We start from the raw sequence: 48407 nt of genomic DNA on the forward strand, positions 1-48407 counted from the left end.
ATCCGCAATTGAGCCAGACCTATGGACTTTTCTGTCAAGCGCTTGATAGAAACTGGCTCCGCAGATCCGCCGAGGTACACACCGAGGAGGCAGCGCGTGGTCGGACAGTCGTCAGGACCCGCGGAAGAAGCGGTCGACCGGTGGGCGGGGTGCCCACCTGATCTTGAGGCACGGTCGGACGCGTTACGACGCATCCGGGTGTGCGACCTGAGCGGCCAGCTCGCCGGGGCCGGCTCCACCAGGCTTCTCGCCGCGTTCGGCGCTCAGGTGATCCGGGTCGAGGACCCGGCGACCAGGGGCGGCTGGGACATCGTCCGCGGGGCCCAGCCGTTCCACGACGATCGCCGCGGAATCGAGTTCGGCGCCACCTTCAACAACCACAACACCGAGAAGCTGGGAATCACCCTCAACCTGCGCACCGAACGCGGGCGGGAGCTGCTCACCCAGCTGATCGCGGTGTCGGACGTCGTCACCGAGAACTTCGCCGGTGGAGTGTTCGCCCGCCTCGGCTTCCCGTACGAGCGGCTGCGGGAGATCCGGCCCGACATCGTCTACGTCTCGCACAGCGGCTTCGGGGCCACCGGGCCGTACCGGGACTTCCGCACCTGGGGGCCGATCGTGCAGGCCGTCAGCGGCCTCACCTTCACCTCGGGGCTGGCGGGACATCCGCCGACCGGCTGGGGCTTCTCGTACATGGACCACATGGGCGCCTACGCGATGGCCGTCGCGATCCTGGCCGCGCTGTGGCACCGCGACCGAACCGGCGAGGGACAGTGGGTCGACCTGTCCGGCGTCGAGGCGGGACTCGCTCTGACCGGCCCGGACATCCTGGACCATCATCTGAACGGCCGACCGCCCCGCGCCGCCGGCTCGGTCGACTCCAACCGCGATGCCAACTCCCCGATGGCACCGCACGGGATCTACCCCTCCCACGGGGAGGATCGCTGGATCGCGGTGGCCTGCCGCGATGATCAAGACTGGCGGCTGCTGGCGGGCGAGATCGGCCAGCCGTGGGCGACCGCCGGGGACCTGGCGACGCTGGCCGCCCGGCTCGCCGGCCAGGACACGCTGGATGCCCGGCTGGCCGCCTGGACCGCCGGCTTCGACAACCACGAGCTCGCCGGCCGGCTGGCTGCCGCCGGCATCCCAGCCAGCCCGGTGCGCACGCCGGCCGAACGCATCGACGGCACCGCAGCTGAACGCGCCGACGGCACACCCGCGACGTCCGACTGGGGTCTGTGGCCGACGGTCGGGCATCCCGACATCGGGCCGGCCCGGGTCGACGGGATCCCGGTGCACCTGTCCGAGACCGACTGGTCGCTGCGCCGCGGCGCACCCCGGCTCGGCGAACACAACCGGTACGTCCTGGGTGACCTGCTGGGTGTCGACGACGCCGAGCTGAGTGAGCTGGCAGCGGAGGGCGTCGTATGAACGGCCCGCTGGACCGGTTACGGGTCCTGGAGATCGCCGGGGAGTTCTCCGCGTACCCGAGCAAGCTCCTGGCCGACCTCGGAGCAGACGTCATCGTCGTCGAACCACCGCACGGGGCGGCCACCCGTTCCTGGGGGCCGTTCGCGGACGACCGGCCCGGGCCCGAGGCGAGCCTGTACTGGCGGCACTACAACACCTCCAAACGCGGCATCGTCCTCGACCTCACCGAGGACGCGGGCCGCGAGCGCCTCCACCACCTGCTCGCGAAGTGCGACGTCCTCATCGAGGGCATGCCCGGCTCCGAGGCCGCCGCGGCCCTCCGGCTCGACCCGGGGACGTTCACGGCCACCTTCCCTTCGCTTGTCTGGGTCTCGGTGACGCCCTTCGGCCGGCGCGGCGCACCACCGGACGTCCCCACCACCGATCTCACCCTGCTGGCCGGCGGGGGCCCGGTGCTCACCTGCGGTTACGACGACCACACGCTGCCGCCGGTCCGCGGCGGCGGAAACCAGAGCGTGCACGTCGGCGGGATGTTCGCGGTGACGGCCACACTCACCGCGCTGCTGAACCGCACCGTCTCCGGCCGTGGCCAACACGTCGACGTCAGCATCGACGCGGCGCTGAACGTCTCCTGCGAGACTGCCACCACCCACCAGCTCACCGACGGTGGTGTAGTGCGGCGCCAGACCGGACGGCACGCGATGGTGGAGCCGACAGCGCCGACCCAGGTCCGCGCCGCCGACGGCGACTACGTGGTGCTCGGCTTCCCGCCACGCGCGGCCGAGGACTACGCATCCATCCTCGAATGGATCGACCTCGTCGGGATCCGCGACGACTTCCCGGACGCCGTGCTGCTGGAGATGGGCGTCGAGCGCGGCGGTGTCGGCGTCGTCGAGCTCGGGACGGACCCGATCGCGCAGCAGATATGGAACGCCGCCCGTGACGCCATGGTGCTGCTGGCCGAGCGGACGCCGGCCTACGAGTACTTCCTCGGCTGCCAGCGCCGCGGCCTGGTCGCCGGGTTCGTCGCCGCCCCGGAAGCGGTCATCCACGACCCGCACCTGGTCGCCCGCGACTTCGCCACGAAAGTGACCGACCCGCACACCGGTCGCGAGGAGACACACCCCGGCGCGCCCTACCGTTTCACCCGCACCCCCTGGCGGATCTCGCGCCCCGCGCCACGGCTCGGTGAACACACCGACGCCGTTCTCGGCGGCCCTGGATGAACCTTTTCCATCCCACCTTCCCCAGATTGGCGAGTCATGAAGCGCACCAAAATCTCTCCCCCAACCGCGCTCAGCCGCAGGGAGGCTCGACACCGAACGCGTTTGCTCTTAGCCGCGGTGACCGCGTTATCCGCGATCCTTTGCACGGTCGCGGCCTGCGGTGGTGATGACGACGATTCCAAGGACACCACGGCCGCCGGCACCGCCGGCACCGCCAACGCCTCCGACGTGCTCGGGCCGTCCGCTCCGGCGAAGGGCGACCCGGTGCGGATCGGAATCATCTCCGATGGCAAGGGCCCGGTCTCGGACCTCGCCTACGAAAGCCGGGTGGCCGACGCCACGATCGCCTATCTGAACGAACATCGTTCCGGGATCGCCGGCCGCCCCATCAGCCTGGTCAAGTGCGAGACCCTCGCCGACCCGGGCAAGGGAACCGACTGCGCGAACCGGATGGTGGAGGAGGACGTCGTCGCCGTCGTCGTCGGATCATCCTCGGTCGGGGAAAGCATCTGGGAACCGTTGCACCAGGCGAAGATCCCGCTGATGTTCGCCAACACGACCGCCACCGGGCCGCTGAAGGACGGTGACACGACCTTCAATCTGACCGACCCGTACTTCGGCCAGATCAACCTGCCTGCCGACAAGGCCAAGGAGGCCGGCGTCAAGAAGGTGACCGCGGTCGTCATCGACGTGCCGACCGCCACGGCCTTCTACAAGTCGATCGCACCGCAGATATTCAAGGAAAAAGGCCTCACCCTCGATGTCGTCGCCGTTCCCGCCGGGACGGCCGACATGACCGCGCAGATGCAGGCCATCGCCTCCGGTGAGCCGGGGGTGGTGTCGATCGTCGGCGGCGACTCTTTCTGCATCAGCGCACTGAACGGTCTGCGGGCCGTCGGCTATGACGGCCCGACGGTCGCCATCGGGCTGTGCATCACCGACGCGACACGCAAGGCGGTGCCGGCGTCCACTCTCAAGGGGATGTCCGTCAGCGCGACCGCACCCATCGGCACCGACAACCCCTCGACCCGCCTGCTCCAGGCCGTCGTGAGCACCTACGGCCACGACATCGACGTCAGGCGGGCCGGCACGCTGAGCATGTTCACCGTGGTCGCCGCCCTCGGTGCGGCCGTCGAAGGGCTGACCGGGGACGTCACAGCCGCGTCGGTCACCGCCGCTATCAAGGCGATGCCGGCGCAGAAGCTGCCGGGCGCCGAGGGGCTGAGCTTCCGGTGTAACGGCAAGGCCTACCCGAAGCAGCCCGCGGTGTGCGTCCGCGGCGGGCTCGTCGCGACCTTGGACGACAAGGGCCAGCCGACCGGTTACACGCCGGTCGGGGTCTCCGCGATCGAGGACTGAGCCGGGCGCTGCGACACGGCGCGATCCGACCGGAACGACGTCCGGCGGTTGGGCTGGCGGCATCGGCCCGACCTCTGTGAGTCGCCCGCACCGGCGTGGTGCGGGCGATCCACGGGGCCGCTTCACCAGCGGTCGCGGATACGCGGATATCTATGCGGAAAGCCGTTACCGCGCAGCGGCTGGAGAAGCTCCCACCACCGCGTCACCGACCGCGATGGAATCATTGTCACCGGCTCCCTGCCGCCGCCGGCGGCGCACCGGATTGCCACCGGCGGCGGAACCACGACCCGAGAGCACGTCGGCCACCACATCAGTCAACATCATCGCAAGGTTTCCCGGCGTAGTCTCCGCCTGCGCACTGACCCATTTGACAACTCCGCCGTCACCGGTGCCGAACAACACCAACAACAGCGCGCTCGCCACCCGGTAAAGGCGTTCCGTTTCGCTGAGCCCAGGCGTGAGAGGGGTGAGAAGATCGACGACCGCCTCGCTCTGCGGCGTGGCCTTCGACGTGGTGAGATGCTGGTATTCAGGATCATTCATCACCGCGATCAGGAACGGATGGTAGAATCGACCGGTCTCGTGGCCGGCCATCTCGTTCGCGGCGACAACCATCGCGTTCGCGATGTCACGAAAACTGACATCGCGATCCGGGACGTTCAATGCGAAGATTCGTTCGATATCGGCACGGAGCCCTCCCGTCCGGGCCTCGAGGATCGCGCTCACCAACCCGGCCTTGGAGCCGAAGTGATAGTGAATCGCGTCCCGACTGACGCCGGCCTCAGCCGTGATCTGCCGAGTGGAGGTCCGCGCGATTCCCTGATCAGCGAACAGTCGCTCAGCCACCCTGAGCAACTGCTGGCGGGTGTTGACGCCACGCGCATCAGGGCGAGCGTCCGAAGAATCAGGGGAAGGCGCCACGAACAGCCAGTCTACCGCAACGGCATACCATCCGCGATTCACGGCTTTATCTAACTCTGATACGAAATACACTCGCCCGCGACCGCACACGCCGTGGGCTCCGTGCGCGGAAAGCCGCCGCCCGAACGGAGTCCGCCACACGGCGGGCCGTATCCGGCGGTCAGTGCGGCGTGCCTGTTACCGCCGTCCGCTGACGGTGGCAACGGGCGCTGACGGCCCGCGGCCAACTCCTCCGGTCAGCTGACCGGCTCCATGCGGAGATGGTTGGATTCCGGCACGGATGCCGCCCGCACGGTGATGGCGAGGGCGGCGCGATGAGGGGAGCCGGACGACACGTGAGCGACGACAAGGGATCCCCCTGGAACCCGGGCCAGGCGGCGCCGGGTCAGGGCGGGCCGGGCGGGGGCCACCCGCCATACCCCGACCAGGGCACGAGCAGCGGTTCCGCCTACCCGCAGAACCCGGGGTATCCGGCATATCCGTCGCCTGCTCCGGGTAACCAGCCGGCGCCGGGATACGGCTATCCGCCCGGTGGTCAGGGCTACCCGCCGCCGGGCTACGGCCCCTACGGCGGCGGCCCCTACGGCGGCGGTGGCCAGCCCCGCAACGGTCTCGGCATCGCCGCGCTCGTCCTCGGCGTGCTCGCGATCCTGACCTGCTGGACCGTCATCGGCGGCATCCTGCTCGGCGTCGCAGCGTTGATCTGCGGTTTCCTCGGCCGCGGCCGGGCGAAGCGCCAGGAGGCCACCAACGGCGGCATGGCGCTGGCCGGCATCATCACCGGTGCGCTCGGCGCAGTGCTCGCCGTGATCGTCCTGATCGCGGCCATCGCGTTCTCCGACGAAGTTCAGGACCTCCAGACCTGTCTGGACGATGCCGGCACCAGCCAGACCGCGCAGGACCAGTGCGCCCAGGAGTTCGCGGACGATCTGAACGGCAAATGACCCCGACCACCACTCAGATGGCACCACATCCCGGGCAGTACTCACTGGCCGCATCATCAGCGTGAGCCCGGGGCCTCGCACCGCGGTCATCTGGCGCGATGACCGCGTGCCGGGCCGCGGGGGGATGATGCCGGGTGAAGCGAATGACAGGTGAGTCACGTCCCGGCTGACGGTTCGGCGGCGGCCTGGGCGGCCTTCCAGACGCGTTCCGGATGCAGGGGGAGCTCGTGGATGTGGGCGCCGAGGGCCTCGGCGACCGCGTTGCCGATCGCGGCGGGCACCGCCGGGGAGCCGGTCTCCCCCAGGCCGTGGATGCGGGCGCCGTCCGGGCCGGCCGGGTCCTCCGTCATGCCGATGGTGAAGGTCTCCGGCAGGTCGCGCACCGACGGGATCCGGTAGTCGAGCAGGCTGTCGTTGAGCAGCGCCCCCGACTCCCCGCCCCAGACCATCGCCTCCGACAGGGCCTGCCCGACCCCGAACGCGACGTTCCCCTCACACTGCAGCTCGGCGAAGGTGGGGTGGATGACCCGCCCGGCGTACGACTCGACGTGCAGGTCGACGACGCGCACCGTGCCGGTCTCCAGGTCGACCTCGACCTCGGCGGCCGCGGCGGCATGGTAGAAGTGCGGCGTCACGACGCCCTGGCCGGTCTCGGGGTCCAGGCCCCCGTCACTGGCGTGCACCTCGGAGACGGTGACGCCGCCGAGCTTCGCCCGGGAGATCAGCTCGGCGTAGCTCAGGCCGGGGCCGAGGCCGCTGCGGATGCGGTCGGCGCGTACGTCCACCGCGGTCGCCGGTACGCCCAGCAGCGCACCGGCGCGGCGGGCGAGCTCACCGCGCAGCCGCTCACCGGCGCGTTCGACGGCCACGCCCATCATCAGCGTCGAGCGCGACGAGCTGGTGGTCTGGTCCCAGGCGGTGACGGCCGAGTCCGGGTAGGTGACGTGCACCCGCTCGAGCGGGACGCCGGTCGCGTCGGCGGCGAGCTGGGCGAGCACCGTCCGCGCGCCCTGGCCGATCTCCACCGTGGAGCACACGACGGTGAGGTTGGCGTCCTCGTCGAGCTTGAGCGCCACGGTGGACGTCGACGGTGTCACGGTCGTCTTCAGGATGGTCGAGACGCCCTTGCCGCGCACGATCCCGGGGGCGACGACGACCCGCCGGGCGGACGCCGGGCCGGGTTTCCAGCCGATGCGGTCGCAGGCGGTGTCGAGCAGGGCGGCGAGGTGGAAGTCCTCGATGGTCTGCCCGGTGGCGAACGCATCCCCCGGGCGGAGCAGGATGCGGTGGCGCAGTTCGGCGGGGTCGAGGTCGAGGTGCTCGGCGATGAGATCGGTGTGGTTCTCGTACGCCCAGGCCACCTGGGGGATGGCGTACCCGCGGAACCCGCCTGACGGGGTGGTGTTGGTGTAGACCGCGTAGGAGTCGATCGACACGTTCGGGATGTCGTAGGGCCCGGCGGAACTGTAGCCGCCGTTCTTGATGGTCCGCGGGGAGATGTCGGCGTAGGCACCGGCGCCCCACAGCACCTCCACCCGACGGGCGAGCAGGGTGCCGTCGGAGCGGAAGCCGGTGCGGATGCGCACCACCGAGCTGTGCCGGGCGACCGTGGCGAACTCCTCCGCCCGGGTCAGCTCGACGCGCACCGGCCGGCCGCGCACCGCCCAGGCGAGCACGGCGACGAGCGGCTCCAGCCGCGGGTAGGTCTTCGCCCCGTAGGCACCACCCACGTTGAGCACCCGCACCCGCACCCGGCTCTCGGGCAGCTTCAGCGTCTCGGCGACCTGGCTGCGCACGGTGAAGGGGGAGGCGGCCGACGTCTGGATGTCGACCGTGTCACCGCGCACCGTCGCGATCGTGACGTGCGGCTCCAGCGGCACATGCTGCTGCTGGGGGGTGCGGAACTCGTGGGAGAGGATGTGGTCGGAGGCGGCGAACCCGGCGTCGACGTCGCCGCGGCGCAGCCTGAAGTGGTTGCAGACGTTGCCGCCGTCCTCGGTGTGCAGGACGAGGTCGGGGAAGGTCATGACGTCCCGGGTCGGCACGTGCTCGTGCAGGATCGGGGCGCCGGGGGCCATCGCCGCGTCGGGGGTGAACACCGCCGGCAGCGCGTCGTAGTCGACGGTGATGGTGGCGGCGGCCTCGCGGGCGGTGTCGACGTCGCGGGCGATGACCGCGGCGACCGGCTCGCCGGCGAACCGGACCCGGCCGATGGCCAGCACGGGCCGGTCGGGCAGCACCGGGCCGTAGTACGGGAAGGGCCCGTCCGGCTGGTCCTGCCAGCGGGTCAGGTCCTCGCCGGTGACGACCGCGACCACACCGCGGGTGGCCCGGGCGGCGGTGACGTCGACCGAGCGCAGGTCGGCGTGGGCGTGCGGGCTGCGCACAAGCACCGCGTGCAGGCAGCCGGCCGGGACCCGGTCGATGACGTACGGGTACCGCCCGATCGTGCGGTCGCGGGCGTCACCGACGTCCACCCTGCGCCCGGCCGCCTTCATCCCGGGGTGGCCACCGGCCCGGGCGCGGGGGGCGGTGCCCGCCTCGGGGGTCACGAGTGGGCCGCCTGGGCCGCGCCTGCGCCCGCGGAGGAGGCGGAGCAGGAGGGGCGGGCGTAGCCGGCGGCGGGGCCCGTGTAGGGGGTGCCGTCGTCGTGGTGGCCGCGCATCCGGTCCCGGGCGTCGAGAACCGCGTCCATGATCTTGACGTAGCTGCCGCAGCGGCAAAGGTTGCCGGACAGCTCGGCGCGGATGCGGTCGCGGGAGGCGTCCGGCTCCCGCTCGAGCAGCGACACCGCGGTCAGGATGAACCCCGGGGTGCAGTACGAGCACTGGAACGCCGTGTGGTCGATGAACGCCTGCTGCACGGGATGCAGCTCCCCTGGTCGGGCCAGTCCCTCGACGGTGCGGACCGGCCGGGCGCCGACCACCTGGGCGGGCAGCAGGCAGGAGCTCGCCGGCGCGCCGTCGACCAGCACCGTGCACGAGCCGCAGGCCCCGGCGGTGCAGCCGGGCCGGGCGCCGAACAGGTCGAGCTCGCGGCGCAGCACGTCGAGCAGGGTGTGGTGGCCGCGCGGGCGGACCTCGACCTCGTCGTCGTTCACGACCAGGCGCAGCGGCTGTCGCGGGTCGTCGTTGGCCGTCAACGCGCGATCCTCTCGTAGTCGGCCCGGTCCCCCGGGGAGCTGTCACGGTGGTGGTGCGGACGCGGGTCGCGCAGCGCGGCGAGCACCCGTTCCGGGCGCAGCGGCAGGTCGGTGAGGACGACGCCGGTCGCGTCCGCGACGGCGGCGGCGACGGCGGGCGCGACCGGTGGCACCGCGGTCTCCCCCAGGCCGTAGATCTCGTCGTCGGGCCCGCCGAGCAGGTCGACGGTGATCTCGGGGAGGTCGCTCAGCGCGGGCATCCGGTAGTCGAGCAGGTCACGCTGCGCCTGGCCGCCGGCCGGGTCGAGGCCGAGCTCCTCACCGAGGACGGAGCCCAGGCCCAGGATCACCGCGCCTTCGACCTGCATGCGGGCCTCCACCGGGTTGACGACCCGGCCCGCCCACACCGCGGCGTGGTAGCGCAGGACCCGGATCCGCCCGGTCTCCAGGTCGACGGTGACCTCGGCGGCGCCGCTGGCCTGGTGCCAGCGGGACGAGGCGATGCCCTGGCCGGTCTCGTGGTCCAGACCGCCCTTCGACGCGTACTCACCCTCGCAGCGCAGCTGGCCGGCGCGCAGGACGGTGACCAGCTCGCCGTAGCCGAACGTCGCCGTACCGGCCCGGACCCGGCCATCCCCCACCTGGACCTGTTCGGCGGGGACGCCGCAGTGGTCCGCGGCGAGGCGGGCGAGCAGCTCGCGCAGGTTCCGGCAGGCGTCCCGCACGGCGCCGCCCATCGCGATCGTGGACCGCGACGAGCTGGTCTGCTGGTCGTAGGGGGTGACGTCGGTATCGGGCAGGCTGACCGACACCACCCGCTCACCAATGCCGAGGGCCTCGGCGGCGAGCCGGGCCAGTGCCAGGTGGGCGCCCTGGCCCATCTCGACGGTGCTGGTCAGCACCTGCAGGCTGCCGTCCCGGTTGAGCAGCACCGCGGCCTGCGAGACCGACGGGGTGTTGGTGCCCTTGACCGTCAGCGCGAGGCCCCGGCCGCGGACCTCGCTTTCCGGCCACTGCGGCGGGATCGGCTCCCGGCCGAACGCGTTCTCGGCGACGTCGAGGAGGGTGTCGTAGTGGCAGTCGGTCATCGACTCGCCGGTGACGTTGCGGGAGCCGTCGCGCAGCAGGTTCACCCGGCGGACGTGGCGTGGATCCAGACCGAGGCGGCGGGCGATCTGTTCGGTCTGGCCCTCGTAGGCGAACGCGGCCTGCGGTGAGGCGTACCCGCGGAACGCCCCGGCCGGCGGGCGGTTGGTGTACACGGCGTACACGTCGACCCAGATGTCGTCGATGTCGTAGGGCCCGCCGAAGCCGTACGCGCCGTTCTTGATCACCCGCGGGCTGATGTCGGCGTAGGCACCGGCGTCGAACCAGGCGGTGACGTGCCGGGCGGTGATGCGGCCGTCGGCGCGGACCCCGGTCTCGATCGTGGAGCGGGTGGCGTGCCGGGTGACGGTGGTGAGGCTCTGCGCGCGGTCCAGGCTGACCCGGACGGGCCGGTCCATGGCCCGGGCGAGGCAGGCGGCGAGCGGCTCGATCTTCGCGTAGCACTTCGCGCCGAACGCACCGCCCAGGTAGAGGGTGCGCACGGCCACCCGGTCGAGCGCCACGCCGAGCATCTCGGCGAGCTGGACCCGCACCTTGTACGGCGTCTGGGTCGCCGACCAGACGACGAGCCGCTCCGCGTCGGGCACCGCGAGCGCGATGTGGTTCTCCAGCGCGCCGTGGTGCATCGCGGGGGTGGTGAAGGTGTCGGTGAAGACGTGGTCGGCCCGCGCGAGCGCGCCGGGGGCGTCACCCTTGCGGATGACGAAGTGGTTGACCAGGTTGGTGCCCGGCTCGCGGCGGAGCCGGATCTCGGGAAACGCCGCGGACGGCTCGGCGTCGCGCGGGTGCAGCACCGCACCGGACGGCGGCAGGTCCAGCGCCGCGACCGGGTCCGTGACCAGCGGCAGCGGGTCGTAGGTGACCGTGACGTGGCGCAGCGCCTCGTCGGCATCGTCCGGGTCGGTGGCCAGCGCGACCGCAACCGGCTCCCCGGCGTAGCGGACCCGTTCGACGGCCAGCGGCGGCTGGTCGCGCAGCACCGGGCCGAAGCGCAGCGGACGTCCACCGAGCGCCGCCTCCAGCTCGCGACCGGAGAACACCGCGGCGACCCCGGGCACCAGCCGGGCCGCCGCGGTGTCGACGGCGAGCCGGGCGTGCGCGACGGGGGCGGTCAGCAGCCGGGCGTGCAGCAGGCCCGGGCCGACGTCCGCGAGGTCGGCGAGCATCGGCAGCCCACCGGCGACCTTCGTCCGCGGGTCGATCACGCCGCACCCGCCTCGTAGGCGGCGGCGATCGCCCGCCGCACATACACCCGGACCATCTCGACCCGGTAGGCGGCGCCGGCGCGCAGGTCGTCGACGCAGGTCACCCGGTCGGCGTACCCGTCGGCGACGGCCTTCGCCGAGGTGGAGCCGGGACCCTCACCGAGCAGCAGCGCGTCGAGGTCGGTGAAGGTGACGGGGCGGGCCGTCGCGCTGCCGAGGGCCAGCCGGGCCCGTACGCACACCCCGGACGGGTCGAAGCCGAGCACGACCGCGACCCCGAGTGCCGAGGAGTCCTCCGCCGAGCGGGTCTTCAGCGTCAGGTAGCGGCTCACCGTCCCCGGCGGCGGGACGTCGATCTCCACCGAGGTGAGTAGTTCCCCCGGCTCGATCACGGTGGTGCCCCCGGCGGGGTAGAAGTCCTCGACGGCCACCGTGCGCCGCCCATTCGGGCCATCGAGGCGCACCCGCGCGTCGAGCGCGTGCAGCACCGTCGGGGGATCCCATGCGTAGACCGCACCGGCAAGGACACCGCCCACGGTGGCGACGGACCGCACCCGGACGTTGCCGACGCGGGAGAAGACGTCCCCGAGCAGCGGCACGGCCGCCCGCAGGTCGGCGTCGGCGGCCACCCGGGCGTGGGTGACCGCGGCGCCCAGCACGACCGTTCCCCGGCCGTCCGCCCAGTTCATCTGCTGGACGGCGGACAGTTCCGGGACACCCCCGAGCGCCACCAGCCGGCCGGGCCGACGGCGCGGGTCGGCCAGCGCGAAGGCGAGCTGGGTGCAGCCCGCGGCCGGGACGCTGCCCGGCACGGCCAGCTCGGCCAGCGCCTCGCCGAGCGACGTCGGGTGCGCCCATCGGGTGATCGCGGGCACCGCCGCCGGCGGCGCCACCGGTGCCTTCGGTGCCGTGGGCGGCGCGGCGTCTGTGGGTGTCGCAGCGTCCGTGGGCGGCGCGGCTGTCGTGCTCATCGGTCCTCCCCGTCACCCTCACCGTCACCCGCGACGGCTCCGATGCCGGCGCAGGCGTCCGCCCAGATGGCGGTCATCCGGCCGCGGTGGCCGGCTTCGAAAGCGCCGCAGAGCCGGTCGAGGGTCACCGGTGGAAGCGGGCGCGGGCGGCCCACCGCCATCGCCGTGAGCCGCACCGACACCGCCCGGTGCAGCAGCAGCGCGAGCGCCGTGGCCTCCGCGACATCGGCGCCGACGGTCACCAGGCCGTGTGCTCGCAGCAGCGCGCCTCGCGCGCCGCCGAGGCAGATGACGAACCCCCGCGCACGGGCGGCGTCGGCGACCAGGTCCGCGTCGTCGTACCAGGCGAGCCCGGCGGCGAACGGCACCTCGTCCTGACTGAAGACACCCTCCGGCAACGGGCCGAGCGTCGTCGCGCTCTGCACCGCGAGCGGATGGGTGTGCACGACCGCGCCGACGTCCGGGCGGGCGGCGTACACGGCCTGGTGCAGGGCGGTCTCCTCGTGCAGGCGCAGACCGGGGGTGCGCAGTGATCCGTCCGGGCTGATCTCGGCGACCCGGGCGGTGGTGACCCGCGCCAGCGACGGGCCGACCGCCTTGACGAACAGGCCTCCGTCGGCCCCGCGGGCGCTCACATGCCCGAAGCAGAAATGGTCCTGGCCGTCGGCGGCGAGCACCCGGCACGCCGTCGCGACCAGCGCAGGCAGCGTCCCGCCGGCGGACATCCCGCCAGCCGACATCCGGCCGGCAGATGTCCCGCCGGCCAGCGCCTCGCCGGCCAGCGTCTCGGGGGCCGGCCCGGCGGGCAGGGTCGGTGAGCTGGCTGGCAGGCTCACGCCGCGCCCCGCTCGCGGGCGCCGTCCATCAGCGTGTCGAGCACCTTGGCGAGGTCCTCCACATCGCCGTACTTGGCGTCCAGGTCGAACAGGCTGACCTCGTGCACCAGCGCCGAGCGGTCGCCGACCGCCTCACGCACGACGATGGGGCGGAACCCGAGCCCGCACCCGTCCACCACTGTGGCCCGCACACAGCCGCTGGTGGTGCAGCCGGCGACGAGGATCGTGTCGACGCCGTCGCGGCGCAGCCGGTCGGCCAGGTCGGTGCCGAGGAAGGCCGAGGCGTGCTTCTTCACCACGCGCGGCTCCCCCGGCCGGCGGCTGAGCCGCGCGTCCAGGCCGGTCCACTCGCCGCCCTCGACGAGCAGCCGCTGGGCGCTGATCTTGCGTGGCCAGACCCCGGCGTCGCTCATGTCCGGGGCGTAGGCGACCTCCGCCCAGTAGACCGGGACGCCCACCTGCCGGGCCGTGGCGACGAGCACGCCAGTCGCCTCGACCACGTCGCCGAGGTCGCCGCCGAGCGGCGACGCGGGGTCGGTGAAGCCGCGGATCAGGTCCACGACCACGACGGCCGGCGCCTCGCCCCAGCCGACCCGGCCGACCATCCCGGAGGCCGCGAACCGGGCCCGGAGCCGGTCGAGCTCGGCGAACGCCGCCCCCGCCCCGCCCCCGGTTCCGATTCCGCGGACGGGTTCGGGATCGGGTTCCCCGGCTGCTGGTCAGGCATAGATGTGGGGGTGCCAGCGAACCGGCTCGTCGCACAGCTCGACGATGTTGCCTTCCGGGTCCATCAGCTGCGCGACCCGCCAGCGCGGGGCGTCCATGCCGTCGATGACGACCGGCGCGACGTGGATCGGCTCGACGCCGCGTTCGGCGAGCTCGGCGAGCTCGGCGTCCATGTCGTCGACCTTGAAGGTGAACAGGACCTGGTTACGCTCCCAGCCCGTGCGGTCCGGGTTGCCCGACGGGCCGTTGTCGTGCCGGCCGATGAGCACGAGGATGCAGGGCCCGGTGTCGAACACCGCCGACTGCTCGGTGGTCGACAGCACCTTGAGACCGAGGCCGTCGCGGTACCAGCCGGTCATCAGGCTGATGTCATGGGCCCACACGAGGTTCCAGCTGATCGCTCCGAGTGGCATGCCGTGTGGCCTCTTTCTGTGATGCGTTGGACGGAAGCAGCCAGCCCGCCGGTCCGGCCGGGAGGGCAGACGGACCGGCGGACCGGCGGACCTGGGTGGTCAGGCGACGGCCGCGACTCCGCCGTCGACGACGAGCGTGGTGCCGTGGACGAAGTCGGCCGCGCCGGAGGAGAGGTAGACCGCCGCCGCGCCCATGTCGACCAGCAGGCCGTTGCGCCGCGCCGGCGTGGCGGCGGCCGACTCCTCGGCCGCGCCCGGCTTGTTCAGCAGCCAGTTGGTCGGCGTCTCGATGCTGCCCGGGACCAGGCAGTTCACATTGATGCCCTGTGGCGCCAGCTCGCCGGCGAAGACCTTCGTGAGGTGCTCGACAGCGGCCTTGCTCGCCCCGTACACCGACGACCCGGGAAACGCCCGCTTGCCGGCGACCGAGCTCACCGTCAGGATCTTCCCGGGGCGCTTGTCCGCCAGGAAGTACCGCGCGGCCGCCTGGACGCCGAAGAAGGTGCCCTTCAGGTTGAGGTCGATCTGCGCGTCGAAGTCGGCCTCGGTGACGTCCACCAGCTCGGCGGGGCGGAACACCCCGGCGACGGCGGCGAAGATGTCGAGCCCGCCGAAGTGGGCGACGCAGGCCTGCACGACCGCGGTGTTCGCGGCGACGTCGAGGACGTCCACCTGGATGCCGGTGATGCTCGCCGGCCCGGCGACGCTCGCGAGGTCCTCGACGACGGCGTCCATCCGGGCCTTGTCCCGGCCGGCGACGGCGACCCGGGCTCCGGCGGCGAGGTAGGCCCGCGCGATCCCGATGCCGATGCCCTGGGTGCCGCCGACGACGAGGGCGACCTTCCCGGTCAGCAGCGAACCGGGAATCGGCTCCGCGGCGGTCTGCGCCGTGGTGGCCTGCCCCGCGGCGGTCTGCTCCGTGGCCATCAGGACCGTCCTCGGGTCGGGTTGCGGCGGCTGCGCGGCTTGATCAGCTTGTCGGGCGTCTGGATGTCCCGCGCGTGCTCGCTGAAGAACTTGCGGAACATGGTGATCTCCAGGTCGGGGCGGTAGAGCCGTTCCCGGTCCCAGCCGTTCTCCTTCTCGTAGAACGTCTGCATGCTTTCCCGGGCCTTGTTGTCGTCGATGAGGAACTTTTCGACGGTGGGCACATACCACTCGGTGCGGCCGGTTTCACCGCGCCAGGCTTCCGCCTCCTCCTCGGTCGAACACGACTTCGCGCCGAACATGAAGGAGCGGGTGTGGTTCTCGTCGATCGGGACCAGCCAGTCGAAGGTGATCATGTCGGACGGGAAGTTCACCGTCTCGTTGCAGGACGGCAGCCAGATGCCGACCTCGATCGGCGGCATCGCCAGGAACGACGAGATCAGTTCCTCGCGGCTCTTCCCGACCGCCGCCGGCGCGGTGTAGGTGGTGTCCGGGCGGCCGTCCTTGCCCGGGATGACCGCGGAGAAGATCAGCTCGGCGGTCGCGGTGCAGCGGGAGAAGCCCTTCGGGCCGGGGGCGTCGACGACGTAGGTGGTCTCGCCGGCCTCCTCGCCCTTCTTCGCGACATACCCGAACGTCATCGGGAAGCCCGACTCGATCACGTACGGCGACCAGTTGTGGATGAAGTGGTGGCCCGGATCGAACGAGTTCTCCAGCGCCAGCCGCCAGTTCGCGCGGATGATCCCCGGCTCGGCGTAGTGCATGACGGTGTCGGCGGCAAGGAAGCTCGCCGGGACGTCCGCCTCCAGCGGCGGCGGCTCCTCGTCACCGATGTAGACGAACAGCAGGCCCTTGGCCTCGACGACCGGGTAGGCGCGCACGCCCGTCCTGCCGACCAGCGAGCTTTCCGGCTCGTTGAGGATGCAGCGCAGGTCGCCGTTCTCCATGTCGAACGTCCACGTGTGGTACCAGCACGTGATCGTGTCCTCCGACAGGACCAGCGGGCGCTCGGAGAAACGGGTGCCACGATGCGCGCACCGGTCCTCGACCGCGTACAGCTTGCCGTTCTTGCGGACGAGCAGGATCTCCTCGCCGAGCATCTTCACCGCGTGGGTGCCGCCCTCGGGCAGCGCGTCGGACAGTGCCGCCGGATACCAGTACTCGCGCAGGCCCAGGTTCGCCTCCAGGTAACGCTGCCAGGGCCTGGCCCGACGCGGCGGGGCCTCGACCCGGTCGACCTGGTCCCGGGTCTGCTCGGCGAGCTCGTTGGCCATGGCCATGCCCGCGGCGGTCGGCTCGGTGTGCCGGGCCTGGGTCTGGGTCTGGGTCGGTTCGCTCGCCGAGGCCTGCTCGGGAACGCTGATGCTCACGTAATCACTCCTCGGCGGGAGGTCGAAGGGGCGGGAGTCGAAGGGGCGAGATGGGTGATGAAGATGCTCGGCGGAGCTCGTGGAGCCCACGCGGAGCTCGGCAGAGCTCAGAAGAACAGCGGCTCGTCGCAGAGCTCGAAGATGTTGCCCTCGGGGTCGATGAACTGCGCGACCTGGCCCTCCGGCGGCAGCCCGTCGGCGGAGACCGTCGGTGACGGGCCGTGCAGCAGCGTCGCGCCGCGCCGGGTGAGCTCGGCGACCACCGCGGTCATGTTCTCGACCTTGAACGACATCAGCACGCGGTTGCGGTCCCAGCCCCGCGCCGGGCTGCCGGCGGCCGGCCCGTTGTCCTTGCGGGCCATCAGCTCCAGGGTGCAGCCGCCGGTGTGGTACGCCGCGAAGTACGGCGAGGCGTTCTTCACCGGCAGGCCGAGGACGCCCTCGTAGAAGGCCCGCATGGCGGCGAGGTCGTCGACGTACACCAGGTTCCACGACAGCGGCCCGAGCAGCGGTCCGCCGGTGGGCGCGGCCGGTGCGGGGCTTTCGACGGCTTCAGCGGTCACGTTCTCTCCTCCGGACAGGGACGGACGATCAGGGCAGGCGATCAGGACGGGCCAGGCGGTCGGACCGGGGCCGAGCGATCAGAGCGCGCCGACGAGCGGGGCGCCGAGCCGGGCGGCGCCGTCGTCCACCCGCAGCTCGTCGACGACGAAACGGCCGTGGTCGAGGATCTGCCGCCCGTCGAGCCACACGCTGCACCGGCGCACCGGGACGTCCGAGTGCGCGAGGGTGAACCGGCTGCCGCCGGCCTCGTTGTTGGGGCCGGTGGAGAACAGCACGTTGCCGGCGAAGCAGCGGCCGTCCATGCCCTGGGTGGCGGAGCGGTCGAGCAGCGCCAGCGCGTTCCAGCGGGCCTTCTCGTTGAGACCCCACCCGATGTGGGACATCGCGAAGCCCTCGGGGTCGCCCCAGCTCTCCAGGTAGTCCCGGTACAGCTCGGCGTCCGCCCCGGGGCCCTCGATGGAGCGGATGAACCCGTCGACGACGTCGATCGTGATCGGCGCGTTCACGTAGGTCTTGAACGGGAAGATGATGTCACCACTGTTGATCACCCAGCGGCCGTTGGCGCTGCCCTCGTTCGGGTAGGACGCCGCGAGACCGGCGCTGAGGTGCGCGTGGGTGCCGGGGCCGTTGGTGAACCCCCAGCCACCGCCGGCGCCGAACTGGCCGAGGCCCATGGTGATGTCGGTGCCGGCGTCGGAGGTGATCCGGATCTCGCTGGCCCCGCTGAGCATGGCCACACTGGCCTGCACCCGCCGGCGCAGGTCGTCCGTCGGGAACAGTCGCTCCAGGATCTCCGGCGGCTCGGTGATCATGAGCATCCGGGTGCCGGCGGCGAGGATCTCCTCCTGCTCCGCCGAATGCAGCAGGATGGACAGGTCGACCACCATGTCGGCCGACTTGAGCGCCTCGACCACCGGGCGCAGGCCGGTCAGGCCGGTCAGGCCGTACACCTCGCCGACCCCGGGGACCGTGGCGGCCGCGCGGGTGATCGACGGCAGCATGACGGTGAAGACCCGGGCACCCAGCGACGCGGCCGCGGCCGCGGTGGTCTCCAGGTACAGCGGCGGCGACTGGGCGTTGCCGAGCACGGCCACCGTCTCGCCGGGCCGCACGTCGCAGCCTTCCAGCGCGCGGCGGAACAGGGTTGTGAGGGTGCCGCCGTCGGCGGCCTGGTTGGGAACGAGCACGATGCACCTCTCACCGGTGTGGCTTGCCGCTGTGCCGCGATGCCGCGGCCCTTCCGTTCCCCCCGGGGCGCCGGTCCCGGGAGACAGCCGTCGGGCCGGGATGAGCCCACGAGCCGCCGCGCGCCGAGGCACGGCCCGAATTCGTGAAGCCCCGCCGGCCGGGCGCCCGGCCGGCGGTTTTCATGCTCCGTGCACGATGTTTCGGGGTTTTGTCCCGCCTGTCTCGGAACCATGAAATCGTGTTCCAAAAAGCTCCGGAGATATACCGTGGCGCGACGGCTCGGGCGATCGACGCCGACTGATCCTTTTCCGTCGTCGACTCCGACCTGTAACATCCCGGGCGGCACACGGGGAGATGGAAAAGGGTCACTGGAGTCGGCGCGACCGGTCACGCTGACAACAAGTATGTCGCGCCGGATCGTGGCCCGCTCGACACCAGGTCCTGCGCCGGATCAGCGGCGGATCAGCACCTGGTCACGCCCGGAGAATTTGCCCGTCGAAAGGAACGGAAGCAAAGGTCGGGAAATCAGGAGAAGCGGACGGTGTTCTGCGTGGTGCCGATACCGTCGATCGCCACCGTGACGACGTCTCCGTCGGCGAGATAGACCTTCGGGTCACGGCCGTGCCCGACACCGCCCGGGGTTCCGGTGGTGAGGACGTCACCCGGCACCAGGGTGATGAACTGGCTGACGTAGGCCACGATCGTGGCGGGCGGGAAAAGCAGGTCCGAGGTACGCGACTTCTGCATCACCTCACCGTTCACCAGGGTGCGCAGGGCGAGGTCGTCCGCATTGTCGAGCTCGTCGGGAGTGACCAGCTCGGGACCGAGCGGGGTCGATCCCTCGAAGGTCTTGCCCTGCAGGAACTGCAGGGTGCGGAACTGCCAGTCCCGCATGGTGATGTCGTTCATCACCGTGTAGCCGGCGATGGCGGCGCAGGCCGAGTCCTCGTCGGCGAAACGAACCGTGGAGCCGATGACGAAGGCGAGCTCGCCCTCCCAGTCGACCTCGCTGGTCACCGGCGGCACGATGATGTCGTCGTGCGCGCCGATCAGGGAGCTCGCGTACTTCGCGAACAGCGTCGGGTGGGTCGGTGGGGTGCGCCCCATCTCCTTCAGGTGGGTCGCGTAGTTCAGGCCCATGCAGACGATCTTGGGCGGCTGCGGCACCAGCGGTGCCAGGTCCGCGCCCTCACGCTCGATCCTCTCGCCGTCAACGGCGGCGGCCTGGCGCCAGTCCGGGCCCGAGGCGATCAGAGTGCCCACGCTCGCGAACGGGAGCAGGACGATCTCGTCACCCTCGACGCGACCGGCGGCGGTTTCGCCACCGGGACGACGGACAGTGGACAAGCGCACGGTTTCTCCTCAGGTATGTTCAGCCGGCCGTCTGGCCGGCCGGGCCATCCGGTATCTCTGGCTGTCCGGGCTGGGCGGGTGCCTCTGTTCGACCCGCCCAGCCGTTCAGCTGCTCGACTTCTGAGCTCCTCAGCTCCTCAGCTGCTCGCGGCCGCCGGAACCGACGCCGCCGCGACCGCGGTCGCCGCCGCCGCCTCGGCCGCGACACCGTTGTCCGGCTCCGAGAAGGCGGGCATGACCTCGGCGGCGAAAAGCTCCAGCGTGCGGCGGGCATCCGACAGTGGGGTCGCCGCGAAGTTGATCTGCATGGAGGGCTCGACGTCGCCGAACACCTCGAGGGTCGCGGCCACCTGCTGGCGGACGTCCGCCGGCGTGCCGACGTAGACCTGGGCCTTGTCCTCGAGCTCGGCCAGCGTCTTCCTACGCATACCGGTGATCATGTCGGCGTAGCCCGCGTACTGCGACGGGCTGCGCTCCATGTAGTCCTCCCAGGTGGAGGCCATCTTGTCCACGTAGTCGGCGTAGTGCACGGCGGCGTTGCGCCGGGCCCGGTCGCCGTCCTCGTCGACGAAGCAGTGGATCCCCATCTGGATCCGCTCGGAGCCGGCCGGGTAACCGGCGTCCAGGCGGGCCTTCCGGTACAGGTCGAGCAGCCCGGCGACCTTCTCGTTCGTCGAGGTGAACGGAATGAACATCAGGTTGAAGCCCTGGCTGCCCGCCCAGACGAAACTCTCCGGAGTGGACGTCGCCGCGATGAAGACCGGCGGATGGGGCCGCTGGTAGGTCAGGGGAAGCATACTCACCGGACCGAACCTGTGAAAAGTGCCGTTCCACACCACATCGGTCTCGGTCCACAGCTTGAGGACCGCGGCAATACCTTCCTGATGCCGCGCCCGGCTGGTGTCCATGTCGACTTCGAATGCCTCGAACTCGCCGGGGAGGAAAGCGCGGGCGAAGCCGGCGTCGAGCCGGCCGTGGGACAGGTTGTCGAGCATCGCGAGCTGCCCCGCGAGCTTGATGGGGTGGTTGAACGCCGGAATGTTCGCACCAGTTATGAGCCGAATACGTTCGGTCCGGGTCGCGACGGCCGCGAGGAAGGTGACGGGGTCCGGGCTGTAACCCCCGTAGGGGTAGAAGTAGTGTTCGACGATCTTCACCGAGGAGTAACCGAGCCGGTCCGCGAGGATCGAAAGTTCGAGCGCCTCGTCAAAGAACTGCACAGCAGACTTCTCGGCGGGCGAGACCGTGGGGAAGAAGTTCACTCCGGCGAGCACCGGCACCTCCACCTAACTATGTCGTCTGTAGACGCTGAAATCACGTTCGAAAGTGCCCTCTTCGGGCAGTTTTCGTGCTATCGTGCGAAAACCGTTCCAGGCCGCGTGGTTCCACCCTGGAACAGGAGTTTCCGCCGGGTGCGTCAGGGTGGTTTCGACGGCCAGGGACAGGAGCTCACTCCAGCCGACGACGGCGTCGATTCATTTCTGTATACTGTCCACAATCTTGCTGCTGAGGTGCACGGGTGGGAGATATGAAGACGACGACGATCGGCGCGGCCTACCGTCCGCTGCGGCAGCTCGTCGCCGACGAGCTGCGCGGTCGCATTCTTCGCGGCGAGCTCACCCAGGGCAGCCGCGTCATCGAGGACCGCCTCGCCGAGGAGCTGGGGGTCTCCCGCAACCCTGTCCGCGAGGCGATCCGGCTGCTGGAGTCGGAGGGCCTCGTCGAGGTCACCCCGCGCAAGGGCGTCATGGTCACGGTGATCAGCGGCGAGGAGGCCGACGACCTCATCGAGGTCCGCGCCGCGCTGGAGGTCACCGCGGTACGCCGTGCGGCGACCAGGGGCATCACCGCCGAGATCGACGCCGAGCTCGAGGCAGTGCTGGTCGAGGGCGAGAGCGTCACCGAGGCGGGTGCCTACGAGCGCCTCTCCGCTCTCAACGCCCGCTTCCACGACCTGCTCGCGCGGGCCAGCGGCAACAACCACCTCGTCGAGGTGCTGCGTGACCTGCAGAACCGGCTGCAGCTGCTGTTCTCCGCCGGAGTGTCGCGCCGCTCGGGGCGCGCCTGGGAGGAGCACCGCCGCGTCCTGCAGGCGATTCGCGCCCGGGATGCGGACTGGGCGGAGGCGGAGATACGCGCACACATCAACGGCGCGGCGCACCGCTACCGGAAGGAGAAGCCGCAGGCCTAGCCGGGCTGCCGGCGTCGGCGCCACCGAGGGCGCCGGCGCCGCGGGGGCTGTCGGCAGTGCCGGAGCCGTCCGCGCCGCGGGAGGCGTCGGTGGTCTGGCGGCGGTGGCGCGAACGCACCGAACGGCCGTCACCATGGCGAGGCGGGCGCGACGAGTGGCCAGGGGTGGTCGCGCTCGACCGCCGCGGCAAGCTCGAGCAGCAGGTCGTCGCGGTGGTGCGGCGCGAACAGGTGCAGGCCCACCGGCAGGCCGGTCGGGCCCGTCCCCACCGGGATGGAGATCGCCGGGCAGCCGCAGATGTTCGCCAGGGGGAGCGGGCCGGGCGCGGGGCTGCCTGTCTCGGCGTCGAACGCCTCCCCCGTCGTCGGGCAGGCCACCAGGTCGACCTCGTCGAACAGTGCCGCCATCGTCTCGATGACGTCGATCCGGTAGGTGTCCAGCTCGGTGAGAACCCGGGCGTCGAGGCTGTCCGCGGCCACCATCACCTCGCGGATCTCCGCCGTGAGCTCGTCCGCGCACGCGGGCCAGTACGGGCCCAGGAACCGTCGGATGCGCAGCGCGCCGATCGCGGCGAACGCCGCCGACGGTCCGGGAACCGCCGGGGTCGCCAGCGCGGCCGGCCGCAGGCCCGCGGCCGCGACGAGGTCGCGCAGCGCCCGCTCCACCATCGTGACCACGCCCTGGTCGTGTGCGGCGCCACCGAGGTCGGGCAGCCAGGCGACCCGCAGGCCCGCGGTGGGCACCGTCCCGAGACCGGCCTCGAACCGCGGGGAGATCGGGGCACTGAACGGATCACGCGCGTCGAAGCCGGCGGTGACGTCGAGCGCGCGGGCGATGTCGCGTACCGAGCGGCTCAGCGTGGTCGTGACCACGGTGAACGGCTCCAGCACCGGCTCCGGCCCACCGGGCACGATCCGCCAGCTGACCTTGAGCCCGGGCAGGCCGCACATCGCCGCCGGCTGACGGGTCGAGCCGCCGCCGTCCGTCGCCGTCGCCAGCGCGAACAGGCCACCGGCCACCGCGGCCGCACTGCCGCCCGACGAGCCGCCTGCGGACGCCGTCAGCCGCCACGGGTTGCGGGTGATGCCGTGCAGGCGGCTCGCGGTGTGCGCGCCGCGGGCCAGTTCACTGGACGTCGTCTGCGCCACCGGGATCGCCCCGGCCGCGACGAGCCGCCGAACCTGGGTCGAGTGGCGGGCGGACCGCCGCCCCCGCAGGGGCACCGACGCGTCGGCCCGCGGCCAGCCGGCGACCTGCTCCAGTTCCTTCACCGCGAACGGCACGCCGGCGAGAGGCAGGGCGAGGTCCACCTGCGCGGCCGCCCGGCGGGCCGCGTCGGCGTCGACATGGCACAGCGCACCCAGCCGCGACCGCTCCAGCGCGCCCAGCACCCGTTCCAGTTCGGTGACCGGGTCGTGGTCCCCACGCCGGTAGCTGTCCACCAGCCCGACCGCGTCCCCGGCCCAGGGCGCGGCTGTCGGACCGGAGGCCATCCCGCTGGAGGTCACCTCGGTGGAGGCGGCCCCGGTGGTCGCCGCCGGCTGGCTCAGCACGGTCCGTCCAGCTGGGACGGCCCGTAGTGACGGAGCTCGACGACGTTGCCGTCGGGATCCCTGATGTAGAGCAGATCGCTGTTGCCATAGGCGCCGTAGCGATGGAACGGGCCACCGACGACGTCGAAGAACCCGGACGCGGCGAGCTCGGCGAGGTCACACGGCTCGATGACGACACAGAAGTGGTTCACGTTGCGACCGGGGCCACCCCGCGGGGTGCGGGCGTCCAGGTCGATGATCACTCCCGGTGCCACCTCGACCGACGGGAACGGCGCCCGGCCCTCGCGCCAGGCCTCGAGACGGTGGGTGCGCATGCCGAACTTCTCGACCCACCACCGGACCGAACGCTCCGGATCCTCGACGTTCAACACGATGTGGTCGAAGGCCTTGGTCACGATCGGTGGCCGGACTACTGGCAGCGATTCGACTGTGTCGCCCACGGTCACGTTCAACCCTCCCGGATCCTCCGACGAAGTTCGTCGACTGTATACCGACAGCCCCGCCCCGCCGCTACCCCCACAGCCGCCCGTTCACTGGGAAAACACCCTGTGACGTGCATGTTTCGCGATTCCCGCTAACCCTGGGCATTCCCTGTGACCTCACAACCGTATACAGTCGACGGCAAGTCGAGAAGTTCTTCCGTCCTGGGGCCGTACCTGGGCCGCCAGGCATGGGGGACAGATCGGTAGCGGTGTGTAGCGCAGGGCAGATAGGACGAGGCACCAGGAGGGCACGATGGCAGCGGACAGATCCGCGGAGATCGAGCGGTCCCGAGTCGAGTTCAGTCGCGCCCGACGGGCGCAGACCGCCGGGCGCCAGCTGCAGGTCTCGTCCCGGCGGGCCTACGAGATGCTGCGCGCCGGCCTACGCGCCGGGCACTTCGACGGCCCGGAGGAGCTCGCCGAGAACACCCTCGTGAACACCCTCGGGATCAGCCGCAACTCGGTGCGCCGCGCCCTGTCCATGCTGGCCGACGAGGGTCTGGTGACCCGCGCCCCGCGTCGGGGCACCACCGTCCGGCGCGGCATCGTCCAGGTCCACGAGGGCGAGATGCTGCCCCGCGAGCTGCACGAGGAGGAGAGCTGGCGCCGGCTGGAGATCGAGGAGATCAGCCAGTGCGTCGTCCCGACGACCCGGCTGCTGCGTGAGCGGCTGGAGATCGACGACGCCGAGGTTGTCATGATCGAACAGGTCTTCAGCCTCGACGGTGAGCCGCTGTGCGTCCGGGCCGGCTATGTGCCGCTGCCCACGACGCCTGAGCGCTACTTCGCCGACGTGGTCGCCATCGACCGTCGCCCACCGCGCTACGAGGCCCTGTTCGAGAAGCTCTTCGACGCCCCGTACGGCGGCGGGCGGGCCGTGGTGGAGGCCGTTCCCTGCGAGGAGCGCACCGCGCGACTGCTCGGTGTCGCGCCGGGAACCCCGGTCCTGCTACGGGAGGTCGTCGTGCGCGACAGCAGCGGGCGTCCCCGCGATCTGCACTGGACCCATTTCCGCGGCGATCGTGTCGCGCTCTCCTTCGGTGTCGACGGGCCGACGGCGGCACGGGCGAGCGCCCCCGCCGGCACCGCACGCGTGACGGGTGCGACGGCTACGGGTGCGACGGCTACGGGCGCGCAGCGGGCGGGAACGATGTCCGCGCGGGCCGACGTTGCCTGACGGCGCCGCGGTACCCGAGGCTGGCGCCGCATCCGAGGCTGGCGCCGCATCCGGGGTGGCGTGCCCGCGGACGACGTCCCGGCCACGGCTGGCCTCCCGGCAACGGGCGACGTCCCAGCCGAAGGTGGCCGCGCGCGAGACCGGGCTGGAACGGACCGTCCCGCTGGCGGCGCTGGTGCTGTTCGGCGCGATGACCGGGCTCGGCCCGTTTTCGATGAGCGTGCACCTGCCGGGCCTGCCCGACATGGCCGACGACCTGCGCACCTCCCAGTCGTCAATCCAGCTGACGATGACCGCGTGCGTCGTCGGGATCGCGGTGGGCCAGGTGATCGCCGGGCCGGTCTCCGACGCGGCCGGACGCCGCCGCCCGCTGCTGGCGGCGATGGCGTTCTACGCCGCCGCGTCCGCCGGCTGCGCGCTGATGTGGTCGGTGCCCGCGCTGGCCGCGTTGCGCTGCGCGCAGGGCATGTTCGCCGGGTTCGGCATGACGATCGCCCGCGCGGCGATCCGTGACCTCGCCGAGGGCCAACGCCTTGTCCGCCTGTTCGCCCGGATGGCGATCATCAGCGGCCTGACCCCGATCCTGGCCCCGAACCTCGGCGGTGCGCTGCTCGCCGTCACCGACTGGCGCGGTGTCTTCGTGGTACTCGCGCTGCTCGGAGCGGTGCTGGCCGGTGCCGGCACCGTCAGCATCCGCGAGAGCCTGCCGCCGGCCCGGCGGGTGCCACTGCGACCGGTCGCGACGTACCGCACGTACCGCACGATCGCCGGCGACCGGTCGTTCCTGACCGCGGCGTTGATCGTCGGGCTGGCCTACGGCGCGATGTTCTCCTACGTGTCGTCCTCCTCGTTCGTGCTGACCGACGCCTACGGGGTGTCGAAGACCCAGTTCGGGCTGCTGTTCGCCCTGAACGCGCTCGGTTTCATGGGCGGCAGCCAGGTCGGAGCCGCGCTGTCGGCACGGTTCGGCTCGCTGGGCGCACTGGCCCGCAGCCTGCCGGTAGCCACCCTCGGCAGCCTCCTGATCATGATCGGTGCGGCCACACACCTGGCGGCACTGGTGATCGCCGCACTGTGGTTCACCGTCACGTCGATCGGCATGTGCATGCCGGTCGCCTCTGCCGAGGCGATGCGCTACCAGTCCGCGAACGCCGGGACGGCCTCCGGGCTGCTCGGGCTCATCCAGTTCGCGCTCGGAGGTCTGGTCGGCCCGATCGCCGGCGCCTTCGGGTCCGCCAGCGCGCTGCCGCTGGGCGCGACGATGTGCGTTGTGCTCTGCGCCGCATGCGTGTTGTGCGCCCGGTCGGCGGGTGGATCGCGAGTCATCGCCGCCACCGCAGCCACCGCAGCCACCGCCCGACCGGAATAGTTTTGCCGGCCCGGTCGCAATCCGCATCCGAGGCCGGCAGCAATCCTCGCCGACCCGGCACCAAATCCCCCTCGGGACCTCCGACATCCGGGTATGGAGGGCTTATCCCGGCCGAAATTCCCGCCCTTTTGACGGACATCCCGCCACATCTCGTTCGATCATGCTCGGAGGCCGGCTCCCGACCCCTGGCAGGCACCCGGCAGGCGGCGCAATCATCTGGATCACGCTGTGTACCAGGAACTTCTCCGCACTTCATGAGGCGCAAAGCGCGGGTTACCACTCCCGCGCCGCAGAGAAACAATGCGGCGGAAATATAGGCCTTCGACGCCCGGCACCGGGACGGCTTCGGGGCAGCGATCGACCGGAAGGTGGCCCGTGATGACCACTGGCACCGTGATCAGCGACACCGCGCGGCGGGAGGATCTCGCCGAGGAATCGGGCCCACCGATTCTTCGCGTCGAGGGAATGACCGTCCGCTACGACTCGTCTCGTGGCGACGTCGTCGCCGTCGACGACGTGAGTTTCTCGCTGGGCCGCGGCGAACGGGTCGCCCTCGTCGGCGAGTCCGGCTCGGGCAAGACCACGCTCGGGCTGGCACTGGCGGGTTTCCTCACGCAGCCGTCCGTGCACATCACGCACGAGCGGCTGGAATTCGACGGAGTGCCCGTCTCCCGCACGGTCCGCACCCGCCTGCCGGTGCGGACACCCGGGCTCTCCATGGTGTTCCAGGACGCGATGACCACCCTTGATCCGGTCTGGACGATCGGCAGCCAGCTCGCCGCCGTCATCCGGGCTCAGCGTGCCGGGGCCACCGGCACCGACGGGGCCGAGGCTGGTGCTGGTGCCGGTGCCGGTGCCGGTGCCGGCCGCCGCTGGCTGCACCGGCGGTCGGACCGGGCGGTCATCCGTGAGATCTCGCGCCACTGGCTGGACAAGGTCGGTCTGCGCGACACCGACCGGGTGCTGCGAGCCCGCCCGTACGAGCTGTCCGGCGGCATGCGGCAACGCGCGATGATCGCCATCGCGCTGTGCGGCTCGCCCCGGCTGCTCATCGCCGACGAGCCCACCTCGGCGCTGGACGCCTCCCTCGCCCGCGACGCCATGGAAATGCTGCTCGGCCTCACCCGGGAATCGGGTGCGTCGGTACTGGTGATCAGCCACGACATTTTGCTGGCGCAGGAGTACACCGACCGCACCTTCGTCATGTACGGCGGCCGGATCGTCGAGAAGCGCAGTTCGGCGAAACTCGCCGAGACGGCCACCCATCCGTACACGGTCGGCCTGCTGCGGTGTGTGCCGACGCTCGACAGCGCCGAGCTCGACGAGCTCCCCACGCTGGCGAGCATCGCCGCCGTGGGCGCACCCGCCGCACCATCTCCCGCACCGGCACTGGCACCCGCGCCCGCACCGGCGCCCGCACCGGCACCGGCACCCGTAGCGAAGGTGCCCGTCGCGAAGGTGCCCGCGCCGTCCGCGCCTTCGCCCGTCGCACCCGCTCAGCGGCGCCCCCTCACCCGTACCGATCACCGAGAAGGGCAGTAAGCGTGGACGCCTTCGCGCAGCTGGCGGTCAGCTCCGTGGTGAAGTACTTCGGGCCCGCCCGCAGTCGGCACGCCGCCGTCGACGGCGTCTCGCTGTCGGTCGAGCCGGGCCAGCGCATCGGCGTGGTCGGCGAGTCCGGTTCCGGGAAGTCGACGCTGGCGCGGATGATGGTCGGTCTGGAGCGGCCGTCGGCCGGCGAGGTCTCCTTCAACGGCGTCGCCATGGGCACCCTGCTGAAGATGCGGGCCTCACGGGTGGAGCTGCGCCGGGAGGTGCAGTTCGTCGCGCAGGACACCACGTCGTCGTTCGACCCGCTGCGCACGTTGCGCGACTCGATCCGTCAACCGGCGCAGCACCTGCTCGGGATGGGCAGCCGTGACGCCGACGCGAAGGTCGACGAGACCGTCAGCCTGCTGGGCCTGGCGCCGGCGCTGGTGGACCGGCATCCCGCGGAGGTCTCCGGCGGGCAGCGGCAGCGCTTCGCGATCGCCCGGGCGCTCGTCGTCCGACCGCGGCTGCTGGTGTGTGACGAGGTGGTCTCCGCCCTCGACGTGTCGGTGCAGGGCTCCATCCTCAACCTGCTCAAGCGGTACTGCCTGGAGTCGGGGGCGGCGCTCGTCTTCGTCTCGCACGGGCTTCCGGCCACCGCGTTCGTCTGCTCGGAGCTGGTCGTCATGCAGCACGGCAAGATCGTCGAGCACGGCGCCACCCGGCAGGTGCTGCACGAGCCGAAGCACCCCTACACCGCCAGCCTGCTCGCCGCCTTCCGCGGCGGCGGGGCCCGCGGCGCCGCCTGACCGCTCCTGCTCCCGCTCCCATTTCGGCCAATGTTCCCGGCTCCTCCAGTCCGCTTCCGCTTCCACTGCCCCTTCGCCCGACCGTTCCGTCCGGAGAAAGGACCACCGGCCATATGGAGATCCTGCGCCGACAGCGGTGGTGGTTGGGCCGCATCGTCGCGCTGCCGTTTCAGCTGCTGGTGTTCGCGGCGGTGTCGTTCCTGCTGGTCCAGAGCATTCCCGGCGATCCCGTCGCGGTGCTGACCGGCGGGCAGGCCACCGAGGAGAACCGCGCCGCCATCGAGAAGGAGCTCGGCCTCGACGGCAGCCTGCTCCACCAGCTGCTGCACTACCTGGGCAACGCCATCCAGTTCGATCTGGGCAACTCGATCATCTCCGGGCAGTCCGTCGCCGACGAGTTCGGTGAGCGGCTGCCGGCGACCGTCGAGCTCGCGCTGATGGGGGTGCTGCTGTCGATCGTGGTCGCGGTGGCGTTCGCCTACCTGGCAGTAATGCGCCCGAAGAGCCCGCTCGCCTACCTGGTACGCGGCTTCGCCCGGATCGCCGGCGGACTGCCCGAGTTCGCGGTGGCCGTCGCCGCCGTGTTCGTCTTCTACGCCACCCTGCACTGGGCACCCGCCCCGCTCGGACGTCTCTCCGGTGACATCGCGGAGGTTCCGAAGGTCACCGGGATGCCGTTCCTCGACACGGTCCTGACGCTGCGCTTCGACGCGACCTGGTCGATGCTCGGCCATCTGGTGCTGCCGGTGGGCGTGCTGGTGATCTGCCAGTCCGGTGTGCTGATCAAGATGATGCTCGCCGGGCTGGAGGAGGCCGTCGACTCGGCACCGACCCGGTTCCGGATCGCGACGGGCGCCTCGGCGGCGACGGTGCGGGCGAGCCTGTTCCGCCGCGCGCTGCCGCCCGCGGTCACCACCTGCGGCACCCTGTTCGGCTACACCCTCGGCGGCGCGGTGATCATGGAGTCGATCTTCGGGTTCGCCGGGATCGGCGGCTACCTCGCGGACGCGGTCTCCTCCGGTGACATCCCGGCGATGCAGGGCTTCCTCGTCATCGTCGCCGCTGTCTCCCTGCTGGTCTTCCTCGTTGTCGACCTGGTCAACATGACGCTCGACCCGCGCCGGCGGCCGGGCGTGCGGGCGGAAGGGTAACGAATGGCTGTCGTCGACACCGCCGATCATCCGAAGACGCCCGCGGCCACCGCGGCCGCCGCCTCGGTTACTGGCCCGGCTCCGGCCGACGCGGCTTCCACGGCCGCCAGTGGCCGGCGCCCGGGATGGCTGCGCCTGCTGATCAGCCTGCTGCCGCTGATCCTGCTTGCCGTCGTCGCCGTCATCGGCCCGTGGATCACACCGTACGACCCCGAGCGGGTCGCGGGGCCGTCGTCGAAGGGGCCGAGCGGAGACCACTGGTTCGGCACTGACGGTTCCGGGCTGGACGTCCTGTCGCAGCTGCTCGCCGCGACCCGCACCAACGTCGGGGTCGCCACCGTCGTCGTCCTGCTCGCCACCGCCGGCGGCGCGTTCCTCGGCCTGCTGACCGGGATGAACGAGTCGTCGCGGGGCCCGCGCGGGGTACTGGCCCGGGTCGTCGGGCGGGCCGTCGACTTCATCCAGGCCGTGCCCGGGATGCTCGTCGGCCTGGTCGCGGTGGCCTTCTACGGGGCCTCGTTGACCACGCTGGTCGCGACGCTCGCGATCGTGCTCGCGCCGCTGCAGGCGCGGCTGGTACGCACCGAGGTCCTGCGGGTCCGGTCGGACGCCTACGTCGACGCGGCCCGGCTCGCCGGGCTGAGCGAGCTGCGGCTCACGCTGCGCCATGTCCTGCCGAACTCCTGCCGGCCGGCGCTGGAGAACATCTCGGTGATCTTCGCGGTGAGCATCATCCTCACCGCGTCGCTCGGCTTCCTCGGTGCCGGGCTGCCCCCGCCCCATCCGGAGTGGGGCTCGATGATCTCCCGCGGTGCGACCGACGCGGCCGTCGGCCGCTGGTGGCCCGCCACCTTCCCCACCATCGCCCTGATTCTCACTGTCGCGATCATGGCTTCCTCGGCCGCGAAACTGTTCGGCCGCCGTCGCTAGCGGCGGGTGGCCGATGCCGGGACCGCATCGGCCGCCGGCACGTCCACCGGCCGCGTCCCGATCGGGCGGCCGTCCATCCAGCAGCACCACTACGCCGACGTGGTGGCAACCGCAGATCTCTCACCATCGACAGGAGCTCTACTCATGCCTGCCCAGAACACCCCCGCACCAGGGGGTCATGATGGCGCCGGTGATCCGGTCGCCATACCCGTCGTGACAGGCTCCCGGGGACGGCGCGGGCCGCGCCTGCGCCGCGCGGGCGCCGCGCTCACCGCCGGCGGAGTCGCGATCGCGCTCATCGCCGCCTGCTCCGGCGAGACCACCTCGTCGTCCTCCGAGGGCTCCTCGAGCGGGGCCGACAGCATCGTCGAGGCCGTCGCCGCGCTGCCGACCGCGTTCGCCTACGACGCCGGCGCGTTCACCTACGAGGGCTTCGAGTTCCAGATCAACACCCAGGCGCAGCTCATCCGCAACCCGATCGTGACGGCGGACCGCGCCGACGGGTCGCAGGAGGAGGACTTCTTCAAGTTCGAGGGCGAGCTGGCGGAGAGTTACGACGTCAGCGCCGACGGACTGACCTACACCTTCCACCTGCGCAAGGGCGTGAAGTCGTTCGCCGGCAACGAGCTCACCGCCGACGACGTGCTCTGGTCGTACGAGCGGAAGTGGAACTCGACGTCGGTGGCGCCGGCCATCTCGGCCCCGGCGATCGTCGACCCGGCCCGGCAGTTCAAGAAGGTCGACGACTACACCGTGGCGATCACCATCGACCGCGCCGGTGACGGGTTCACGCTGCTGTCCCTGCTCGCCAACGTCAGTGGCGACATCTTCGACAGCGACCTGCTCAAGGAGCACGTGACCGCAGACGATCCGTACGCGGTCAAGTGGTCGGCCGAGAACGGGAACTTCGGCTACGGCGCCTATGTGCTGGACAACTGGAAGTCCGGCCAGAGCCTGACACTGAAGGCGAACCCGAACTACTGGGCGGGCGAGCCGGCGATCAAGACGATCACGCAGCGGGTGGTCGCCAACCCCGGAACCCGCACCAACCTGCTGACCAACGGTGATGCCGACATCGCCGTCCAGCTTCGCCCGCAGGACGTCAACGGGATGAAGGACGACGACGGCCTGCAGACCTTCAACATCGACTCGATCGAGTACCTGAACACCAACATCAACATCAAGAAGGCGCCGTTCGACGACAAGCTCGTGCGGCAGGCGCTGAGCTACGCCATCCCCTACGACGAGATCATGAAGCAGGTCTTCCTCGGCCGTGCCGACGCGATGACCGGCTTCATCAACCCCCGCTACCCCGGATACACCACCGACGGCCTGCGGACCGGTTCGTATGACCCGGACAAGGCCAAGAGCCTGCTCGCGCAGGCCGGTGTCAGCAGTGTCTCGGCGAAGATCCTCGTCGAGAACAGCATTCCGGCGCTGGAGGAGGCCGCGGTCCAGATCCAGTCGTACGCCAAGGACGCCGGCTTCAACTTCACCATCGACAAGCAGCCAGCCACCGCGGTGCAGGACGCACGGTCCAACGGCACGTACGACATCCAGCTGGTGACCGACAAGGCGATCAGCCAGTCGCCGCCGTACGAGCTGCTGCTCGCGTTCACGAAGGGCTCCCCGCTCAACGCCACCGGCTTCGCGAACGACGCCTACTACGCCGCCGTCGACAAGGGCGTCGCCGCCGGCGACCCGCTGTCGGAGGCAGCCGGCACGGCCTGGAACGAGGCCGTGAAGATCTGGCAGGACGAACAGCCGACCGTTCCGGTCGCGTTCATCCAGCCGAACGTGGTCTTCGGTGCCGGCATCGACGGCTACTACTACCGCTCGGACAGCGCGATCGACTTCGCCGCGCTCTCCAAGACCCAGTAGCCACCTGGTTCCCACTTTCCCTCCGCCGTGCCGGCGCAATTTCGCCGGCACGGCGGACCCTTTTTCGGCCACACAACGGGCCGGACCACAGGCCCCACCCGCGACCGCCGGCGTAATTCCGGACGAACCCGGTGGCACCCCGACCGAAACACGGTTGGGATTTTCTGCAGGAAAGAACGGGCCGCGCGACGCGCGGACGGACGGGCTTCATGCCCCGGGCTAGGGAGAGAACATGTTCCACATGGGCTGGTTCGTCGGGTCGGGCTTCAGCGTCCAGTCATGGCGCGGCACGTGGGGCGGCTCGGGTGCCCGGGAATGGATGAAGCCCGACCTCTACGTCGACATGGCCCGCTCCCTGGAACGGGCCTGCTTCGACTACATGATCTTCGAGGACGGCCTCATGATTCCCGATGCGTACCAGGGGAACATGCAGGCCTACCTGAAGTACAACATGGAGTCCCCGCGGCACGACCCGACCGCGCTCATCGGCATTCTCGGCCAGACGACGTCCCGTATCGGCCTCATTCCCACGCTTTCCACGTCGTTCTACCCGCCGTTCATGGCGGCGCGGATGCTGGCCACCCTGGACCACCTCACCGACGGACGGGTCGGCGGCAACCTCGTCACCTCCTCCAGCCACCGGGCCGCGCAGAACTTCGGCTACGAGAAGCACTTCGAGCACGATCTGCGCTACCGGATGGCCGACGAGTGGATCGACCTCGTCGGGAAGCTGTGGGAGTCGTGGGAGCCGGGCGCGGTCGTCTTCGACGAGGAGACCGGCACCTTCGCCGACCACACCAAGGTCCACACCGTCGACTTCGAGGGCGAGTTCTTCCGCTGCCGCGGCCCGCTGAACGCGGTGCCCGGACCGCAGGGCCGCCCGGTGATCTGCCAGGCGGGCGGCTCCCCCGCCGGCCGCGAGTTCGCCGCCCGCAACGCCGACACCGTCATCTGCGTGCCGCTGGGTGTGGAGGCGATGAAGGCCTACCGCGACGACATGTCCGCCCGGCTCATCGCGAACGGGCGCAAGCCGTCCGACTGCAAGGTGCTCTACCTCGTGCGCCCGGTGCTCGGCGCGACCGACGAGGAGGCCCGGGAGAAGCGCCGGCGCATCCAGGCCGCGCAGCGCACCGACGACGCCGTCGCCACCCAGCTCGCCGTCATGTCCTACTTCTCCGGGCTGGACTTCTCCCAGTTCGACCTCGACAAGCCACTGCCCGACCTGACCGGCCAGGTCAACGGCCATCAGTCGTCGATGTCGCGCTACGCCAAGGACAGTGAGGACGGCAAGACCCTGCGCGAGCTCGCCGCCACCCACGAGACGACCGTCTCCCTCGAGCTCGTCGGCACCCCCGACACCGTCGCGGCGCTGATGGGCGAGGCGATGGAGGAGGTCGGCGGCGACGGCTTCCTCATCTCCAACGAGCTCGACCGGCGCGGCATCGCCGAGATCGCCGACGGCCTCGCCCCGGCCCTCAAGCGCCGCGGACTGATCCGCGAGTCGTACACGCACGAGTACTTCCGCGACAATCTGCTGGAGTTCTGATGTTCCACCTCGGCCTGTTCACCGGGTGCGGAGTGCAGTCCTGGAAGGACATGTGGTCGGGCGAGGGCGCGACCGACTGGATGAGCCCGCAGCTCTACATCGACGTGGCTCGGGCGGTCGAGCGGGCCGGTTTCGACTGCATCATCCTGGAGGACGCCCACTTCGTCCCCGACGTCTTCCGCGGCAACACCGACTTCGCCCTGAAGAACGGTTTCCACGCGCCGAAGATGGACCTGTTCGTGATGACGCCGTTCATGCTCACCGCGACGAAGCACCTCGGGATCCTCCCGACGCTGACGACCACCTTCCACCCGCCCTACATGGCGGCCCGCACGCTCGCCACCCTGGACCACCTCTCCGGCGGGCGCGGCGGCGCCAACCTGGTCATGTCACACAACGACCGCACCGCGCAGAACTACGGCCTCGACGGACAGGCCGACCACGACCTGCGCTACGACCAGGGCGACGAATGGGTGCAGCTCGTCACCGAGCTGTGGAACTCCTGGGACGCCGACGCGCTCACGGTCGACCGCGACAACGGCGTCTACGTCGACCCGGCGAAGGTCCACGAAATCCACTTCTCCGGCCGCTTCTACCGTTCCCGGGGCCCGTTGAACTCGCTGCGCCCACCGCAGGGGCGCCCGGTGTTCTCCCAGGCCGGCGGATCGGGCCGCGGCAAGGACTTCGCCGCCCGCAACGTCGACCTGGTGATGACCAACGTCACCGGCATCGACACGATGAAGGCCTTCCGCGACGACCTGGTCGCCCGGCTGGAGGCCTTCGACCGCAAACCCGACTCCTGCAAGGTCATGTTCAACGTCGCCCCGGTGCTCGGGGAGACCCAGCGGGAGGCCGAGGAGAAGCGCGCCGCGGCGGTCGCCGCCCGCGAGGCGAACATCGAGTCGAACCTGGGCTGGATGTCGTACTACAGCGGCATCGACTTCGGGAAGTTCGACCTGGACGCCCCGATGCCGCGGATGCACACCAACGCCAGCCGCAGCACCACGCAGAACCTGCAGGCGAAAAGCACCGGCCTGACGCTGCGCGAGTTCGCCTCGTATCCGTCCGGCGGCGCCGTCGAACTCGTCGGCACGCCGGACGCGGTCGCCGCCCAGATGGGCGAGGTGATGGACGAGGTCGGCGGCGACGGCTTCCTCATCCAGCAGCCGATGTTCCGCCGTGCGATCAGCGAGATCACCGACGGCCTCGCACCGGCGCTGCGCCGCCGCGGCCTCATCCGCGACGGCTACTCCTACCCCCACTTCCGCGACAACCTGCTGGAGTTCTGACCCTCGCCGCCCCGCCGGACCGTGATCAGGCTTCTGGCCGGCGACGCGCTGGCAAGATCTGACTGCGGGGCCGGTCGTCCCATCGACCTGCCCATCCACCCGGCCGAACGCCGTACGGAAGGCACCCCATGGACCTCGCCACCGACCTGCCGATCTGTGCCACCTGCGGCGTGCAGTACGACGCACCGCGGCCTGACTGCCCGGTGTGCGAGGACGAGCGCCAGTACGTCGGCTGGGACGGTCAGCGTTGGACCACCCTCGGGACGCTGCGCGCCGAGGGCTTTCATGGCAGGCTCGAACCCGAGGGCCCTGGCGTGTACGGCATCGGCGCCGAGCCGAAGATCTCCATCGGCCAGCGGGCGCTGCTCGTCACCACCCCGGGCGGCAACATCCTCTGGGACTGCGTGCCCTACCTCGACGACGACCTGATCGCCCAGGTCAACACCCTGGGCGGCATCAGCGCGATCGCCGTCAGCCACCCGCACTTCTACGGCTCGATGATCGACTGGAGCCACGCTTTCGGGGATGTACCCGTCTACGTCCACGCCGCCGACGAGCGGTGGCTCGGCCGCCGCTCCCCCGCCGTCGACCTGTGGACGGGCGACACCCTCACCATCGGCGAGGGCCTCACCCTCGTCAACGGTGGCGTGCATTTCGACGGCGGCACCGTGCTGCACCACGCCGGCGGCGAGAACGGCCAGGGGGCGCTGTTCTCCGGGGACATCCTGCAGGTCGTCCTCGACCGCCGGTATGTGAGCTTCATGTATTCGTACCCGAACTACATCCCGGAGCGCCCGGAAACCGTCCGCCGAGCCATCCGCCTGCTGGAGCCGTTCGCCTTCGAGGCCATCTACGGCGCCTTCTGGCAGACCATCGTCCGCACCGACGGCCACGCCGCCATGCACCGCTCCGCGGACCGCTACCTGCACTTCGTCGCCGACCCGGCCCACCCGTCCTGACCCACCCGCTCTCCTTGGGTGCGACCGGACGCGTCCTCCCTGAAGGTCCTCGCCAACAGGAAACCCATCCCGAAGCCCTGGACAGGAATCACGGGAATCAGCAGCCATGGTGTGACGCCGAGGGCCGCGACATGAAGTGCCGCACAGGCCAGGGCGTAACCCAGGAACACAGGAGAGCGCAGCATCCGGCGTAACACCTGGCCCGCGGTCGGTTCCGCGACCACCGAAACCACGGCCCCGTCCTGGCGGGCCGAAGGGTCGCTGCGGCTCCCGACCATCAGTCGTTTTCGCGAAACAGGAGCATGAATTCCTCCTCCGAGGCTTCCGAAGAAATCCACAGGGTACCAACGAAGGTCCGCCCAAAGGAATCTCTCCGAGCATGTAGTCTCGCCGTCGCCGCACCATGCCTCCGCGTCCTCCGGACACCAATACTCGCACCGGGCGTACTCGCCGCAGGTGCAGCGCCCCAGCCGACCGTCGTCGTCGATTGCGGGAATCAGATCCATCCAGAGCCTCCGGCCGCATTGCCTGGCCACCCTCGATGGTGGAGACGACACACGATACAGCCAGCAGAAACCCGCGCAGTGGTAGATATCAGGCCCACGCACCCCCGGCAAGACCACCGACGGGAGCGGCCCAGGTTCAGCTGTTTCCGACGTGATAGAGGGTCGTCGTGCCGTTCGAGTCACCGCCCGCCAGCAGCCGGCCGTCTGGAGAGAATGCCAGGGACCACACCTCGGCGCGGCTTCTGGACAGCTCTTCTGGTTTCTGTGGCACAGCGGGATCGCTGACATCCCAGAGCAGAATTTTCGATCCGTCGGTGCTGGCCACCAGCCGCCCGTCAGCGGTGACCGCCATCGCGAGGACCTCACGACGGTGCGGGAGTGTCGAAAGCCTGACTGGTGCGGTCACATCAGCCCCAAGATCCCACAGCGTCACACCTTCGAAGCCGGCGGCATACAACAGCGACCCGTCGACTGAGAAGCTGACCGAGCCGATCATCGACTCGCAGTCCGCGCATGCCAGCCGACGCGGGCTCGTCACATCCCTGACGTCCCACAGGCGCACCGTCCTGTCGGTGCAACCCGTCGCAAGCATCGAGCCATCCGGGGAGAATGCTGCCGCCAGCACCGGCTGTTGGTGCGCGGGGAGAACCGAGACCCGGGACGGAGCGGCCGCGTCGTCGACAGCCCAGATAGTCACCGCCCGATCACCCACAGCCGAAAACCGCGACCGGTAACCGCTTGTTGTTGCCAGGAACCGACCGTCGGGGGCGAAAGCAACCGCGTCGACGGTCATTCGCTGGTTATCCAGGGCTGCCAGCTGAATGGGTGCCTCCGGAGCGGCGATACCCCAGAGCGTTGTTCTCCGGTCGGAACCGCCTGCCGCCAGCAGCTCACCGTCGGGCGAGCAGGTTACGGCGTGTACTCGACCGCGATGCGTGACGGCGGCGACCAGTACCGGTACGGCGGGATCCGCGACATCCCACAACCTTGCCTTCCGGTCGACGCTACCGGTCACCAGGTGGCGACCGTTCGGCGTGAACACCATCTGGCCGATTCCCATGAATCCCGGACCCATGTTCGGCACGAACCGAAGCACGCGATGCCCGTCCCGGAAGGCTGACACCCTCGTGCCCCGCATGCACCCGTCCCTCCCCACGCCGCTCCGGCCGGCGGGCACGGATCCGCCGGATGAACGGCTCCGCGACGGGCCGCCGCGGAGGACTCCGCAGCCTCGGCCCGCATCCTCTGACGCCGGTCGATCGGCCGACAACCCCTCGCAGGCACGTCCCATCCGCCCCGCCGGCGAGCGCCGCTGCGGCGCCACCGCCAGATGTCGGTGAATGCCCACCGCCGCACCCCTGCCCACCTGGGATGATTGCCCGATGGAGGCCGCCGGGGGTCGCCTGGGCGACAGCTCCTGCCAATCACCGGGGCATTGCAAGGCGAGCAGAAGCGTCTACGATCAACCATTGTCGTGTGGAGGACCGAATGGCCGACCAGGCCGTGATCGGCAAGGCAGGACGGGTGACCGGAAAAATCGCTCCAGGCATGGTCGGCGAGATAATGATCACCGTTCGTGGCGGCTCCGAGGCTTTCCACGCCTACGCCGACGACCCGGAGACGACAATTCCCGTCGGATGCCGGGTTCTCGTTGTCGAATATTTTCCCCCACGCACGGTGACAGTTGTCCGAATGTAGCGCAAGCACCACCGGCCCGATCGGCCGCAGCCCCAGGACCTCAGACCCACAGGTTCTCCTGTGCACGACGGAGGCATCGTGACGCTCATAACCATCATCATTGTGGTCGCGGTCGGACTGGTGCTGGGGGTGCTGCTCTTCAAACTGATGTGGCGGGTCGCCGAGCCGAACGAGGCACTGATTATCTCCGGCCTGCGGGCGCAGAAGGGCGCGGACGACGCTGTGGCCGAAAGCCTCGGCTTCAAGATTGTCACCGGCAAGGGTGTGCTGGTTCCGCCCGGCGTCCAGACCGTGCGCCGGATGTCGCTCGATCTGCGGGCCGCCCAGCTCGGCATCGACTGCGTCACCCAGCAGGGTATTCCGGTAGGCATTCGCGGCGTGGTCATCTTCAAGGTCGGCGACGACTACGTCTCCATCGCGAACGCGGCCCGCCGCTTCCTCGACCAGCAGGACAAGATGGATACCCGCGTGCACAACGTCTTCGCCGGCCACCTGCGCGCCATCGTCGGGCAGCTCACCGTCGAGGACCTCATCCGTGACCGGGAGAAGCTGACCCATCTGACCCGGGCAAGCTCCGGCACCGAGATGGAGAAGCTCGGTCTGATCGTCGACTCGCTGCAGGTCCAGGAAATCGACGATCCCACCGGATACATCCGTAACCTTGGCCGCCCGCACGTGGCCGCCGTGGCCGCGCAGGCCCGGATCGCCGAGGCCGAGGCCGACCGCGAGGCCACCGAGCAGGAGCAGATCGCGCTGGCGCTGAAGGCCGAGGCACAGCGCAACAGCTCCATCAAGCAGTCCGGCTTCCAGGCCGAGATCGACGAGGCCACCGCCCGCGCCGCCCAGGCCGGCCCGCTGGCCGAGGCCGCCGCGCACCAGCAGGTCGTGGTGGAGCAGACAAGGGTCGCCGAGCTGGAAGCCGAGCTGGAGGAGCAGCGGCTGCAGGCCTCGATCCGCAAGCCTGCCGACGCCCGCGCCTACGAGCAGACCACGCTCGCACGCTCCACCCGTGACGCGCAGATCAGCGCGGCAGAGGCCGCGGCCCGCGAGGTCGAGCTCGCCGCGGCCGCCGACGCCACCAGGATCCGCACCGACGCGGACGCCCGGGCGACCCAGATCCGGATGCTGGCGACCGCCGAGGCGGAGTCGACCCGCGCGGTCGGTGACGCGAACGCCCATGCCCGCCGGGCTGTCGGCGCGGCGGAAGGCGAGGCGCTGCGGGCCTGGGGCCTGGCTGAGGCCGAATCCATCAAGGCCCGCGCGGACGCGCTCGCCACGAACCAGGAAGCCGTCATCGGCCAGCAGCTCGCCGAGCAGTGGCCGGCCATCGTGGAGGCCGCGGCCAAGCAGTTCAGCGCCATCGACCAGCTGATCGTCCTGAACGGAGCGGCCGGCCTGAGCGAGACCCTGGCCGCCGCGCTCTCCCAGGGCGCGACAGGCCTGCAGCTGGCCCGCTCCCTGCTGAGCGGCGGGTCGTCGGACGGTAAGCCGTCGGCCGCAGCCACCGCCGACGGCACCGGCACCAGTCCCAGGACCGGCGGGAGCGACAGGGCGTCGGTTCCGGCCGTGCGGTCGCCCGATGCCACTGTCGAGCAGAACACGACCGACGGCCCGGATGAGCCCAGCCGGTAGGAATCGGCTGTCCAACCCACCGGCGCAGGCTCTCGCGGTGCAGTCTGGGCTGCCCGTTCCGACAGCCGCGCACACCGGGCACAACGGACCACGAGCGGCCCCGTCACGAGGTGAGGCGGCGCGGGATGGCGGGCAGAGCCAACGGGAAGGCATAATTCCGCCTGACCTTCCGGTCAGCCGACGTACACGTTCATGCCGACATAGTCGAAGGGCCTCAGCCCCCAGCGCACGGTCGTCTACGCCTACGAGACGGGGCTCGCGCGAACCGCCTGATCGGTCTATCGGTCCCCCGCCGCCACGGAACGCAACAGCCGCGAACGCCGCGGCCGGCGCTCCCGCGCGGCCAGATCACCCGCGTTGGGCGACGAGATGGCAGCAGCGGGCGATCTGCCGATAGGGGTCACGGATACCCGCCAGCCATTCGGCCAGCATGATCTCCGCGGGATTCGGCACCCGTATCTCCTCGGTGATGTGGTCCGTGAAGATGCCGACCCCGTGCCAGCCAAGAACCGGCGCTCCCGCCGACGTCAGGAACGCCGAGACGGCCTGCAGCGAATGCGCCTCGCCGAGCTGGTACTGACCGTCCACCGGCGCCGTGCCGTGGAGCTGGTCGATGGTGTCGCGCCATCGGCCCTGCAGGCCGCTTCGCATCGCCACGGCATCCGGGTTCACCGTGAGGATCGAGAGGAGTGCGCCGGGCCGGGCCAGCCTGACGAGCTCTGCCAGGAGACGGTCAGGCTGGCTCAGGTACATGACGCAGCGAATGGGACATCGTGTCCCGCTCGAAGGTCAGGACGACAATACGACCCGTGACCTCGGACGGATCGGGCAGGGCCGAGGCCAGCCGCTCCACGAACCCGTCGTCGTGGAGCGGCGCCATCCAGACACGGCTCACGCAGATCCGGCGAACCTCCAGGGCCGCGTAGACCCAGGCGGCAGCCTCATGGCTGTCACTCGTGTAAAGAACCAGAACCTGGTCGGTCGCCTCCACGTGCACATAGGAGTCCAGCAGGTTGTTGACGCCGGACCAGACCAGATCGTCGATGACCGAGGCTGCCACTGCCACTGCTGCTACTGCTCGACGACGCTGTCGACGACGGGCTGCACAGCCACCTCGGTGGGCTGGACGGCTATCTCGTTGATGGAGCTGGAGGACGTGCTGTAGCTGATGCTCCAGGCGGTGTTGTTCGCCTGGGACCGCAGGACGTCCGTGCCCGCTATCTCCGCGGCCGAGGTGCTGTAGCTGATCGACCAGGCCGAGTCACCGCCGATCTTGTTCAGGGTCGCGGCGTGCTCGCTGAAATCGGAGACCCGCAGTGCCTCCCGCTCGTTGACCTGGGCCTCCTGGGCGAACTCCTCGGTGACTTTGGTGACGATGCTCTCGATCTGGGCGCGCGAGATCTCGGCCATGAGGGCCTCTCCATCCTGAACGGACCGCAGAGCGCGACGAAACACGATGCGGTAAAGGAAAAGGAAATTCGGCATGATGACATGACGAACCAACTACACGACAGAACGACTTCACGGCCGAACAACGACACGGCGAGACAACGACCACCGGCCGTCCGACCGCTCGAATTCGCTCTGCTTGAACTGCGTCGCTGCCCAGGACGGGAGCCAGGCCGTCGCGGGGAGCCTCGGAAGGCTGCCGAGATGGGTGATGATCGCATGAAGCCCCGGGTGTGGATTCGTTCTGGGGAGCATGAGCGAAAGCGGGTAGGCGGGCGTCGGATTCACGACGGGGATGCGGCGCAGGTCGTGGTTCGTCGGCCAGAGGTACCGGTCGCGTTCCCCGACGAGAGTGGCCACGTCGGCGGAATCCGCGAGTACGTCCAGGAGCACCTCATCGCCGAAGTGCGGGCCGGCCGCGTCGATGCGCAGGTCGAAGTCGGCCGCGAGCTCGTCATAGAAATCCGACCATTCGCTGCCGGGCGCGATGCCCGGAATCCAGATCCGATGCCGGCGCAGCTGCGCCGGTGTCAGGCTCCGCGCGGAGGCGAGTGGATGTCTCGGGCCCACGAGAAGTTCCAGCGGCGAGTCGAACACGTGGATCATCCGCACGTCGCGTGGCAGCAGGGCCTGGTCGGTGACGGTACGGAACGAGGCGTCGATCTCCCCTGTCCCGACGGCGGCGGCCGCCACCCGCGGGTCGTCGACCCTGAGGGTCACCACGTCGAGGTCGGTCTCGGGATGCGACCGCCAGTAGTCGTGCAGGACGACGGCCTGCGCGCTTCGCAGGCCCAGCACGTCGATCCGCAGGGCCCGGGAGCCCGGCCTGACCGCGGCGATGGCGCGGTCGACCCCCGCGACGATGCTCCGCGCGTGCGGGAGGAACGCCTGGCCGTCGAGCGTCAGCTCAACCCCGCGGGCGGAGCGGGTGAACAGGCGGGCTCCCAGCTCGCGCTCCAGTACCGCGATCCGCTTCGAGACCGCCTGCTGGGTCACGCCCAGCTCGTCGGCCGCCTGCCGCAGCTGGCCGAGCTCGGCGGCCCGGACGAACGATCGCACTGCCTCGGTGTCCACCGGCTCACCTTAGGAGCACACAACCGATCGTTGTGACACGCCGAAGAATCGTTGTTTGATCGTCTGGTAGCGCGGCTGATCTGATTCGGGCATCCAAACCGCTGGTTGTCAGAAGGAGCCGTGTGCGCGCGAGACTGGGGGCTGGGTTCGGCTGGCTGTGGTCGGCCTACGCTGTGAGCACCTACGGCACGTGGATCGCCTTCGGGGCGTTCCCGCTCCTCGCGGTCCGCGTGCTGCACTCGCCGGCCTTCGCCGTCTCGCTCCTGGGCGCGGCCAGCCTCGCCGTCGCCGCCGGCGTGGCGATTCCGCTGGGTCCGTGGGTCGAGCGCCGGAACAAGCGCTCCGTGATGATCGCAATGGATCTGGTTCGCTTCCTCGCCATGGCGAGCGTTCCGGCCGCCTACCTTTTCGACCTGTTGTCCTATGGCCAGCTGCTGGCCGTCTCGGTCATCTCCGCGACGGCGGGTATCGCCTTCACCGCCGCCTCCGGCGCGTACCTGAAACACCTCGTCAGCCCGGAGCATCTCCTCGTCGCGAACGGGAGGTTCGAGGGCACGAGCTGGATGGCGACCGCGGCCGGCCCGCCGCTCGGCGGCGCACTCATCGGGCTCCTCGGCCCGGTCATCACCGTCGCCGCCGACGCCGTCAGCTATCTGCTCTCCGCATTCGGAATCCTCCGCATCCGCGGCGGCGACGTCGCAGCGCCCCGACCCGCGCCACCCCGCACCCCAGCACCGCGCACCGCAGCGCCCGGCACCACAGCACCGCGCACCGCACCACCCCGCGAGGCGGCCGCCGGCTCACGTGGCCTCGACATTCTGAGTGGCTGGCGGTTCATCTTCCGCGACCACGCGCTTCGACGTCTGTTCCTGAACGCGATGACCGTCAACGGTCTGATCATGGCAACCAGCCCGCTCCTCACCGTCCTTCTTCTGGACGAATACCACCTGCCCGCCTGGCAGTACGGCCTCGCGTTCGGCCTCCCGGCCCTCGGCGGCCTCGCCGGTGCCCGTAGCTGCGCACTACTGGTAACCCGTTACGGGCAGTACCGCGTCCTGATGGTCTCCGGCTGGCTGCGCTCGACCTTTCCACTCGGGCTCGCCCTGACCCGCCCGGGCGTCGCCGGACTCCTCATCGTGATCACCACCGAGGCCCTGCTGATCATCTGTATGGGCGTCTTCAACCCGATTAGCGCCACAGAACGCCTGCGGCGTGCGCCCGCCGACCACACCGCACAGGTCCTCAGCGCATGGAGCATCAGCAGCAGAATCGCCCAGGCGTCCCTCATGGCGATCTGGGGAGGCCTCGCGACGCTCACCAGCCCGCTCACCGCCATCACCGCCGCCGGTGTCCTTCTCCTCGCCACCCCGCTTTTTCTGCCCCGACGGACGCACCTGCCCGATCCGGTGCTCGATGCACCGGCCGAAAGCGGCCGCGTCAAATCGACTGACGCCGGAAAGGCCATATCGGTAAAGTGATCGTGTGCCCGCGTCGGTCGGCGGGTGCCACCCCAGCTCGCCGGCCCATGCTCGCCGGCCCACCGTGGAGGGGGCTGGCTCGTTCGAGCCGGGCCTGGTGGGGTTCTTCACACGGCGAGGCTCATCCGGTATTTCGACCAGTCGCCGGCCAGCACCGCCCGGTAGCGGGGCGGATTGTTCTCACTGGTGCACGACGGAATGCACTCGATCAGCGCGTCGAAGTTCGGGTGCTGGAAATACGGGATGGACATGCGTGGCTGGTGCGCGGTCTCGGCCGGCGGGTTCACCACCCGGTGTTCGGTCGCGACCCAGCGGTCGTTCGTCCACTTCGCCAGCATGTCCCCCAGGTTGATCACGTACGAGCCGGGCACCGGTGGGACGTCGCACCACCGGCCGGTGCGGTCGAAGACCTGCAGGCCGCCGATTCCGTCCTGGTAGAGGATGGTGAGGCTGCCGATGTCGGTGTGCGCACCACGGCGCATCCGGCCTTCCTCCGGTGGTTCGGGCTGGGCCGGGTAGAAGTTCGCGTTCAGATACGAGGTGTGCCGGTCGAACTTGTCGTCGAACCAGTCGGCCGGCAGGTCGAGGGCCTCGGCGAACGCGGCCATCAGCCGGGCCGACAGCCCCTCCATCACCGCGTAGTACTCGCGCCAGACCGGGCGGAAGGCCGACGGTTGCGCGGGCCAGATGTTGCCCTCGAAGTCCTCCGACCATTCGGGACCGTACCCCGCCGCGGCGACATCCGCCGCGTCGTCGAACCGGCCGTTCTCGAAGCCCTCGACGACGGACTCCTGGCCGAAGGCCTCGACCGAGCCGTACCCGCGGTACAGGTTCCCGCGCGCGGAGGCGGACCGCAGCTTGTGCTCCAGCGGCAGCTCGAAGAACTCCCGGTTGACCTCGTACATCCGGTCGACGAGCTCGCTCGGCACACCGTGGCCGGTGATCACGATGAAGCCGACGCGCTCGCAGGCCGCCCCGATCGCGGCGACGATCGACGGGCGGAGCTCGGGGTCGGTGAGCCCCGCGATGTCGATGACCGGAACCCCGGTCTCCTCGCCCTCGGTCGTGACCGGAACCGGACCGCTCATTTCCTGACCTCCTGCCAGAACGGTTGTCGATGGATGGGCCTCGGCCGCGGCCCGCGCCGCCCGCCGCGACTCATCCTGCATCTGCAGGCCCAGGCAGGCGTTGGCCAGCACGCGCCGCCAGGGCAGCAGGACGTCCCGCTGCGGCATGTAGGCGAAGTGTCATGCGCTCGCCCCGGCGGAGACGAGCAGGGACGGCACGATCGTTCCGGTGTCGCCGTCGACGACGCCGATATCGGTCAGGTGCGGCCCGGGAATGCACGGCAGGGTCGCGGCCAGGACGTGGAAGAGCGGTTGCTGGGTCAGTGGCGCCGTCGGCATGCCGATCTCGATGGCGGCCTGCTGGGTGGCACGCTGCTGCTCGGCGACCTCGGCGGCCGGGCGGTCGCTGAGAATGCCGGCGATCGGCAGCGGAACCTCGGCGATCACCGCACCGGCGCGCGCCACCGCGATCCCGCCGCCGTGGGCGACGACCGCCTGGGCCGCGCGCAGCATCTCGGCCGGGTCGCGGCCGAACACGACCAGGTTGTGGGTGTCGTGCGACAGGGTCGTGGCGACCGCGCCCGTCCAGTCACCCCAGCCGGAGAGCAGCGCCGCCTGCGGGGCGTGCGGCGCGCGCCCGTGCCGGTGGACGACCACCTGCAGCAGGCAGCCCGCCGGGATCTCGGCGACCCCGCCGGAGATCAGGACGTCGGCCTCGGCCCAGCGGCTCGCCACCGGACTGTCGAGGACCATCAGGCGGGTGACGCCGTCGGGCCGGGCCGACGATGCCGACATCCGCGGGGCGCAGGCGGCCGGTCGCGACGTCGATGACCGTCCCGCCGGTCAGCAGCAGGTCGAACGGCTCCAGGCCCTGGGCGGCCCGAACCGCGCGCCGCCGTACGGCCGGCGCCACCGGCTCGATGTGAGTCGTCACAGAAACACACCCACCCTAACAGAAAATCTTCATACTGGCAGTCGGCGACACCAGTGATATCGAAGAGGTCCGAGACTCGGAGTTTCGGAATCTCCGTACTATGCCGAACTGCCAGCATGAGAGCTTCCAGGTGAACATGAAACTTGCGATCACATCATGTTGCAGTTTTTCTCCGCCGCTCCCCGCCGAGACCTCACCGAAACAAGTCGCCCGCCCGTGTCAGCCCACTGTTTCCCACCACGACGGCGATCAATGAGGTGAGAACAGGATCACATTTAATTGATCTCCCTGGGTGTGACCGTCGACGCTTCGGATGACGTTCTGCCAGCGTGGTCAATCCGCCTCGAAAGGTCACCGGAAGCCCGGTGAGAGCAGGGCCTCAGCGTGGCGTTGCCACCACTCGTTCCAGGAAGTCGCGGTAGCCGCGCAGCGCCTCGCGCAGGCTGTCGGTCGACGCGGCCCCGTCCTCCCGCCAGGCCGCTCGCAGCCGCTCCTGCTCCCGTCGCACCGCCACGGTGAGCTGGTTGACCGCGTCGTCGAGCACCTGGTCGGCCTGCCGCACCGCCTCCCGCGGATCGTCGACGAACGACAGCAGCGCCTCCTGCCACCGCTCCCGCAGCCGGCCCGACGCGCTCGCCTCGGCCTCCGCCGCCGCCTTCTCGGCCTTGCCCGGGCCCTGCGTCCGGCCAGCCCCCTCCGCCCTCGCTGCCTTCTCCCTCTCGTTCCTTTCCCGCTCCGCCTTCTCGGCGCCGACACCCGCCGGGGCCTTCTCGGTGCCGATGCCCGGCGGGCGGTGTGCCGGACGGTCGGCGGCGGCTTCGGGAACGGCGGGATACACGCCCGTTCGGGTCGAGCGATCGTCGAGGTTCATCTGAGCTTCCTCCCACTCTCAGGGCTTTCAGGAACGCTGCCGACGGCCGGGAAGTGCGGCTACTCGCACCGGCGGGCTGTCATCGGACGGATTCGTGTCAGCCGGAGATCCACCGGCGACAGCACCGCCCGCCGGGTTACCGGTCGACGACGCACCGGCCGGGGCCCGAGATCCCATGTCGGTCGACGGACCGTCGGCGGATCGCTCGTCGGCCGGCGCGACAAGGCCGTCGAACACGGCTCGCAGTGCCAGGAAACGCAGGCGCATCGCATCCGTACTGGTCTCGTTCGGGCCCGCCCCGGCACCCCCGGCGCCACCAGCACCCCCAGTGTCGGCCGCGCCGGCTTCTCCGCGGCGCGCCGTGCGGAGCGCGGCGGACAGCGCCGGGTCATCCAGGGCCAGCAGATCCGCGGTCTCGGCACGGTCGGCGGTCGGATACCCGCGCTCGCGCAGCACAGCGGTGATCAGATCGTCGGCGCGGGTGGTGGCAGTCACCGGCTCGTCCACGAACAGGGCCTGAAGGGTGTTCCAACTCGTCTTCAGCGCCGCCCGGCGCGGGGCCCCCAGCGGCTGGATGTCGAGACTGTCCCGGCGCCGCGCAATACCCGCGAGGTGGCGTTCGGTGCTCCGCCGGTCGCCGACCTCGTGCAGCGTGCGTTCGTATTCGGGTCCGAATCTGTTGCGCAGCCGGGCGGACCGGGAGCGGTCGACGAGAACGGCCGCGGCGAAGACCGCACCGAGAAGCAGGACCACCAGGATGGCCCAGGCAAGCAGGGACACAACGCACCGACCTTTCGCGCCTTCGCGGGACTATCGCGACACGAGATGCCGGGTACCCGAGATCGTCCCGCTAAAACGACATCCCCGTTTCTGGGGCGCTGGCACGCCAGGCTCGGGACAGCACCGCCGCGCTGACCGCGAAGAACCAGCAGGTTCCGAGGAACAGGCCGGCGATGACGTCGGAGGGGTAGTGCATTCCCCGGTAGGTCCGGCAGAAGGCCACGACCAGTGGAAGCACCAGGGCGGCGACCGCGGCCGGCAGCCACAGCCACCGGGCGACGGCGACCACGCGCCGGGCAGCCGCGGGGTGGGACACCGCGGACTCGGATACCAAAGCCTCGGGTACCACGGGCTGGGACGCCGCGGGC

The 48407-nt window shown here is 70.6% G+C and carries 44 protein-coding genes and 1 pseudogene; 18 read left to right on the top strand and 27 right to left on the bottom strand.

Annotated elements, in window-relative coordinates; genetic code table 11:
• Nucleotides 1-96 precede the first annotated feature (96 nt).
• Genes FREUN1FDRAFT_RS19065 through FREUN1FDRAFT_RS19075 form a run of 3 tightly spaced genes read left to right on the top strand, consistent with a single transcriptional unit; the run spans nucleotide 97 to nucleotide 4016 of the window.
• Nucleotides 97-1431 (top strand): CaiB/BaiF CoA-transferase family protein, encoded by a 1335-nt coding sequence (locus FREUN1FDRAFT_RS19065; protein ID WP_006541776.1) that lies wholly within the window; start codon nucleotides 97-99, stop codon nucleotides 1429-1431.
• A complete protein-coding gene (locus FREUN1FDRAFT_RS19070; protein WP_006541777.1) occupies nucleotides 1428-2657 on the top strand; it encodes a CaiB/BaiF CoA-transferase family protein in 1230 nt (409 codons plus the stop codon). The genes FREUN1FDRAFT_RS19065 and FREUN1FDRAFT_RS19070 overlap by 4 nt, the downstream gene beginning before the upstream one ends.
• 36 nt (nucleotides 2658-2693) lie before the next feature.
• Nucleotides 2694-4016 carry an ABC transporter substrate-binding protein gene (locus FREUN1FDRAFT_RS19075; RefSeq protein ID WP_006541778.1) on the top strand — a complete coding sequence of 441 codons (1323 nt, stop codon included), beginning with the start codon at nucleotides 2694-2696 and terminating at the stop codon, nucleotides 4014-4016.
• 165 nt (nucleotides 4017-4181) lie between these two features.
• On the opposite strand, the gene FREUN1FDRAFT_RS19080 is transcribed toward FREUN1FDRAFT_RS19075, so the two are convergent.
• Nucleotides 4182-4862 carry a TetR/AcrR family transcriptional regulator gene (locus FREUN1FDRAFT_RS19080; protein ID WP_050795930.1) on the bottom strand — a complete coding sequence of 227 codons (681 nt, stop codon included), beginning with the start codon at nucleotides 4860-4862 and terminating at the stop codon, nucleotides 4182-4184.
• 410 nt (nucleotides 4863-5272) lie between these two features.
• On the opposite strand from FREUN1FDRAFT_RS19080, the gene FREUN1FDRAFT_RS19085 reads away from it, so the two are divergent.
• A complete protein-coding gene (locus tag FREUN1FDRAFT_RS19085) occupies nucleotides 5273-5881 on the top strand; it encodes a DUF4190 domain-containing protein (RefSeq protein ID WP_157475012.1) in 609 nt (202 codons plus the stop codon).
• A 155-nt stretch (nucleotides 5882-6036) separates the two neighbouring features.
• Here the strand turns inward: FREUN1FDRAFT_RS19085 and FREUN1FDRAFT_RS19090 are convergent, their stop codons facing one another.
• The 13 genes from FREUN1FDRAFT_RS19090 to FREUN1FDRAFT_RS19150 all read right to left on the bottom strand — a co-directional run bounded on the left by FREUN1FDRAFT_RS19090 (nucleotide 6037) and on the right by FREUN1FDRAFT_RS19150 (nucleotide 20957).
• A complete protein-coding gene (locus FREUN1FDRAFT_RS19090) occupies nucleotides 6037-8433 on the bottom strand; it encodes a xanthine dehydrogenase family protein molybdopterin-binding subunit (RefSeq protein ID WP_006541781.1) in 2397 nt (798 codons plus the stop codon).
• Complete coding sequence (locus FREUN1FDRAFT_RS19095) at nucleotides 8430-9023, bottom strand: (2Fe-2S)-binding protein (protein ID WP_006541782.1); 594 nt, start codon at nucleotides 9021-9023, stop codon at nucleotides 8430-8432. The genes FREUN1FDRAFT_RS19090 and FREUN1FDRAFT_RS19095 overlap by 4 nt, the downstream gene beginning before the upstream one ends.
• Entirely contained in the window at nucleotides 9020-11335 is a 2316-nt protein-coding gene (locus tag FREUN1FDRAFT_RS19100; protein WP_006541783.1) for a xanthine dehydrogenase family protein molybdopterin-binding subunit, read from the bottom strand. Before FREUN1FDRAFT_RS19100 ends, FREUN1FDRAFT_RS19095 begins: the two co-directional genes overlap by 4 nt.
• Nucleotides 11332-12306, bottom strand: coding sequence for a xanthine dehydrogenase family protein subunit M (locus FREUN1FDRAFT_RS19105; RefSeq protein ID WP_006541784.1), 975 nt, complete (start codon nucleotides 12304-12306; stop codon nucleotides 11332-11334). The genes FREUN1FDRAFT_RS19100 and FREUN1FDRAFT_RS19105 overlap by 4 nt, the downstream gene beginning before the upstream one ends.
• Nucleotides 12303-13142, bottom strand: coding sequence for a class II aldolase/adducin family protein (locus FREUN1FDRAFT_RS19110; RefSeq protein WP_006541785.1), 840 nt, complete (start codon nucleotides 13140-13142; stop codon nucleotides 12303-12305). The genes FREUN1FDRAFT_RS19105 and FREUN1FDRAFT_RS19110 overlap by 4 nt, the downstream gene beginning before the upstream one ends.
• Nucleotides 13139-13747 carry an isochorismatase family protein gene (locus tag FREUN1FDRAFT_RS19115; RefSeq protein WP_006541786.1) on the bottom strand — a complete coding sequence of 203 codons (609 nt, stop codon included), beginning with the start codon at nucleotides 13745-13747 and terminating at the stop codon, nucleotides 13139-13141. Before FREUN1FDRAFT_RS19115 ends, FREUN1FDRAFT_RS19110 begins: the two co-directional genes overlap by 4 nt.
• 114 nt (nucleotides 13748-13861) lie before the next feature.
• Nucleotides 13862-14281 carry a VOC family protein gene (locus FREUN1FDRAFT_RS19120; protein ID WP_006541787.1) on the bottom strand — a complete coding sequence of 140 codons (420 nt, stop codon included), beginning with the start codon at nucleotides 14279-14281 and terminating at the stop codon, nucleotides 13862-13864.
• A 99-nt stretch (nucleotides 14282-14380) separates the two neighbouring features.
• Nucleotides 14381-15208 carry an SDR family NAD(P)-dependent oxidoreductase gene (locus FREUN1FDRAFT_RS19125; protein WP_006541788.1) on the bottom strand — a complete coding sequence of 276 codons (828 nt, stop codon included), beginning with the start codon at nucleotides 15206-15208 and terminating at the stop codon, nucleotides 14381-14383.
• Entirely contained in the window at nucleotides 15208-16578 is a 1371-nt protein-coding gene (locus FREUN1FDRAFT_RS19130; RefSeq protein WP_006541789.1) for a Rieske 2Fe-2S domain-containing protein, read from the bottom strand. Before FREUN1FDRAFT_RS19130 ends, FREUN1FDRAFT_RS19125 begins: the two co-directional genes overlap by 1 nt.
• 107 nt (nucleotides 16579-16685) lie before the next feature.
• Nucleotides 16686-17141, bottom strand: coding sequence for a VOC family protein (locus FREUN1FDRAFT_RS19135; RefSeq protein ID WP_006541790.1), 456 nt, complete (start codon nucleotides 17139-17141; stop codon nucleotides 16686-16688).
• Nucleotides 17142-17219: 78 nt separating this feature from the next.
• Nucleotides 17220-18329, bottom strand: a complete 1110-nt coding sequence (locus FREUN1FDRAFT_RS19140; RefSeq protein WP_006541791.1) for a hypothetical protein — start codon at nucleotides 18327-18329, stop codon at nucleotides 17220-17222.
• A 526-nt stretch (nucleotides 18330-18855) separates the two neighbouring features.
• Entirely contained in the window at nucleotides 18856-19683 is an 828-nt protein-coding gene (locus FREUN1FDRAFT_RS19145; RefSeq protein ID WP_006541792.1) for a fumarylacetoacetate hydrolase family protein, read from the bottom strand.
• A 137-nt stretch (nucleotides 19684-19820) separates the two neighbouring features.
• Nucleotides 19821-20957, bottom strand: coding sequence for an LLM class flavin-dependent oxidoreductase (locus tag FREUN1FDRAFT_RS19150; protein WP_006541793.1), 1137 nt, complete (start codon nucleotides 20955-20957; stop codon nucleotides 19821-19823).
• A 254-nt stretch (nucleotides 20958-21211) separates the two neighbouring features.
• On the opposite strand from FREUN1FDRAFT_RS19150, the gene FREUN1FDRAFT_RS19155 reads away from it, so the two are divergent.
• Complete coding sequence (locus FREUN1FDRAFT_RS19155) at nucleotides 21212-21874, top strand: GntR family transcriptional regulator (protein ID WP_006541795.1); 663 nt, start codon at nucleotides 21212-21214, stop codon at nucleotides 21872-21874.
• A gap of 128 nt (nucleotides 21875-22002) precedes the next feature.
• Here the strand turns inward: FREUN1FDRAFT_RS19155 and FREUN1FDRAFT_RS19160 are convergent, their stop codons facing one another.
• Together FREUN1FDRAFT_RS19160 and FREUN1FDRAFT_RS19165 are read right to left on the bottom strand one after the other, a co-directional pair.
• The gene (locus tag FREUN1FDRAFT_RS19160; RefSeq protein WP_006541796.1) at nucleotides 22003-23427 is read right to left on the bottom strand and encodes an amidase; all 1425 of its coding nucleotides are present in this window, start codon (nucleotides 23425-23427) and stop codon (nucleotides 22003-22005) included.
• Nucleotides 23421-23873, bottom strand: a complete 453-nt coding sequence (locus tag FREUN1FDRAFT_RS19165) for a VOC family protein (protein ID WP_006541797.1) — start codon at nucleotides 23871-23873, stop codon at nucleotides 23421-23423. Before FREUN1FDRAFT_RS19165 ends, FREUN1FDRAFT_RS19160 begins: the two co-directional genes overlap by 7 nt.
• Before the next feature lie 289 nt (nucleotides 23874-24162).
• On the opposite strand from FREUN1FDRAFT_RS19165, the gene FREUN1FDRAFT_RS19170 reads away from it, so the two are divergent.
• From FREUN1FDRAFT_RS19170 to FREUN1FDRAFT_RS19215, 10 genes are all read left to right on the top strand, one after another.
• The gene (locus FREUN1FDRAFT_RS19170) at nucleotides 24163-25086 is read left to right on the top strand and encodes a GntR family transcriptional regulator (protein ID WP_006541798.1); all 924 of its coding nucleotides are present in this window, start codon (nucleotides 24163-24165) and stop codon (nucleotides 25084-25086) included.
• Nucleotides 25079-26455: a multidrug effflux MFS transporter gene (locus FREUN1FDRAFT_RS19175; RefSeq protein ID WP_232295284.1), complete on the top strand. Its 1377-nt coding sequence runs from the start codon at nucleotides 25079-25081 to the stop codon at nucleotides 26453-26455. The genes FREUN1FDRAFT_RS19170 and FREUN1FDRAFT_RS19175 overlap by 8 nt, the downstream gene beginning before the upstream one ends.
• Before the next feature lie 378 nt (nucleotides 26456-26833).
• Complete coding sequence (locus FREUN1FDRAFT_RS19180; RefSeq protein WP_006541800.1) at nucleotides 26834-27997, top strand: ABC transporter ATP-binding protein; 1164 nt, start codon at nucleotides 26834-26836, stop codon at nucleotides 27995-27997.
• Nucleotides 27998-27999: 2 nt separating this feature from the next.
• Complete coding sequence (locus tag FREUN1FDRAFT_RS19185) at nucleotides 28000-28794, top strand: ABC transporter ATP-binding protein (RefSeq protein WP_006541801.1); 795 nt, start codon at nucleotides 28000-28002, stop codon at nucleotides 28792-28794.
• Nucleotides 28795-28907: 113 nt separating this feature from the next.
• A complete protein-coding gene (locus tag FREUN1FDRAFT_RS19190; protein ID WP_006541802.1) occupies nucleotides 28908-29945 on the top strand; it encodes an ABC transporter permease in 1038 nt (345 codons plus the stop codon).
• 3 nt (nucleotides 29946-29948) lie between these two features.
• Nucleotides 29949-30875, top strand: a complete 927-nt coding sequence (locus tag FREUN1FDRAFT_RS19195) for an ABC transporter permease (RefSeq protein WP_006541803.1) — start codon at nucleotides 29949-29951, stop codon at nucleotides 30873-30875.
• 144 nt (nucleotides 30876-31019) lie between these two features.
• A complete protein-coding gene (locus FREUN1FDRAFT_RS19200; protein ID WP_006541804.1) occupies nucleotides 31020-32756 on the top strand; it encodes an ABC transporter substrate-binding protein in 1737 nt (578 codons plus the stop codon).
• Between the two features lie 232 nt (nucleotides 32757-32988).
• A complete protein-coding gene (locus tag FREUN1FDRAFT_RS19205) occupies nucleotides 32989-34302 on the top strand; it encodes an NtaA/DmoA family FMN-dependent monooxygenase (RefSeq protein ID WP_006541805.1) in 1314 nt (437 codons plus the stop codon).
• Nucleotides 34302-35591, top strand: a complete 1290-nt coding sequence (locus FREUN1FDRAFT_RS19210) for an NtaA/DmoA family FMN-dependent monooxygenase (RefSeq protein WP_006541806.1) — start codon at nucleotides 34302-34304, stop codon at nucleotides 35589-35591. The genes FREUN1FDRAFT_RS19205 and FREUN1FDRAFT_RS19210 overlap by 1 nt, the downstream gene beginning before the upstream one ends.
• Before the next feature lie 128 nt (nucleotides 35592-35719).
• Nucleotides 35720-36550: a hypothetical protein gene (locus tag FREUN1FDRAFT_RS19215; protein ID WP_006541807.1), complete on the top strand. Its 831-nt coding sequence runs from the start codon at nucleotides 35720-35722 to the stop codon at nucleotides 36548-36550.
• 642 nt (nucleotides 36551-37192) lie between these two features.
• Here FREUN1FDRAFT_RS19215 and FREUN1FDRAFT_RS19225 read toward each other — a convergent pair.
• On the bottom strand, nucleotides 37193-37849 hold the full coding sequence (locus FREUN1FDRAFT_RS19225; protein WP_232295285.1) for a WD40 repeat domain-containing protein: 657 nt from the start codon (nucleotides 37847-37849) through the stop codon (nucleotides 37193-37195).
• A gap of 66 nt (nucleotides 37850-37915) precedes the next feature.
• A pseudogene (locus FREUN1FDRAFT_RS48090) lies at nucleotides 37916-38347 on the bottom strand (WD40 repeat domain-containing protein); the annotation flags it as partial.
• Between the two features lie 197 nt (nucleotides 38348-38544).
• Between FREUN1FDRAFT_RS48090 and FREUN1FDRAFT_RS19230 the strand changes: the two are divergent.
• Nucleotides 38545-38754 (top strand): hypothetical protein, encoded by a 210-nt coding sequence (locus tag FREUN1FDRAFT_RS19230; protein WP_006541810.1) that lies wholly within the window; start codon nucleotides 38545-38547, stop codon nucleotides 38752-38754.
• A gap of 78 nt (nucleotides 38755-38832) precedes the next feature.
• Nucleotides 38833-40386 (top strand): flotillin family protein, encoded by a 1554-nt coding sequence (locus tag FREUN1FDRAFT_RS19235; protein ID WP_006541811.1) that lies wholly within the window; start codon nucleotides 38833-38835, stop codon nucleotides 40384-40386.
• A 348-nt stretch (nucleotides 40387-40734) separates the two neighbouring features.
• Here FREUN1FDRAFT_RS19235 and FREUN1FDRAFT_RS19240 read toward each other — a convergent pair whose 3' ends face one another.
• From FREUN1FDRAFT_RS19240 to FREUN1FDRAFT_RS19255, 4 genes are all read right to left on the bottom strand, one after another.
• Nucleotides 40735-41139 carry a hypothetical protein gene (locus tag FREUN1FDRAFT_RS19240; protein WP_006541812.1) on the bottom strand — a complete coding sequence of 135 codons (405 nt, stop codon included), beginning with the start codon at nucleotides 41137-41139 and terminating at the stop codon, nucleotides 40735-40737.
• Nucleotides 41120-41446 carry a hypothetical protein gene (locus FREUN1FDRAFT_RS19245; protein WP_035952348.1) on the bottom strand — a complete coding sequence of 109 codons (327 nt, stop codon included), beginning with the start codon at nucleotides 41444-41446 and terminating at the stop codon, nucleotides 41120-41122. Before FREUN1FDRAFT_RS19245 ends, FREUN1FDRAFT_RS19240 begins: the two co-directional genes overlap by 20 nt.
• 11 nt (nucleotides 41447-41457) lie before the next feature.
• The gene (locus tag FREUN1FDRAFT_RS19250; RefSeq protein ID WP_006541814.1) at nucleotides 41458-41796 is read right to left on the bottom strand and encodes a hypothetical protein; all 339 of its coding nucleotides are present in this window, start codon (nucleotides 41794-41796) and stop codon (nucleotides 41458-41460) included.
• Nucleotides 41797-41907: 111 nt separating this feature from the next.
• Nucleotides 41908-42909, bottom strand: coding sequence for a LysR family transcriptional regulator (locus FREUN1FDRAFT_RS19255; protein ID WP_006541815.1), 1002 nt, complete (start codon nucleotides 42907-42909; stop codon nucleotides 41908-41910).
• 122 nt (nucleotides 42910-43031) lie between these two features.
• Here FREUN1FDRAFT_RS19255 and FREUN1FDRAFT_RS19260 point away from each other — a divergent pair, with 122 nt between their 5' ends.
• Nucleotides 43032-44387 carry an MFS transporter gene (locus tag FREUN1FDRAFT_RS19260; protein ID WP_006541816.1) on the top strand — a complete coding sequence of 452 codons (1356 nt, stop codon included), beginning with the start codon at nucleotides 43032-43034 and terminating at the stop codon, nucleotides 44385-44387.
• 107 nt (nucleotides 44388-44494) lie between these two features.
• Here FREUN1FDRAFT_RS19260 and FREUN1FDRAFT_RS19265 read toward each other — a convergent pair whose 3' ends face one another.
• From FREUN1FDRAFT_RS19265 to FREUN1FDRAFT_RS19285, 5 genes are all read right to left on the bottom strand, one after another.
• Entirely contained in the window at nucleotides 44495-45622 is a 1128-nt protein-coding gene (locus tag FREUN1FDRAFT_RS19265; RefSeq protein WP_006541817.1) for an isopenicillin N synthase family oxygenase, read from the bottom strand.
• 12 nt (nucleotides 45623-45634) lie between these two features.
• Entirely contained in the window at nucleotides 45635-46249 is a 615-nt protein-coding gene (locus FREUN1FDRAFT_RS19270) for an adenine deaminase C-terminal domain-containing protein (RefSeq protein WP_006541818.1), read from the bottom strand.
• A gap of 518 nt (nucleotides 46250-46767) precedes the next feature.
• Complete coding sequence (locus FREUN1FDRAFT_RS39935) at nucleotides 46768-47259, bottom strand: hypothetical protein (protein WP_006541819.1); 492 nt, start codon at nucleotides 47257-47259, stop codon at nucleotides 46768-46770.
• Nucleotides 47260-47286: 27 nt separating this feature from the next.
• Nucleotides 47287-48039: a hypothetical protein gene (locus FREUN1FDRAFT_RS19280; protein WP_006541820.1), complete on the bottom strand. Its 753-nt coding sequence runs from the start codon at nucleotides 48037-48039 to the stop codon at nucleotides 47287-47289.
• Between the two features lie 70 nt (nucleotides 48040-48109).
• Nucleotides 48110-48407 (bottom strand): phosphatase PAP2 family protein (locus FREUN1FDRAFT_RS19285; RefSeq protein WP_006541821.1); only part of this gene is annotated, 298 nt, incomplete at its 5' end.

The sequence above is a fragment of the Parafrankia sp. EUN1f genome, from assembly GCF_000177675.1.
In the GTDB taxonomy this organism is placed as follows: Bacteria; Actinomycetota; Actinomycetes; order Frankiales; family Frankiaceae; genus Parafrankia.

What these genes read in the sequence shown, in the direction of transcription:
- FREUN1FDRAFT_RS19115 (WP_006541786.1), bottom strand. Translation starts at nt 13,747, where the DNA reads ATGGTCGGCCGGGTCGGCTGGGGCGAGGCGCCGGCCGTCGTGGTCGTG.
- FREUN1FDRAFT_RS19155 (WP_006541795.1), top strand. Translation starts at nt 21,212, where the DNA reads ATGAAGACGACGACGATCGGCGCGGCCTACCGTCCGCTGCGGCAGCTC.
- FREUN1FDRAFT_RS19225 (WP_232295285.1), bottom strand. Translation starts at nt 37,849, where the DNA reads ATGACCGTCGACGCGGTTGCTTTCGCCCCCGACGGTCGGTTCCTGGCA.
- FREUN1FDRAFT_RS19240 (WP_006541812.1), bottom strand. Translation starts at nt 41,139, where the DNA reads ATGTACCTGAGCCAGCCTGACCGTCTCCTGGCAGAGCTCGTCAGGCTG.
- FREUN1FDRAFT_RS19190 (WP_006541802.1), top strand. Translation starts at nt 28,908, where the DNA reads ATGGAGATCCTGCGCCGACAGCGGTGGTGGTTGGGCCGCATCGTCGCG.
- FREUN1FDRAFT_RS19210 (WP_006541806.1), top strand. Translation starts at nt 34,302, where the DNA reads ATGTTCCACCTCGGCCTGTTCACCGGGTGCGGAGTGCAGTCCTGGAAG.
- FREUN1FDRAFT_RS19205 (WP_006541805.1), top strand. Translation starts at nt 32,989, where the DNA reads ATGTTCCACATGGGCTGGTTCGTCGGGTCGGGCTTCAGCGTCCAGTCA.
- FREUN1FDRAFT_RS19215 (WP_006541807.1), top strand. Translation starts at nt 35,720, where the DNA reads ATGGACCTCGCCACCGACCTGCCGATCTGTGCCACCTGCGGCGTGCAG.
- FREUN1FDRAFT_RS19265 (WP_006541817.1), bottom strand. Translation starts at nt 45,622, where the DNA reads ATGCCGCAGCGGGACGTCCTGCTGCCCTGGCGGCGCGTGCTGGCCAAC.
- FREUN1FDRAFT_RS19125 (WP_006541788.1), bottom strand. Translation starts at nt 15,208, where the DNA reads ATGGCCACGGAGCAGACCGCCGCGGGGCAGGCCACCACGGCGCAGACC.
- FREUN1FDRAFT_RS19230 (WP_006541810.1), top strand. Translation starts at nt 38,545, where the DNA reads ATGGCCGACCAGGCCGTGATCGGCAAGGCAGGACGGGTGACCGGAAAA.
- FREUN1FDRAFT_RS19250 (WP_006541814.1), bottom strand. Translation starts at nt 41,796, where the DNA reads ATGGCCGAGATCTCGCGCGCCCAGATCGAGAGCATCGTCACCAAAGTC.
- FREUN1FDRAFT_RS19070 (WP_006541777.1), top strand. Translation starts at nt 1,428, where the DNA reads ATGAACGGCCCGCTGGACCGGTTACGGGTCCTGGAGATCGCCGGGGAG.
- FREUN1FDRAFT_RS19180 (WP_006541800.1), top strand. Translation starts at nt 26,834, where the DNA reads ATGACCACTGGCACCGTGATCAGCGACACCGCGCGGCGGGAGGATCTC.
- FREUN1FDRAFT_RS19075 (WP_006541778.1), top strand. Translation starts at nt 2,694, where the DNA reads ATGAAGCGCACCAAAATCTCTCCCCCAACCGCGCTCAGCCGCAGGGAG.
- FREUN1FDRAFT_RS39935 (WP_006541819.1), bottom strand. Translation starts at nt 47,259, where the DNA reads ATGAACCTCGACGATCGCTCGACCCGAACGGGCGTGTATCCCGCCGTT.
- FREUN1FDRAFT_RS19105 (WP_006541784.1), bottom strand. Translation starts at nt 12,306, where the DNA reads ATGAGCACGACAGCCGCGCCGCCCACGGACGCTGCGACACCCACAGAC.
- FREUN1FDRAFT_RS19120 (WP_006541787.1), bottom strand. Translation starts at nt 14,281, where the DNA reads ATGCCACTCGGAGCGATCAGCTGGAACCTCGTGTGGGCCCATGACATC.
- FREUN1FDRAFT_RS19200 (WP_006541804.1), top strand. Translation starts at nt 31,020, where the DNA reads ATGCCTGCCCAGAACACCCCCGCACCAGGGGGTCATGATGGCGCCGGT.
- FREUN1FDRAFT_RS19170 (WP_006541798.1), top strand. Translation starts at nt 24,163, where the DNA reads ATGGCAGCGGACAGATCCGCGGAGATCGAGCGGTCCCGAGTCGAGTTC.
- FREUN1FDRAFT_RS19270 (WP_006541818.1), bottom strand. Translation starts at nt 46,249, where the DNA reads ATGTCGGCATCGTCGGCCCGGCCCGACGGCGTCACCCGCCTGATGGTC.
- FREUN1FDRAFT_RS19195 (WP_006541803.1), top strand. Translation starts at nt 29,949, where the DNA reads ATGGCTGTCGTCGACACCGCCGATCATCCGAAGACGCCCGCGGCCACC.